The organism is Spiroplasma endosymbiont of Eupeodes luniger (genome assembly GCF_964019525.1).
In the GTDB taxonomy this organism is placed as follows: domain Bacteria; phylum Bacillota_I; class Bacilli_A; order Mycoplasmatales; family Nriv7; genus Nriv7.
The window spans coordinates 230,686-288,356 of record NZ_OZ026453.1 but is presented as its reverse complement, the minus strand read 5'-3'; the positions used below and the strand labels follow the sequence as shown (position 1 = coordinate 288,356).

Genomic DNA, 57,671 nt, shown 5'->3' with positions numbered 1-57,671 from the left:
TGTTCAATAAAACTCATTTCTAAATCTAATTGACTAAATTCTGGTTGGCGATCACTTCTTAAATCTTCATCCCGAAAACAACGAGCAATTTGATAATAACGATCATAACCACCAACCATTAATAATTGCTTAAATATTTGTGGTGACTGTGGTAACGCATAAAAATGTCCTTTTTGATTTCTTGCCGGAACTAAATAGTCTCTTGCCCCTTCGGGAGTTGTGCTTGCTAAAATTGGCGTTTCAATTTCTAAAAAATTATTATTATTTAAAAAATTACGCACTATTTGCATAACTTGATGACGCAAAACTATTTTATCTTGCATTACTTGTGTTCGTAAATCTAAAAACCGATATTCTAAACGCTTTCCCTCTAAACTTTCATTATCTAATGGTGATACTTGTGATTTATTTATTAACTCTAAATTAGTACAAATAATTTCAATATTTCCTGTTGATAAATTATTATTTTTAGATTTACGAAGCACTACCCTACCATCAACTTTAATAACATCATCAGTACTTAAACTTTTAGCAAGAACATAGTTAGGATTTTCACTATTAATTATAATTTGCGTCATTCCATAACGATCGCGTAAATCTAAAAATATTAAATTATTAAGTTTACGAATTGTATGAACTCAACCACAAAGGTTAACTTCTAAATTAACATTTTCTTCTCTTAATTCACCACAATTATGACTTCTCATTATTTATCTCCCTTATTTGCATTCAAATAATTAATTAATTCATTAATACTAATCTTTTCTTCTACCTTAGTTTGCTGATTTTTAATAGTTAAATTACTCTCTTTAACTTCGTTATCACCAATAATAATAACAAAACGACAATCTAATTTAGAAACAACATTAAACTGAGCCTTAATATTCCTTTGTTCATAATCCATATCACTAATAAAATTATTACTTCTTAAAGTTAATAATACATTAGTTGCTAATTCATAACCAGTAGCGGTTAAAGCAATAATGTATACATCAACCAATGGAAGCATTTTTTTAATAAAGTCTGAATGATTTTCAGCAGCATTAAGTAATCTTTCAATTCCGATTGCAAAACCAATTGCTGGAACTGATTTTTGATTTTTTGATAATTCTTCAACTAAATTATCATAACGACCACCACCAATTAATGTATTCTGTCCTTCAACACCCTTCTCTAAACTAATAATTTCAAAAACAGTATCATTATAATAGTCTAAACCACGAACTAATTTACTATCAATCTCATATTTAACTTTTAAATTATCCAATAACTTTATTAACCTTGCAAAATATTCATTTTCTTCAATAGAATAAGTTTCACTAATTATTGGTAAATTTTTAATATTTTGATCAATTTTACAATCTAATACTCTCAAGGTATTTTTAGTAATTCTTCTTTGACAATCCGCACATAATGTTGTGCTCATATCTTGTAAAAATGTTTTTAAAATTTGTTGATATTTATTTTGGGTTGCTTTTGCTCCTAAAAAATTTATTTTAAGAAAAATATTATTAATCTTTAACGATTTAACAATATCCATTGCTAAACAAATAATTTCAGCATCTAAATAAATAGTTTTTTTACCAAAAACTTCCACACCAAATTGCGTAAATTGTCTTTGACGCCCTCGTTGTGGTCGCTCATAGCGAAACATATGTCCATAGTAAAATAATTTTAAAGGTAATCCTAAAACATCAACTAATTTATTTTCAATTATTGCTCTAACAATTGGCGCTGTATTTTCAGGACGAAGTGCTAATTCACGACCTTTTTTATCTTGAAAGTTAAACATTTCTTTACTAACAATATCGCTATTAACACCAACAGTTCTTTGAAATAATTCATACTGTTCAAATATCGGCGTACTAATTTCTTCATAATTATATTTTTTAACAATATCTCGTAAAATTTGTTGTAACTGATATCGTTGTTTACTTTGGATTGGTAAAATATCATTAGTACCTCGGGGGGCTTTATATTCCATACATTTCTCTCCTTAGACTTACTTTCACTATTAATTTTACTAGTTATTTACAAAAATTAAAAATTTTTCAATAAAAACTTCTTGTTGTTGTCTTAACTACAAGAAGTCTTTTAAAATTACAATAATTTTTTTAAAGAATCCTCAATTTTAGCAATTAATATTTCTTCTAATTTCTTTTTAACGCCTTTTAATTTCTCATTAGAATTTTGAATTTTTTTAATATGCTTTTCAAAATCACCAAACTCTTTCATCGCTTTACTAATTAAAGGACTAAATTCATCTTGAAATCAAATTTTAAAGCGTTCTTTAAATTTCTGATCATTTTTATTAGTTGAAGATTGTAATGATAAAGCAAACTCTTTTTTAATTAAAATTTTTAAAATATTAACAATTAATGCAATAACTTCAAGGTCAGTATTAATAATAAAAATATCACGATATTTTGAAGAACGACTAAATGGTGCTTTAGAATAAGCTCAAACAATAATGCCAAACCTAGCTTTTCAATCTTTTAATTCAATTGCTAATTTTTCCTCTCATTTACTATCTAATTTTTCTTGATTTTTTAACTCAAATAAAATATTACCAACTACTTTATTATCCTCTTCATCATTCAAAACTCCTAACCTAAAATCAGGTTTATTACCATTAATGGCTTTAGTTGTTTTTTCAAAATGGTCATTTGGGAAAAACGATGGCATTTTACCTGCAAAATCATTTTCTAAATTAGCTCCCGAAATTGCTGGTCTAATATTTCGTCCTTGTTCTCATTTAAGTATTAATTTATTATTTTCATCAATTAACTTATTAATTTCTTCTTGTTTAGAATTAATAATTTCAGTTTCTTTTTTTGCTACTAATGCTTCGACCTTAGCATCATTAGTTTTAACTAACATATCTAATAGATGATTTTTCTCTTGTAAATCATTAATATTTTTCTGATAGTCTTTATTTAAAGTATCCAACTTATTTTGTTGTAAATTACTTCACTCTTTTTCTTTTTCAGCCAAAATAACCTTAATATCTGCTTCCTTTTTTTCCTTTTCGGTTTCTAAAATACTAATTTTATCCTTTAATAAATCAATTTCTTGTTGTTTATTTTTAGTAATTTCAAGTTCTTTTTCTGTAAACAATTTTTCTAGTTGAGATGCATTAATATCTAAATCTTTTATTTTAGAATTTAACTCATCAATTATCTTTTGATAATTATCTTTAATATCAGCAATTTCTTTTTGTTTTTGTTCTTCAATATTGCTTTTTTCTTTCAAAATAGAAACTTCAATATCAGCCTTTTTTGTTTCTTCTTGGGATTTTAAATTGCTCTTAGCATCATTTAATTGTTGGTTTAAACCATCTAAAATTTGTTGATGGGCTTCTTTTATTTTATGCAATTCATTATCGTGTTGCTTATTTCACTCATTTTCTTTTTCATTTACTACACTAGTAATTTCTATTGCTTTTTGTTTTTGAAAATCAGCATCTAATTGATTTTTTAACTTATCACAATATTCTTTCTCCTTACGATTAAAAAATTGTTGTAAATATGATACTGCTTGATGACTCTTTTCAAAATCTTTTTCGGTAATTTCTTGATGACAATGTGGACATTGAATTATAAATGACATTAGTTAAATCCTTTCTTTTTTTAATTTTATAAATTAATATTATCATTAACAATCTAATATAAATTTCTATTCTACATTATTTTCTAAACATTTAATTTTAAAACAATAAAATGTCTCCTTCTATAAATAAAAAAGACATTTTTCTTTACTAGACTTCTTGCATAACCTATTAAAAAAATTACAAATATTTGTAAAAAGACAGTAATAGAAAAATATAATTTTAATTAATTATGTCTTTTATCTAAAAAATTAATATTTTGCCACAACAAAAAACGAATTTATTATTTAAATTCTTTAATTTTAAATAAATCTTTTATGTTAAATTAATAATTACAAATTATAAATTGAGGCAATTAAATTAAATCTTAAACCAAATCTTTTTCTACGATTACGATATTTTTCTGTCATAATTTTAAATTTTTTAAGAATAGCAAAAATATTTTCAATAATAATTCTCATTTTTGAAACTAGTCTATTATGTTGTTTTTGTGCTTTATTTAAATGGTTTTTCTTTGTTTTCTTTGTAGGTATTAGAACATTATTGTGAATTTTTTGTATTCCTTGATAACCACTATCAACTATTAATTTGGTATTTTTTAAAATTGGGATTTTTGATTCTTTAAATAAAGCATAATCATGTTTTTTCCCAAGTGAAAAACTTGTTGCAATAATTTTTCTGGTTTCTTGTTCGATAATTACTTGTGTTTTAATGGTGTGTTTTTTCTTTTTACCAGAATAAGATTGTTTTTGTCTTTTTTTGGGCGTTGGATTGGAGTTTCGGTAGCATCAATAATAATAGTTTTATCATTAAAATAATCATTTATTAGTGCTTTTTTACCAGCAAGTTGTTGAAAATCAGAGTTTTTAATTAAAATATCTTCAATTCACTTGATATTGCGATAACAATTAGCTTCACTAATTCCGAAATTTTTACCAAGATGAAAATAAGTCTGATATTCTCGTCAATATGATAAAGTCATCAATAATCTATTTTCTAGTGATAATTTATTAGTTTTACCACCTTTTTTAAATTTTTCTATTTCAGCTACTTGTAAAATATCTAACATTTTATTAAAAGTGGATTTTTTTATTCCTGTTATTCTTAACCATTCTTTATCATTAAGAGTATTAAATTTATTATTGTTCATATTTTGATATCCTCATAAATTATATTTTATAAGAATATTTTAATAAAAAAGGTATCGCAAGAAGTCTAATAAAAATTACTAGATATTTTAAAAATAACAATATTAATCTTTTATTGATTCATTAACTATCATAAATTTTATATAAGTTCTTTCTAAATGCTTTATTACCAAAACTTGTCCTAATACTATCTTCCTGATTCATAATGAGTTCCCTGAGAAATAAATAGTAAAGTTTCAGCAATATTAACTAAATGATCACCAGCTCGCTCTAAATATTTTAATTGTTGCATAATTCCTGTATAAATTCATATTTTATCTTCAGTAACATTATCTAAAACTAAATCAATTAGCAAAGTATTAATATCATTATATTCACTATCAACAATATCATCTAATTTAACAATAGTTTGAATAATTTTCTTACCTCATTGTGTTTCATCAGCAAGAACTTTAATAATAAACTGCATAATTTTTAAGACTTTTTTAGATAATTGACCAATATATTTACTATATTTAAGTGGTGGGTTAGATTTTAAATAAAAATTAGCAATGTTACGAGCATAATCAGAAATTCTTTCTAATTCTTTGGCAATTGACATATAGCCAATAATATGGCGTAAATCGCTAGCAACTGGTTGTTGCTTAGCAATTCTTCAAATGGCACTATCTAAAATTTCAGCATAAAATTTGTTAATATTATTATCATTCGCAACAATTATTTTACATTTATTAATGCTTTCTTCTTCTAAAGCCTTAATAACTTCTTTATGTTGTTTCATTGTTAAATTAAATAATTCAATAATATTTTTTTTCAAGCGTTCAATCTCAATAGTAAATTTAGTTCTTAACATTTTAATAGCCTCCATTGGATTAAATCATTAATTTTTTACACTCATCATACTAATAATACACGATAAATTAATTAGCAGAAGTAACTAAATTTTTTGCTTGTTCTAATCTAATAGCAACCATTTTAGTAACGCCTTTACTTTGCATTGTTGTACCATACAATGTATCACAGTTTTCCATTGTTCCTGGGCGGTGCGTAATAACAATAAATTGTGTTTCAGTAGCAAAAGACTTTAAATACTTAGCAAATCTTTCAACATTAGCAACATCTAATGGTGCTTCCACTTCATCAAGAATAACAATTGGTAAAGGGCGTGCCTTTAAAATTGCAAAAAGCACTGCTAAAGCTACTAGTGATTTCTCACCACCGGATAATAAATTCAAGTTAGTAATAGTTTTTCCTGGTAAATTTACTAAAATATCAATTCCAGTTTCTAAAATATTATTAGGATCAGTATATACTAAACTAGCAGTACCTCCAGCAAAAAGAACTTTAAAAGTTTCTGGCAAAACTTTATTAATATCTTTAATCGTCGCATTAAAACGAGTTATCATAATTTCATCCATATCTTTAATAGCATTAAGTAATTGTTTTTTACCATTATTTAATTCTTGTTCTTGTTCTTTTAAAAATTGATATCGCTCATTAATTGTTTCATATTCAGAAATAGCATCAATATTTACAGGCCCTAAATCTTGTAATTCTTGGCGTAATAAAATAATTTGTTCACGAACTTCTTTAATATCGCCAATCGGGTCTTGACCATACTTTTCATAACCATATTCATAAGTTAAACGATATTCTTGCGCTAATCTTTCTAAATTTTGTTGTAAACAATTATCAATTGCTAACTTTTGATAGTTATATTCTTGTAATAGTTTCTCTTGATTTTTATATTCAGTACGCATTTTTTTTATTTCTAAAGTTAATGAATATAATTGATTACTATAAGTTTCTCGCAAAGCTCTTTGTGTTTGTTGTTGCTCAGTAATTTTTAATTTTTCTAACTTTAAATTACTAATTTTATTTTCTAATATTAGTCGCTCATCAAGTTGTTGATTAAAATCATCACTAACTCGCATTTTTTTCTTTGTTAAATGTTGATATTCTTGCTCAATTATTCTTTGTTTTTGTTCATTACTTTGTTTACTTTGTTGAAACTTACCTAAATGCAATTGTTTTTGTTCTAATTCATTATTTAAAGTTATTAGTTTCTCTTTAATACTTTGCCATTTTTGATAATAAGTTTGAACTAATTGTTCTAATTCACTAATTTTAGTTTTTAAACTATTAACTTGCTCTTCATTATTAAATAAAAATGACTTAACTCTTTTGTGACCACCACTAATACTGCCCCCAGGGCGAATAACATCACCTTGTAAAGTAATAATATGATACTTCCGATAAGTAAAATGAGCAATTTCATTTGCTTGTGCTAAACTCTCAACAATAATTATTCTTCCTAATAAAAAACGCATTACTGGTTCAAACTTAACATTAGTAGTTAATAATTCATAAGCAATACCAATAAAACCTTTTTGAGTTTTTAATAATGATAAATCCTCATTATTAATCATTTGAATCCGTAAACTATTTAAAGGTAAAAATGTTGCAATTCCACCTTCATTAGCTTTTAAAAATTGAATTGCACGAATAGCATCACTATCCTTTTCAACAACAATATGTTGCATACTGCTAGATAAAGCTTCTTGAATAGCTAATTGATAAATACTAGGAACATTAATTAATCGATCAATAGTATCAATAATTCCTGTTAAATGAAGTCGATTATTTAAAATTGTTTTAACACCCTGATAATAATAAGTATTATTACTTTGCAAATCAACTAAATAATCTTGTTTACTTTTTAATTCATAAATTTCCTTATTTAAAAGATTATACTTTTTAACAGCAACTTCTAAGTCTTCATTTAATAAAATTCTTTTTTTTTGAAAATCATCAATCATATTTTGTTGTTCAGTAATTAATTTAGTTTGTTGTAAAATTTCTTGATTAATATTATTAGCATCTTGTTCCAAATCTTGAACTTGATTATTACTATTAACTTGCTTTTCATTTTGTTGTGAAATTTTTTCATTTTGTAATAGTTCTAATTGATTAAGATGTTCATCTAATTGTTGTCCGAATTGTTGCATTTTATTATCAATAGTAAAAATATTTTCTTGCAACAAATTAATTTTATTATCATAATTAGTAATTTGAACACTTAAATCTTCAGTTTGAGAAGTATATCTTTTAATTTCTAATTGTAAATCACGAATTCCTTCATACTGACTAGTAATATCTTTTACTAAAATAGCCACTTCAATAGTTGTCAATTGTTCTTTTTTAGTAACATATTCTTGTGCTTTTTTAGCTTGACGACGCAAATAATTAATATTTCTTTCCATCTCAATAATGATGTCATTAATACGAACTAAATTTTCTTCAGTTTTTTCTAATTTTCGAACTGACTCTAATTTGCGTTTTTTATACTTAGAAACATTAGCTGCTTCTTCAAATAATAATCTTCTTTCTTCTGGTTTAACTTGTGAAAAATTGGCGACATTACCTTGATTAATAATAGCTAATGAACCTTTACTTAAACCAGTACCTAATACTAATTCTTGAACATCCTTTAATCTGCTACGACTTTTATTAATTGAATATTCATTCTCATTATTATCACGATAAACTCTTCTAGTTATTTCTACTTCATCAAAGTCAATAGGAAAAATGCGTTTTTTATTATTAAAAATTAATTTAACTTCCGCCATATTTAACTGTGGATATTCACTACTACCTTGAAAAATAATATCTTGAATATTATCACCCCGTAATGATTTAATTGATTGTTCGCCCAATACTCAACGAATAGCATCATTAATATTAGACTTACCAGAACCATTAGGACCCACAACACCAATAATACCGTGTTCAAAAACTATTTTTGTTGGCTTAGCAAACGATTTAAATCCATACGCTTCTAATCTTTTTAAAAACACCATATTTATCTACCTCACAAATTTTATTATAACAATATATTTTAACTATATATTATGTATTAGTAATACTTCTAATTTTATTGCGATATATTAATGATAGTCAACAAATACTAAAAGATACTGTAAATAAAATAACTAATATTAATAAAACCAACGGATAGTATCAATCTGCAATATATACAGGAAATAAAACTTTAGTTTCACTATAAATAATATCAGTTAATAATTTAATAATTGGTCTTGCTAAAGGAATGGATATTATTCAAGTAATTAAGATAATTGGCATAAAAATTAATATAAAGCGACTAGCTAATCATTTATAATGATACCCAATAACATTTAAAATTGTAACAAATCGCAAATTATCATTAATAGTAATATTACTAGTTACAAAAACAATAATTAAAACAATAACAATAGCACCAATGATAAAACATATAATTAAACTTTCTAAATAAGTGCTAAATTTTAATGTCAACTGCTTTTTATGATGAATATTGGTAAATCCTTTAATTGCACTACTCCAACCTAAATCATCATTTCAATAATCAGTCTTAAATAATTCATTTTTATCAAAACTAATTTGATAATTTTTCTTATTACTAACAATTGAAAAATAAGATTGAAAGTCATTCGCTGTATTTTGTGATAACTTGGTATTAAAATATGTTGCATTTAAATTAGTATATTCATAAAACTCCTTTTCACGAGTAATAACAGTATCTTTTGTTAAATTATCAAAAGTATCAAAAATATAACCAAATAATGGTTTTTTATTATCATCATTAATAAAATTAAAGTCACCATCATTCAAATAAACAAAATCATCTTGTTTTAAATTTGAAGCTCAAACATCGTTAGCATTTACTAAAAGTGGTAAAATAGTAATCTTATCATACCCAAAATTATTTTGTAAAGACGATAAAAAATGTTCATATTAGACTTCTTGCGATACCTTTTTTATTAAAATATTCTTATAAAATATAATTTATGAGGATATCAAAATATGAACAATAATAAATTTAATACTCTTAATGATAAAGAATGGTTAAGATTAACAGGAATAAAAAAATCCACTTTTAATAAAATGTTAGATATTTTACAAGTAGCTGAAATAGAAAAATTTAAAAAAGGTGGTAAAACTAATAAATTATCACTAGAAAATAGATTATTGATGACTTTATCATATTGACGAGAATATCAGACTTATTTTCATCTTGGTAAAAATTTCGGAATTAGTGAAGCTAATTGTTATCGCAATATCAAGTGAATTGAAGATATTTTAATTAAAAACTCTGATTTTCAACAACTTGCTGGTAAAAAAGCACTAATAAATGATTATTTTAATGATAAAACTATTATTATTGATGCTACCGAAACTCCAATCCAACGCCCAAAAAAAGACAAAAACAATCTTATTCTGGTAAAAAGAAAAAACACACCATTAAAACACAAGTAATTATCGAACAAGAAACCAGAAAAATTATTGCAACAAGTTTTTCACTTGGGAAAAAACATGATTATGCTTTATTTAAAAAATCAAAAATCTCAATTTTAAAAAATACCAAATTAATAGTTGATAGTGGTTATCAAGGAATACAAAAAATTCACAATAATGTTCTAATACCTACAAAGAAAACAAAGAAAAACCATTTAAATAAAGCACAAAAACAACATAATAGACTAGTTTCAAAAATGAGAATTATTATTGAAAATATTTTTGCTATTCTTAAAAAATTTAAAATTATGACAGAAAAATATCGTAATCGTAGAAAAAGATTTGGTTTAAGATTTAATTTAATTGCCTCAATTTATAATTTGCAATTATTAATTTAACATAAAAGATTTATTTAAAATTAAAGAATTTAAATAATAAATTCATTTTTTGTTGTGGCAAAATATTAATTTTTTAGATAAAAGACATAATTAATTAAAATTATATTTTTCTATTACTGTCTTTTTACAAATATTTGTAATTTTTTTAATAGGTTATGCAAGAAGTCTATTTAATTTTAATATTTTCAATATCAAAATCAAAAAATTCCTGTAATGTTTTATTATTTAACGATGATTTAATAAATTCTTGATGCGTTTCATTAATAATATTCAACTGATTAATATTTGTTTTTATTGTTACTTCATCAATTTTACTAATTTTTTGATTACTATTTTTAATTCTTTGATATTTATTCATATTAAACAAATAAATTTCCTCATTAAAAATATTAATCATTTTATCTTGTTCTGGACAATAAAAAATATTATTAAATAAAATAATAATATCCTTTTTTTAAATTTGTACCTGTAAAATAATCTCTTAAATAAGGATAAGTATTAATAATACTTACTAATAATTTCTTAGTTTCTAAATCTAATCCAAGTAAATTATCACTATTTGGATTATTAAGTTGTTCAATAGACTTCTTGCATAACCTATTAAAAAAATTACAAATATTTGTAAAAAGACAGTAATAGAAAAATATAATTTTAATTAATTATGTCTTTTATCTAAAAAATTAATATTTTGCCACAACAAAAAATGAATTTATTATTTAAATTCTTTAATTTTAAATAAATCTTTTATGTTAAATTAATAATTGCAAATTATAAATTGAGGCAATTAAATTAAATCTTAAACCAAATCTTTTTCTACGATTACGATATTTTTCTGTCATAATTTTAAATTTTTTAAGAATAGCAAAAATATTTTCAATAATAATTCTCATTTTTGAAACTAGTCTATTATGTTGTTTTTGTGCTTTATTTAAATGGTTTTTCTTTGTTTTCTTTGTAGGTATTAGAACATTATTGTGAATTTTTTGTATTCCTTGATAACCACTATCAACTATTAATTTGGTATTTTTTAAAATTGGGATTTTTGATTCTTTAAATAAAGCATAATCATGTTTTTTCCCAAGTGAAAAACTTGTTGCAATAATTTTTCTGGTTTCTTGTTCGATAATTACTTGTGTTTTAATGGTGTGTTTTTTCTTTTTATCAGAATAAGATTGTTTTTGTCTTTTTTTGGGCGTTGGATTGGAGTTTCGGTAGCATCAATAATAATAGTTTTATCATTAAAATAATCATTTATTAGTGCTTTTTTACCAGCAAGTTGTTGAAAATCAGAGTTTTTAATTAAAATATCTTCAATTCACTTGATATTGCGATAACAATTAGCTTCACTAATTCCGAAATTTTTACCAAGATGAAAATAAGTCTGATATTCTCGTCAATATGATAAAGTCATCAATAATCTATTTTCTAGTGATAATTTATTAGTTTTACCACCTTTTTTAAATTTTTCTATTTCAGCTACTTGTAAAATATCTAACATTTTATTAAAAGTGGATTTTTTTATTCCTGTTAATCTTAACCATTCTTTATCATTAAGAGTATTAAATTTATTATTGTTCATATTTTGATATCCTCATAAATTATATTTTATAAGAATATTTTAATAAAAAAGGTATCGCAAGAAGTCTAATAATGATTTTAACTTCTGAACTTTTAATTCATTTATTACTAACATCATAATATACTTGATTTGTAATTTTTGCAGAATTATTTTTAATATCTGTAACAATATTATTATTAGGATTTAATTCACTAATTGCTTGATAATCAACTTTACTACCTTCCCCTTTATACATTAATTTTAAATCATCATTACTAGTATGATAATTATATAAATAATTAACATTAACGCCTTCTCATTGTTTATTCATAATTGAATCATTCATCTTAAAAGCTGATAATGAAAAAAATAATAATGTTGACGCTGCTAAAGTTGAAAAAAAATGTCAATGACAATTTAGACAAACTATTATTAGCAAAGAAAAAGGTTATTTTAGTTTTAAAACTAAAATCGATAATTTTATTAAAAAAACTACTTTTATTACTAGTTTTTGAATTAACAACAGTTTTATAACTATAATTAATTGACTTAGACATTAATGTTAATGGATTTTTTCGTAATAAGAAAAAAGCAAAAATAAAAGTAAAAAAAGCAAAAATAAAAGTGGTACAACAATAATTAAAATAATAATTAAAACATTAAATGAAATACCATATTCAGGAAAAACAAAAAAATCAATATAAGTTTGATTAAAAAAACTCTGCATATAATACGATAAAAAAATACTACCAATACTAACAAAAATAATTGGTATCATTTGAGCAATTGTCATTACTAATGATATTTTTATTGTTGAATAACCTAATGATTTTAACATTCCAAATGATTGCTGATTATTTATTACTGATTTATGAATTAAAATAAAAATAATTAACAAATTAATTCCAAAAATTAACAATAGACTTCTTGCGATACCTTTTTTATTAAAATATTCTTATAAAATATAATTTATGAGGATATCAAAATATGAACAATAATAAATTTAATACTCTTAATGATAAAGAATGGTTAAGATTAACAGGAATAAAAAAATCCACTTTTAATAAAATGTTAGATATTTTACAAGTAGCTGAAATAGAAAAATTTAAAAAAGGTGGTAAAACTAATAAATTATCACTAGAAAATAGATTATTGATGACTTTATCATATTGACGAGAATATCAGACTTATTTTCATCTTGGTAAAAATTTCGGAATTAGTGAAGCTAATTGTTATCGCAATATCAAGTGAATTGAAGATATTTTAATTAAAAACTCTGATTTTCAACAACTTGCTGGTAAAAAAGCACTAATAAATGATTATTTTAATGATAAAACTATTATTATTGATGCTACCGAAACTCCAATCCAACGCCCAAAAAAAGACAAAAACAATCTTATTCTGGTAAAAAGAAAAAACACACCATTAAAACACAAGTAATTATCGAACAAGAAACCAGAAAAATTATTTCAACAAGTTTTTCACTTGGGAAAAAACATGATTATGCTTTATTTAAAGAATCAAAAATCCCAATTTTAAAAAATACCAAATTAATAGTTGATAGTGATTATCAAGGAATACAAAAAATTCACAATAATGTTCTAATACCTACAAAGAAAACAAAGAAAAACCATTTAAATAAAGCACAAAAACAACATAATAGACTAGTTTCAAAAATGAGAATTATTATTGAAAATATTTTTGCTATTCTTAAAAAATTTAAAATTATGACAGAAAAATATCGTAATCGTAGAAAAAGATTTGGTTTAAGATTTAATTTAATTGCCTCAATTTATAATTTGCAATTATTAATTTAACATAAAAGATTTATTTAAAATTAAAGAATTTAAATAATAAATTCATTTTTTGTTGTGGCAAAATATTAATTTTTTAGATAAAAGACATAATTAATTAAAATTATATTTTTCTATTACTGTCTTTTTACAAATATTTGTAATTTTTTTAATAGGTTATGCAAGAAGTCTAATGAAAAAGTTGTTGCAACACTATTTATTATTAATATTCTTGCATTCAAAGCTTCTTTTCTCATTAAATAAGGATTTCAAATAACAGCAAAATCATTGTTATTTAATTTAAGATTTCAATACAACGAAAAGGGATTATATTCTTGTTTTAAAGTATGAAAATTAAAATTTAAATCAGTATTTTTTTGATGTTTAAACCCTTAAATACTTTTTTTATTTTCACCTAACTTATGATCAACAACATCGCTCTTTAATTTATTATAAGTTTGCTTATTAACTCATACAACAGTTGAAATTGGTAAACTAGGCATTTCTCCACTTTGCATTAAAAAATACGCATCATTAACATAAGTAGCATAGCCAGCAATAATAACTTCTTGTCCCATAATCCGAAATTTGCTACCTAACGATAGATTATTAACATCAGCAAATCTTTTAAACACAAAGACATAATTACTACCATCATTTAAATTAAATTTACCATTTTCTTTAATTATATAAGGTTTATTAAAATAACTAGTAGCATCATAACTCTTAACACGATAGGCATTTCCTGATGTTAAAAACTCAGTAATGTCTAATGACTCAACATATCCTAAACGATTAAAACTAATTGATGAAGCAATAAATCAATACAAATCAATATGTTCACGCATTGTATCATTAGTAATATTACGAGGAAAGTTATCTTGTAAATTATCTTTGTGCAATTGTTCTAACTCTTGATTAATAGTTAATAAATTTTCTGCCTCATTAGTAGTAATTAAATGAAAGTAATCATATTGTTGATATTTTTCAAAAAGATCAGAAACATAAGGTGTTCCTAATCCATCATTATTAATTATTTTACTATTAACAAATCAATATCCTTTATTTGAAATTTTAGAACTATCACAACCAATTTTAATCTTATTAGGTTCATCACAATATGTTACCTTATAAATTGTTGAAATATTAGCATTTAAATATTACTGAACATCGTGATTCATTAGACTTCTTGCGATACCTTTTTTATTAAAATATTCTTATAAAATATAATTTATGAGGATATCAAAATATGAACAATAATAAATTTAATACTCTTAATGATAAAGAATGCTTAAGATTAACAGGAATAAAAAAATCCACTTTTAATAAAATGTTAGATATTTTACAAGTAGCTGAAATAGAAAAATTTAAAAAAGGTGGTAAAACTAATAAATTATCACTAGAAAATAGATTATTGATGACTTTATCATATTGACGAGAATATCAGACTTATTTTCATCTTGGTAAAAATTTCGGAATTAGTGAAGCTAATTGTTATCGCAATATCAAGTGAATTGAAGATATTTTAATTAAAAACTCTGATTTTCAACAACTTGCTGGTAAAAAAGCACTAATAAATGATTACTTTAATGATAAAACTATTATTATTGATGCTACCGAAACTCCAATCCAACGCCCAAAAAAAGACAAAAACAATCTTATTCTGGTAAAAAGAAAAAACACACCATTAAAACACAAGTAATTATCGAACAAGAAACCAGAAAAATTATTGCAACAAGTTTTTCACTTGGGAAAAAACATGATTATGCTTTATTTAAAGAATCAAAAATCCCAATTTTAAAAAATACCAAATTAATAGTTGATAGTGATTATCAAGGAATACAAAAAATTCACAATAATGTTCTAACACCTACAAAGAAAATAAAGAAAAACCATTTAAATAAAGCACAAAAACAACATAATAGACTAGTTTCAAAAATGAGAATTATTATTGAAAATATTTTTGCTATTCTTAAAAAATTTAAAATTATGACAGAAAAATATCGTAATCGTAGAAAAAGATTTGGTTTAAGATTTAATTTAATTGCCTCAATTTATAATTTGCAATTATTAATTTAACATAAAAGATTTATTTAAAATTAAAGAATTTAAATAATAAATTCATTTTTTGTTGTGGCAAAATATTAATTTTTTAGATAAAAGACATAATTAATTAAAATTATATTTTTCTATTACTGTCTTTTTACAAATATTTGTAATTTTTTTAATAGGTTATGCAAGAAGTCTATTGTTAAAATTTCTTTTTTATCAAATTCAGTAAGATGACTTATTGATAGAATTGCTTTTTTAAAAATTTCTATATCAAGTTTATTTTCAGAAGTAAAATAATTTTTATTTTTTCAAAGTTTAGAATCATTTCTAAAAACTAAATCTTTAGATGAACTAATTGTATTATCATAAATTGAAGCATTATTATAAATTTTAGCATATTGATTTTTAACATAATCATTTGATGAAAATATCCCTAAAAGGATAACTAACATTATTAAAATAACAATTAGTAAACTAATTACTTGAAAAAAGTTTTGAAAAAAAATATAAATAATACTTTTAAATAACTTTAACATCTAATTACCTCATTAATTGCTATCTTTTTATTTAACAACCTTAACTAATTTTAAATAAGCATCTTTTGCAGCTGCTTGCTCAGCTTTACTATGTGAACTACCACTTCCCTTACCAAAAATAATGTCACCACTTTTTACAATAGCAACATATTGATAACTATTTTTATCTTTATGTTCAAAAATAACTTTATATTCAATAGGATCTTGGCGTTCAGTTTGTAAATATTCTTGTAATAAAGTTTTATAATCTTTAACTAAATAAATACTTTTATCTTTAATTTTTTTAAATAATGTTTGCATTAAAAATGTATTAACAGCTTGTTGTCCTAAATCTAAATAAATAGCACCGACAATCGCTTCAAAAACATCACCTAAAATGCTATCTTTTTCACGACCACCCGTTTGAATTTCGCCTTTACCTAAGCGAATATATTCATTAATTTTATAAAATCTACACACTTGTGCTAAGGTTTCTTCTCTAACAATTTGACTTCGCCAAATTGTTAACTCGCCTTCATTTAAATCATCATTTATTCGATATAAATATAATGTTGTATACATTTGCAACACCGCATCACCTAAAAATTCTAATCGTTGATAATTATAATTTAATTGCTTTTCATTAGCATATGAACTATGAGTCAAGGCTTCCTCATATAAATTAATATTTCGTGGTTCTAAATTAAATGTTTTTAACAAAATTTTAATTTCTTCAATAAACATAAATCCTTATTTTCCTTCTTCTTTAACAACATTATTTTTAATTAGTGATAATACATCTTCTAAAAGCGCTTTCCGAACTAATTTTAAAGTACTAAAAAATGCTTTAACATCACTACTACCATGTGCTTTAAAAACAATGCCATTAACACCAATTAAAATTGCTCCGCCTGTATTTCGATAGTCAAAAATTTCTTTAACTTCATTAAATGCTTTTTTCAAACATAATGATGCTAACTTACGAAAGATGTTTTTAGTAAACTGATTTCGTAAAACTTGCAATAAATTCCGTGCCGTTCCTTCAACCGCTTTCAAGGAAATATTACCAGTAAAACCATCAGTTACAACAATATCAATATCACCATTCATAAAATTATTAGGTTCAATATTACCAACAAAATTTAATTGTGAATTGTTACTTAATTTTATATAAGTTTCTTGATGATATTCCCTACCTTTTTTCTCTTCTGTACCAATATTTAATAATGCTACTTTTGGTTGCGATAATCCTCAAATTTTTTGAACATAAATATTTGCCATCATGGCAAATATTTCTAAATCATTACTATCATTTTCAACATTAGCTCCCGCATCAATAAGCACAACTTGCTTATTTTTTATTTTTGTTGGCATAATTGCCATAAAAGCTGGACGACTAACACCAGTTATTTCTTTTAAAATAAAATGATTAGCTGCTAAAAAAGGACCCGTAGCCCCTGCTGTTAATACTGCATTAGCTTCTTTATTAGCAACACATTCAATTGCTTTACTCATTGAATTATCGTTTTTTCTTCTAATATCTAAAATACTATCAGTCATCATTATTTCTTCATTAGCATTTTTAAAACTAATACGCAATAATAACTTTTCATTTAATTTAGAACCAACTAAATATTCTTTAATTATCAGTTCGTTACCAACTAAAATAATATCAATGTCATTATATTGTTGTAAAAATTTTATGACACCACTTATTAGTGGTTTATGTCCTAAATCTGAGCCCATAACATCTACTGCAATTTTCACAAACTTCACCTCTTTTTAACGATTAAATTATATCTATTCAACACCAAATATGAAAGGATATACTGGTTGCTCACCTTCAATTTTTTCATATTCAACATCAAAGTTTTCATCAATATACTTTTCAATTATTCGCAAATCTTGGTGTTTAGCATCTTCACCAATAAAAATTGTTACCAATTGTGATGATGATTTACTAATCATTTTACTTAGTAATTTTTTTGCTACTAAAACTAAATCTGCTTCTTGAGTATAAATTTTTTTATCTAAAATACCAAGATAATTTCCTTCTTTCACAGCAACACCATCAATAGTTGTTGTTCTAACAGCATTAGTAATTCTTGCTGACACAATCTTTTTAATAGCATTTTTCATATTATTAAAATTTTTTTTAGCACTTTTTTCTTCCTTATTAAAACTAAGAATACTAAGCATTCCTTCTGGAATTGAAGTTGTAGGGATAACATAAACATTAGATTTCTTTTCTAGTTTCGCTGCTTGTTGTGCAGTTGAAATAATATTGGAATTATTTGGTAAAATATAAACATCTTTAGCATCAACTAATTCAATCGCTTTTAAAAAATCATCAGTTGATGGGTTCATTGTTTGCCCCCCGCTAACTACATACGATGCTTGTAAGTCATTCATAAAATATTTTGCTAAACCTTTACCAGCAGCAACAGTAATAATTGCTCAAGGGTTATTTAAACTACGAATTTCTTTAATTTCTGTACTATGATTTTTTGCTTGCAAACCCATATTTTCAATTTTTACTTTTTGAAAATCACCAAATTGTTGTAAATAAACTAATATTTTCCCTGGCATTAACGAATGAACATGAACTTTAAAAATATCTTGATCTTGAACAACAACGATTGATTTACAACCTTGTTCTTCTAACGAAAAGCGAACTTTTTCTAAAGGAAAATTTTTTTGTTTCATTTCACTTAAAATAACAATCGTTTCTGTACAATAACCAAAATTTTCATCATCTAATTTAATAGCAACTTCTTTATTATCACTAGCTACTAAATTCTTTTTCTTTTTAATTTCTTTACCTTTTTCTAATGAATAAACCATTCCCTCAATAATTTTAACTAATCCAAAACCCCCTGAATCAACAGCACCAACTTCTTTTAAAATCGGCAATAAGTCAGGAGTTTGTGCCAATGCATTGTTAGCATTTTCCAAAAACTTATCCATAAATTTTAATGGCAATATTGTTTCCTTAGTTTCAAGTTTAGTATCATCAATAGCAAGTCTAATAACAGTTAAAATTGTTCCTTCAACAGGCTTCATAACTGCTTTATAAGCTACTTGTTTAGCATAAGTTCATGCTTTTAGTAAATCGCTAGTACTGATAAATTCTTCATGAACTAATCCTTTACTAAAACCACGAAAAATTTGGGACAAAATAACTCCTGAATTTCCCCTAGCTCCCATAATCAAACCGCGACTAAACACATTTGCTATTTCAGTAATACTAGAAGTTTCATATTTTTTAATTTCTTTAATAGCATTTTCCATTGTTAAATTCATATTTGTTCCCGTATCACCATCTGGAACAGGAAAGACATTTAATTTATCAATTTCTAAATGATAATTATATAAGTTATTAGCAGCACTAATAAGCATGATTTTAAATAATTTTGCATCAATTTTCATTTTATTTCACCTACCTCTTAATAAATATTATTCACTAATTAAATCATCAATGCAAATATCAATTTTAAAATTACTATCAAATTCCATTTGCTTTTCTAATTCATATTTAACACGATGTTGCACTTCTTGTAAAACTTCAAAAATATTAGTATGAATTGAACTAATAATATGAATTTTAACCCCATAATGATTTTGTTCAATTTTTTTAACATCAATTGCTGGGGTAATGTCTTTTTCTAAAGCAATGGCATCTTCATTTTCTTTATTTTCACGACTATAAGCAAATGCAACAACACCTGGTGTTATTGATACAACTTGCTTAATAAATATGGGTAATTTTATCAACATCAATTAATTTCACTTTATAACCACGATTTTATCCGATTTTTAGATTCATTATCATATAATTTTATAAATCAACTTTTAGTTTTTTAAACTAAGCCATTAATCCTGCAGTATATAATGCTTTAAAGCGACCTTCTTGATTTTTTAATGTTTCAAAATTACCACTTTGAACAACACCCTTATCTTTTTCTAAAACAAGAATTTCATCAACATCTTTAATCGTTGATAAACGATGTGCAATAATAAAGGTTGTTCTTCCTTTCATTAATTGATTAAGATTTTCTTGAATTTCTTTTTCCACAATATTATCTAAAGAACTTGTTGCTTCATCTAAAATTAAAACTTCAGGATTTTTTAAAAACATTCTTGCAATTACTAATCTTTGTTTTTGACCACCAGATAAAATAAATCCCCGTTCACCTAAAATAGTATCATAACCATTTTTTAAACCAATAATAAAATCATGCAACTCTGCTTTTTTACAAGCAACAATAACTTCTTCTTTAGTAACTTTAAAAACTCCATAACTAATATTTTCAAAGAAAGTTCCATAAAAAATTTGGGGTTCTTGTTCAACATAACCAACATGTTGTAAATAAGAAGTTAAATTAATTTTTTTTAAATCTTGATCAGCATTAATATAAATTGTTCCCATAGAAGGATCATAAAACCTTAATAATAGTTTAGAAATCGTTGATTTCCCTACTCCCGTTTCACCAACGAAAGCATAAGACTTACCTTGTTCAAAATGATAATTAAATTTATTCAAAATAAGTTGATCACTATTAGGATAATAGAAACTAACATTATCAAAAATAATATTTCCCGTAACAGTCTTCATAATTGGTTGCTCTAAATTGCGATTAATTTGTGGCTTTTCATTTAATAATTCATTAATTCTAATTGACGATGTTGATGCATTAGCTAAATTATTAAAAGTACGAACTAATGTCATAATTGGAAAAATTAAAATATTAATTCCTAAAACAAATGAAATAATAATTGGAATTGCTTCAGAATTATCTGCAACCAAAGTTTGATTATGCATCATTATTATCCCTGCTAATAAAATAATAATATTCAAACTAGAAATTCCCATTATCATAAAAGAAACAATTACTGATGATAATGTTACTTGTTTAAGTGAAGTTTTATAATAAATTTTATGGATATCCACAAAACGCTCTTTTTCGTAAGTTTCTGTTCCTGATGATTTAATTAAACGAATGACACTAATACGATCAGTAACATCACCATTAATATTTGTCAAAACTTTGCGAACTTTATAAGTTATTTTTTTAAAAATACCAAACATTACTAATAATGTAACTAAAATTGTTAATGCTGCGATTAAAGCAACAATAGTTAATTTAATGCTAATAGTTAAAAGAATTACAATTGCTCCAACAAAAGTAAAAATTGCTGAAAGAAAACTAATTGGTATTTGTTGTGCTTGGTCACCAATAGTAGCAGTATCAGCAATAACTTTAGTTAAAATTTCACCTGTCTTTTTATTCGTATAAAATTGCATATCTAAATCAACTAAATTATTTAACACTTTATTTCGAACATCAATTTCAATCTTTTTAGCAACAATGCCTCCTAAAAAACTTTGAAAGAAATTAAAAATTCCCGAAGCAAGATAAAGACTAATTATAATAATTACATAACTAATTAACATACCATAAGGTCCTTGTAAAACATCAGGACTAACTAATTTTTGCGTTATTTTTGGGGTGATAATGACACAAATCGACCCTAAAGCTGTAAAAAGCATTATGATACAACATTGTCATAAATATCTTTTATAGTAAAAAGCAACTACTTTAAAAAAACCACCTTTAAATTTTTTAGAAGAATTATTTTTTTCATCATCTTTATCTTTGCTCATATAAATATATCCTTTCCTAAAAAAACCATTTTGAATTTAGAATAATTATACAATAAAAAATATTTATCTGCTTTACTATTTGCAAAATATCTAATTAACAATTAGAAAAATAACTAAAACTTTTACTTTTATTTTTATTACTATTAATAGATAATAAGATTAACGATAGTAAACGGGAGGTGGCAAATTATGACTAAAGAACAACTTAAAATATATAGTAATCCATCTCAAAAAATAAATGCAATTCTTGAAATTCACCAACAACTAAAAGAAATTTTTAAAAATTTTCAGTTTAATAATGAAAAAGATTGTATTGAAATTTTATTAGATGAAGAATGCTCTTGAAATACAACAATTGATGTTAAAAATGAAATTACATTTTATATTACTCACAAAACAATAACGACTTCTAATGTCCTATTAATGTGTTATGAATGATACCATTGAGAAATGCCATCTAGTGGTTATCGCTTTACAAAACGCCAAATAAGTCAATTTAAACAAGATTTTCCACACTGAAAGGATGCTAAATACTTTCTTTTTAGTAAAGCAATTAAACACTTCATTACTCAAAAATGAGATTTAATAGACAAAAATGATTTCTACTTTGATTTAGGATTTATTTTATTTAAACAAATTTTTCCTGGCTTTCATCTCAGGTTAATTCCAACCTTTCGTTATTTTCATTTTGATAATTATTCACTTCGTAGTAAAAAAACATATTTAGAAGGTATTTTTTATCGCCTAAGAAGTCGTGATTTTTATACTCGTTTCCCACAAATTGAAACAATAAACATTCAAGAAAAAAATAAAATTACTAATACTTATTATTTGCAAACTTTACGACTAGTTAAATGGTTATACTACCAAATGTCAATGAAAAATAATCATCTTGCCAATAGTCACTTTAATATTCCCTTAAATAAATATTATCTCTTTGATTACTTATTATATCCTGTATATTATAAATACTTTTTAAAAGATAATCCCTTACAGCGATGCTTTGATGTTATTAGAGAAGTATTACAGAGAATCATTATCAAATATGACAGCATTTATCTTCCTAACAATTTAATTGCCTTTTGAGAATTAGAAATTGACAATGAAGAACTTCAATATACTCTTGAACACTTACTAGAATACATTAACGAACATTATTCCGAAGAACACGCTTATGAAGAAATTTATGAAGAAGTACAAAACTTTGTTGAATATATGGAAAGTTTAGAGCCAAAAGAAAAGAAACACTAAAAAACGACTTTATTTAGAAAATAAAGTCGTTTTCAAATCGTAAACATAACTTGGTAGCGAGAGAGAGACTTGAACTCTCGACCTTTCGGGTATGAACCGAACACTCTAACCAACTGAGCTATCTCGCCAAATATGGTCGGGAAGATAGGATTCGAACCTACGACCTCTCGGTCCCAAACCGAGCGCTCTACCAAGCTAAGCTACTTCCCGTATTAAAATAAAATGGTGCGCCCAACAGGAGTTGAACCCGCAACCTCTTGATCCGTAGTCAAGCACTCTGTCCAATTGAGCTATGGGCGCCTATGGTGTCATTAAATAACAAAATTATTATATATTATTACTGCTCTGTTGACAACAAAAATTTCAGATTTCATTACTTTAATTAGTAATATCACAAATTATTTTTTATTACCTATTGGTTAATTAAAAAAATCACTTAACTGTGATTTTACTTAATATCTTATGGAGGCACTGATCGGATTCGAACCGATAATCAAGGAGTTGCAGTCCAATGCCTTAAACCAGTTTGGCCACAGTGCCATATATATAATAAATATTATTACACATTAATTATAAAACTACAATAATATTTTATTAAAAGCTGTAAAAACCACAGATGGTTAGTACCTTTGGTTTTTATAAATTATTTGGGGGTATATTCTTTTAGCAGTAATATTTTGTCTTGAATGCGAAAAATTGTTAAATTAAATTTTAGGTAGAATTTTTAAAAAAAAAAGAATATAATTTAATTATGACACTAAAAAAATGATGAATTATTAATTTAATTTTACTAATTTTAATAGGGATTTTTGTTATTATTTCAATATCAATATATCATGAAAAAAGTCAACCCCAAATAATTGAAAAAAATAACAATTCCTTTAAATTATCATCAGTTGTTGTCAATGCTAATCTAGGTGAATTTATAACTGAGAAATTAAAAGTTCCAACAGAACAACAAATCAAAGAAAAAGTAAAACAATTAAATCCAAAGTTAGATATTAATAAAATCAAAATTGAAAATATTACTAATAACAGTGCAAAAATTAATTCACTTGATTCAAGTGTTTATAATGGCACAGTAACAGTTAATTATAGTGTTTCAATAACTTCACTTAACTGATAGTTATCAACCAAATATTTTAAAGCTAAGAAAAAGACTGAAATAAAATTCAGTCTTTTTTTAAATTAAATTAAAAGACTTTATCCTTTTTTAATGTTTTTCTTGCTTTATATTACAATTTTATTAAAGCAATATTTTTAAAAAATGAATAAAGGAATGACAATTAACAAATTTGTCATTCCTGATAATCTAATAACCACCTAAACCAGCACTTATTACCCGTGTATAGGAATCAGTAATCTCCTTAATAAATTTATTTTGAAAACCAGCATCAGCAACTTGAATATCAGTAACTCACTGACCATTAATAAAATTAGCAACTGGTAAATAAATACTAGCAACAGATTTATACTCATCATTAACAATATCTTGTGTATCTTTAAACAAAGGCGTATTATAACCAAATTCTAATGATAACTCTGTTTGTACTTTATCTTGTAAAACAAATTGTAAAAACTTATATGCTAAATCCTTATTAGAACTATGTTTAGTAATCATCGCCACATCAGCTCAAACATTTGTTCCTTGCGGTGTTAAAACATCTAGATTAGATATTCCTGTTGTCGAATCAATCTTTGGAATTGCTTTTCGTGGTCGCACACTTTTAAAATTACGATCACGAATATTTTGATTTTTATCATAAAACGAAGCAACAGCATCACCATTATACATTACGGCAATATCAAATAAACGACTAGACTCCGGATCATATGGTGCTGAAAGACTATTAACAATTTCATCACTTTGTAAAGTAACATTATTCTTGTAATCAACAATTAATTCCTTTAATAATTTTGTTGCAAATTCAACATCTTCTTTTCTTTCAGGATTAACTGTTTGATTAATTCTTTGAAATGCTAAACCATATAAACTACGAAAATCACTTAATGCAAAAACATTTTTGCCTTCTCGGGCAGCTTGTCATATTAATTCTCATGATACTGTTGTCGGATTTAAATATTCTTCTTTTTTTTCATCATTAGTAGTTAAAATTTCAACACCTTTTTCAATTAATCAATTTTTAGTTTCTGGTTTTTCAAAGTTCAATAATATTGTTAAATCACCTCAAAAATAAGGAACAGCATAATCACTTAATAATCCCTTTTCTGTTTTATAACTAGCAGCAGAAATTACTTTTTTAATACCACAATCAAGATAAGTTCATAAACTATCTACTGGTTTTGTACCATCTAAATCTGAACAACTATTCCCACTAGAAACCTGATCATTACCAATTGGCATTAAGCGACTTCAATCTAATTTTTCAACCTTATTTTCAGCAATAAGTCTTGAAGCCATATAATTAGAAGGAACAATAACATCATAATCAGTAGTAAACATTTTATTATATAAAACTTCATTCTTATCATAAGTTTCTACTTTCATCTTAATGTTATGTGCCGTTTCAAATCTTTCCACAACCGAACTATTAATATATTCTCCTCAAATTCCTAATTTAAAATCATAAAGATTATTTTGCACATAAACAAATGTTAAAGCTCCTAATGAGGTAAAACTTAATGCCACAATAATAATTGCTCGCCAAGGTCAACGAACTAATCAATAATATTTCTCTCTTATTTTCTCACTAATTCGTTCTTGTCGTTTATCACGACGAATAATTTGTGCTTTTTTTGATTTAATTCATAACTTTTCTTTATCTACTTTAATTTCTAAATGAAAAATTTTTCGTTTTAATTTTAAAATATTAAGATTTTTTACAAGATTAAGATTATTTAACTGCAAATATAACTGGAATAGTTTTCTTTCACTATTAATAATAATTTTAGCCCGATATTTTTCTGTTAAAATATTATGATTTCGTGACTTAATCTGCGTACTAATAATGGTATAACAATTTCAACTTAAAACTAAAATCGCCACAATTGAAATTAATATTGTGCCAAAAGCATTAACAACCGGCGTTAATCGTTTTAAAGTATAAATATAGGTGGCAACATTAGTTACATTGCCACCTGTAAAATAAGAAATAATAAAATCATCAAACGACATCGCAAAAGAAATAACACTAGCAGCAACAATAGTGGGTCAAATTAAAGGTAAAATAACTTTTCTTAAAGTATATCTCGGACTAGCACCTAAATCCAATGATGCTTCAATAATTGATGGGTGAACTCTTCTTAATCGGGGTAAAACCGTAATAATTACATAAGGAATATTAAAAGAAATATGTCCTAAAATTAAAGTAAAAAGGCCAAAATTAAAACCTAAAGCCATAAATAACATCATTAACGATACCGCAGTAACAACATCAGCATTAATTAAAGCAATATTAGAAATATTTAATGTTAACGATTGAGTTACTTTTTTAGCTTTACTAATACCAATGCCAGCTAAAGTTCCAATAATAACTGAAACAATTGTTGAAATAACCGCTACTAACAAACTAGAAATAATTGATTCAACAAACAACCGATCTTGAAAAAACTTTTCATATCAAGTTAATGAAAAATTACCATTAAAATGTGTTAAACTTCGCTCATCATTAAAAGAATAAAAAATTAAAATACTAATGGGAACATAAATAAATAATAATACTAAAAGTAAATAAGAACTTTTAAAGATTTTTTTAATCATTATTTCGTCCTACCTTACCATAAATTCTTTTTCCTAATAAGCGCAACACAATAACTAATAATAAAATTATAAATCCTAAAAACACTGAAATTGCAGCTGCTAAACCAAAATTAGCACCTTGAAAAAAATATGCTTCAATAATAGAAGATATTAAAGTAATTTTTTCTTGTCCCATATACTTAACAACAATTAAACTTGTTGCTGCTTGTAATAACATAAAAATAATTCCGGTAATAATTCCTGGCATTGAATAACGAAAAGTAATTCTTCAAAATGTTTGATAAGGACTAGCACCTAAATCTTTGCTAGCTTCAATTCAACTACGATCCATTTTATCCAAACTATTAAATATAGGAATAATAACAAAAGGAATAAACATATAAATCATTCCAATAACGATTGCTATTGGTGTTCCTAGTAAATGCACATTAGTTATTCTTTCAATTAAATCAAACATTGTTTTTAAACCAATAGTTTTTACTAACATATTAATTCAAATTGGTAATGTTACTAATATTCAAATATTTTTTGATACTAATTTTGACTTTGAAAAGGCCATTAAATATGCTACTGGATAACCAATAAGAATGGCAAAAAATGTCGCAACAGTTGCATACAATAATGAACGACGTAATGATGCTAAAAATGATTGCTCATAAAAAAAACTTTTAAAATTATTTATTGTAAAATCAAAAATTAAAACATCATTAGTAGGACTAATTAGAGCATATAGTAAAAGAATAAAAAGTGGCGCAACAATTAATAATATCATTAAAATAACATAAGGAATCATTAATGGTACTCAACTATTATTACTTTTTTTAATAAAACAATTTTCCTTAATATTTTGTAAATTCTTTTTAAAATTTTCTTGTAGTCATTGAAACCGAATTTTGACATTATGTGTTATCCGACTAAAAAAGCTATTTTTGTCTTTATCTTTTTTCACCTTATTCAACCTCTTTTCACATTACATGAATGTCTTCTACTGACCACCTAACACCAACTTTTTTACCAACAATAACTGTATCTGTTGAATGCACCAAAAAATTTCGTTTTCGCGTTACAATAACAATTTCTCAATAAACACCTTTAAAAGTTACACTCTTAACGGTACCACGAAAATATCCACTCTTTTCACCAACAATATCAATATCTTCTGGACGAATTACAATATCAATATTAGTTTCATTAGTACCATATGCTTTATCTAAACAACGAAAATCACGACCATCAAAATGAACTAAATTATCATGAACAAATACTGCATTCTCAATAATATTTGATGCCCCAACAAATTTAGCTGTTCATTTATTTTCTGGTTCATTATAAATATTTTCTGGACTTCCTACTTGTTGAATTTGTCCCTCATTCATCACAACAATCCGATCAGACATTGTAAATGCTTCTTCTTGATCATGCGTTACTAAAATAAAAGTAATATCTAAATCATTTTGTAATCGTTTTAATTCTAACTGCATTTGTTGTCTTAATTTTAAATCTAAAGCTGCTAATGGTTCATCTAATAATAAAACTTTAGGTTTATTAACTAATGCTCTTGCAATTGCTACGCGTTGTTTTTGACCACCAGATAATTCATCAATATCCTTATCTTGAAAACCAACTAAATTAACTAATTCCAATGCTTCTAAAACTGCCTTTTTAATAACATCAATTTTTAATTTTTTAATTTTTAAACCATAAGCAACATTTTCATAAACATTCAAATGGGGAAATAACGCATAATTTTGAAAAATTGTATTAATTTTGCGTTTATGAATTGGCACCCGAAGCATATTCTGACTTTCAAAAAGAATTTCACCACTATTAGGGTCATCAAAACCACCAATAATTCTTAAAGTAGTAGTTTTTCCACAACCACTCGGTCCCAATAAAGTAATAAATTCACCAGCTTTAATATTTAAACTAATTCCTTTTAAAACTACTTCACCAGAAAAATCTTTCGTAATATTTCGTAATTCTAAAATATTAGGTTTAATTACTGTATCAATCATTTTTTTCATCACTCCTAAATAGTAAATATCTTTTTAAAACCTTGGTGGTGTTGTAATTCAAAGAACTTTACTGTCACCATTTAACATATTATTTTTTAAATAATGTTCTTCATTAACTTCTAAATGAAAAGCATCGCCCGTATTGGCAGTAATCTGTTTATTACCAACAATGACAACAACCCGACCAGTCAAAACTAATCCAAACACTTCGCCAATAAAAGGATTAACTTTTGGTGAACTTTTTCCTGCTTTTAATGTTATTAAAATTGGTTCCATATTATGAGCTTGACTCGTAGCAATAAGTCACTTAATATGATAATCCGTTTCTTCTAAAATTGACATCGCATCACTAGAAAATACATAGCTTTTATTTTTTTCATCATCTTTAAAAAAATCACTTAAAGAACAATTCAATACCGAAATAATATCTTGTAATGTTTCAATACTTGGTGATGTTAAATCTCGTTCCAATTGACTAATAAACCCCTTAGTTAATTCACATCGTTGTGCCAATTCATCAATTGTTAAATCTTGTTTTAACCGTAATGCTTTAATTTTCTTACCAATATCCATAAAACACCACCATTCTTTGTTTAGTATTAGTAAACATTAAGTTTAATTACAAAACGATTATATACGATTTTATCGTGATGTCAATTAAATTAACAAAGAAAAACTAAGAATTTTGAGAAAATTCTTAGTTTATTTTTATTTATTTTAAATGATTAAAATCACTGTAAATATTTCTACAAATCGAAATTTTTCTTATTTCCTAATAATCAGCAAACTGCTTTAGTTGCAATGAATCAATTCCAATATTAGCACCATTATCCAGCAAGAATTTAATGAATTCAATTTCACGATTTCGTAATGCATAATAAAGTGGTGTCCTACCATCATTACCTTTATTATTAAGATCAGCACCCCTAGCAATTATAAATTTCATAACCTCAATATTTCCTTGAATTATTCCATAAAAAATGGTATATAACCCACATTACTTTAGATATTAATATTAGCACCCCTAGCAAGCAACAACTCAATGATTGGAATATTCATAAGCTCTATTGCCACAAAAATTGGCGAGTCACCAGCTTCATTTTGAATATTTGCATCCGCACCCCGATCCAGCAACAATTCCATAATAGCAATATTTTCCTGTAATACTGCATAATGAAGTGGCAACTCATCAATATTATTTTTAATATTAACATCCGCATCTCAATCCAGCAACAATTCCATAATAGCAATATTTTCCTGTAATACTGCATAATGAAGTGGCAACTCATCAATATTATTTTTAATATTAACATCCGCATCTCAATCCAGCAACAATTCAATAATCGCCATTGATTGATTTTTTACAGCTCAAAAAAGTGGCGACTCACCTTTTTGATTTTTCATATTAATATTAGTACCATTATTAAGCAATAATTGAATTACTTCAATATTTTTTCTTAGTACTTCAATATGAAGTAGCGTATTGTCATAGTTATTTCAAAAATTACTATTTAACCCATAATTAATTAATATTTTCAATACAGGCAATGATTTATTAAATTCAATTTCTCGAAAACGATTTTCAATCGCTTCATTATTAATAAATATTGGGGCATTAATATTTAAATCTGTTGGCGTATTTTCTAAAAGTTCTCCAATTGCGATAATATCTTCACTAGCAATTAATTGTTCTAAACGATTAAGAATTTCATCTAATTGTTGTGCATTATAATTAGTTGCTCATGCTCTAATCCGATAATCAATGCGACGCAGATAATTATCTAATTGTTCTTTTTCATCAGCAGTATCTAACGATTTTTGTAATTCAGCAAATTTCATTTTTAAACTTGTTAATTCAACAACCGAATAGTTTACATAATTACTAAATTGTTTTTCTATTGTTAATAATTGTTTTTGTAATCCTTGTGGTAACATTTATCTTTCCTTTTTCAATTAATTTAAAAATAACCCCATCGTCGTTATTAATCATTTTTCAACAGAACCCATTCCTAAACTATGATAAGTTTTTAACTTAATAAAATTATTTCCTACTCTATTTTTCTACGCTTAAATTGTGAATTACTCGGTACATCTTCTGTTAATAACGAAGCATTAGTTGTTAATAAAGCAACAATTTCGCGATGAATACGGTCTTCCTCACATTCGCCTGATAATTTCCATCCAATATGAGCATCATAAGTATCCTTATATTCAATTTTACATTCATTTGCTAATTGGATCAGCGTCTTACCACAATCATTTTTAATATTAACATCGGCACCACTTTCAATTAATAATCGCACCATTTCAACATTTTTTGATGCCACAGCTGGAAAAAGGCAATTCTCATTATAAGGATTTTTAATATTAACATCCGCACCATTTTTAATCAAAAATCGTACCATTTCTAAATTAGATACTCTAGCTGCTAACATCATTGCTGTATAACCACCACTATCAGTTGCATTCATATTAGCACCATTATCAATTAACAATTGTACAATTTCTAAAGTACTTTCGCGAACGGCTACAATAAAAGCATTAAATCCAGAACTATTAAGAATATTATTAGCATCGGCACCATTATCAAGTAACAATTTAATTACAGCAACATTTTTCTTTTTTATTGCAGCAAAAAGAGGTGAGCCAAATATCCTATTTTTAATATTAACATCCGCACCACTAGCAAAGAGCAATTGCATAATTTCAATATTTTCTTTCCTTACGGCAATGCGAAGGGGGGGATCACCTAACTCACTCTGTAAATTTACATTAGCACCGCTAGCAAGCAATAATTTAATGATTACAATTTCTTGTTCTTCAATTGCATAAGAAAATGGTGTTATACCATAACTATTTTGTATATTAGACTTCTTGCATAACCTATTAAAAAAATTACAAATATTTGTAAAAAGACAGTAATAGAAAAATATAATTTTAATTAATTATGTCTTTTATCTAAAAAATTAATATTTTGCCACAACAAAAAATGAATTTATTATTTAAATTCTTTAATTTTAAATAAATCTTTTATGTTAAATTAATAATTGCAAATTATAAATTGAGGCAATTAAATTAAATCTTAAACCAAATCTTTTTCTACGATTACGATATTTTTCTGTCATAATTTTAAATTTTTTAAGAATAGCAAAAATATTTTCAATAATAATTCTCATTTTTGAAACTAGTCTATTATGTTGTTTTTGTGCTTTATTTAAATGGTTTTTCTTTGTTTTCTTTGTAGGTATTAGAACATTATTGTGAATTTTTTGTATTCCTTGATAACCACTATCAACTATTAATTTGGTATTTTTTAAAATTGGGATTTTTGATTCTTTAAATAAAGCATAATCATGTTTTTTCCCAAGTGAAAAACTTGTTGCAATAATTTTTCTGGTTTCTTGTTCGATAATTACTTGTGTTTTAATGGTGTGTTTTTTCTTTTTACCAGAATAAGATTGTTTTTGTCTTTTTTTGGGCGTTGGATTGGAGTTTCGGTAGCATCAATAATAATAGTTTTATCATTAAAATAATCATTTATTAGTGCTTTTTTACCAGCAAGTTGTTGAAAATCAGAGTTTTTAATTAAAATATCTTCAATTCACTTGATATTCCGATAACAATTAGCTTCACTAATTCCGAAATTTTTACCACGATGAAAATAAGTCTGATATTCTCGTCAATATGATAAAGTCATCAATAATCTATTTTCTAGTGATAATTTATTAGTTTTACCACCTTTTTTAAATTTTTCTATTTCAGCTACTTGTAAAATATCTAACATTTTATTAAAAGTGGATTTTTTTATTCCTGTTAATCTTAAACATTCTTTATCTATTAAGAGTATTAAAATTATTATTGTTCATATTTTGATATCCTCATAAATTATATTTTATAAGAATATTTTAATAAAAAAGGTATCGCAAGAAGTCTAATAATAGTTTTATCATTAAAATAATCATTTATTAGTGCTTTTTACCAGCAAGTTGTTGAAAATCAGAGTTTTTAATTAAAATATCTTCAATTCACTTGATATTCCGATAACAATTAGCTTCACTAATTCCGAAATTTTTACCAAGATGAAAATAAGTCTGATATTCTCGTCAATATGATAAAGTCATCAATAATCTATTTTCTAGTGATAATTTATTAGTTTTACCACCTTTTTTAAATTTTTCTATTTCAGCTACTTGTAAAATATCTAACATTTTATTAAAAGTGGATTTTTTTATTCCTGTTAATCTTAACCATTCTTTATCATTAAGAGTATTAAATTTATTATTGTTCATATTTTGATATCCTCATAAATTATATTTTATAAGAATATTTTAATAAAAAAGGTATCGCAAGAAGTCTAATAATAGTTTTATCATTAAAATAATCATTTATTAGTGCTTTTTACCAGCAAGTTGTTGAAAATCAGAGTTTTTAATTAAAATATCTTCAATTCACTTGATATTCCGATAACAATTAGCTTCACTAATTCCGAAATTTTTACCAAGATGAAAATAAGTCTGATATTCTCGTCAATATGATAAAGTCATCAATAATCTATTTTCTAGTGATAATTTATTAGTTTTACCACCTTTTTTAAATTTTTCTATTTCAGCTACTTGTAAAATATCTAACATTTTATTAAAAGTGGATTTTTTTATTCCTGTTAATCTTAACCATTCTTTATCATTAAGAGTATTAAATTTATTATTGTTCATATTTTGATATCCTCATAAATTATATTTTATAAGAATATTTTAATAAAAAAGGTATCGCAAGAAGTCTAATATTCTTAATACTTAAATTAAGTTTAGCAAAATAAAAAAAGTGTACAACTTATTTTATTAAAAAAACTAAGAGTTTTTATAACATCTTAGTTAATATCTAATATATATTTATGAATTGCTTTACTAACACCATCATTATTATAAGTATCAGTAATATCATTAGCAATTGCTAATAATGGTTTTTCACTATCTTTCATTGCAATTCCATAACCAGCTCATTCAATCATTTTATAGTCATTCATTCCATCACCAATCGCCATAACTTCTTCACGATTAATATTTCACATCTTAGCTAAATGTTTAACACCACTTGCTTTACTAATATTTAATTCATTAACCTCAATCATCCGAGATTTTCCCTTGTCAGAAACGGCAATTTCAGCAATTTGTAACTTTTCTAATTCTAAGGCTAAATTATTAATTCTTTTACTCTTACCTAATAATAAAATTTTATACATTCTAACATCAGAATTTTCATTAACTTTAACAAGTTTACGACGATTTAACTTTTGAATTAATCAAATTTTAAAAGTTTTCTTTAAAATATAACCAATATCACCATCAACACTATAACCTCAAAAAGCAACTTTATAATTTTTAGCTAAATTAATAATTTGCTTAATAGTACCTGATGCTATTTCTTTATCAACTAATAACTCACCAGTTCTTAAATTAATAACATAGGCACCATTAAAACATACCATATGCTCACTAGTTTCATATAAACCTAATTCGCGAGCAAACTTATAACTAGATTGCGGTGATCGGCCTGTAGCAATAATTACTTTAACACCAAGTTCTTGTGCTTGCTTCACAGCAACAATATTTTCTGGATGTAACTCAAAATGATTTTTCAATAATGTTTTATCTAAATCTAAAGCAACTAACTTAATTTTCATAATAACACCATTTATCTTTTCTAATTTTATATTTTTCACAAATAATTATAACATATGTTACAATTTTTATATTTTAAAAATAAAAATGTATCGTTTAAATAAACGATACATTTTTAATAACATCAACTATTTATCTTGAATAACTTCAATAGCGGGTAACGGTTTACCTTCTAATAATTCCAAACTAGCACCACCACCAGTTGAAATATAACTAAACTTATCTTTAAAACCTAACTGAATTGCTGCCGCTGCTGAATCACCACCACCAACAATACTAAAAACATTATTTAAATGGGCAATTGTTTCACAAATTGCTAGCGTTCCCTTACTAAAATTTTTCATCTCAAAAACGCCAACTGGACCATTTCAAATAATAGTTTTAGCTTCTTTAATATAGTCATTAAATAATGTTATTGTTTTCGCACCAATATCCATTCCCATATAATCATCAGCAATATTAGCATCAGTACTATTAATTCCAGACTGATCAACAAACTCTTTACTCATCAAATGATCAATCGGTAAAATAATTTTACCGTTTGCTTTTTGTAAATACTTTTTAGCTAATTGTACTTTATCTTCTTCAATTAAAGACTTGCCAATATTAAATTCTTGCGCTTTTAAAAAAGTATAACTCATTGCTCCACCAATAATTATTTTATCAGCTACCTTTAAAAGATGATCAATAACACCAATCTTATCAGATACTTTTGCTCCCCCTAAAATTACAACAACAGGTCGCTCAGGATTAATAATCGCTTTATTTAACATTGCTAACTCTTTTTCCACTAACAAGCCAATACACGATTCATTAATATTAGTTGCAATGCCAACATTAGAAGCATGCTCACGATGGGCTGTCCCAAAAGCATCATTAACAAACACATCACCTAAACTTGCTCAATATTTACCTAAACTAGCATCATTATTAGATTCTCTTTTATTTTCTAAATCAGCAAAACGCGTATTTTCCATTAATAAAACTTGTTTATTTTGTAAACTATTAATTGCTGTTTGCAATGTTACCCCACTAATTTCACCAACAAAGTTTACTTCGGTACCTAATAACTCTGCTAACCGCTTTGTTACTGGTTTTAATGAATATTTTTTTAAATCTTCTGACCGTTTTATTCTTCCCAAATGTGATAATAAAATAACTTTAGCATCGTGGTCTAATAAATATTTAATTGTTGGGATAGCACTAATAATACGATTATCATCACTAATAACACCAGCAACTAATGGCACATTAAAATCAACTCGAACTAATACTTTTTTATCTTTAAAATTAATATCTGCCAATGTTTTTTTCATATGAATTTAATTTTCCCTTCCAATAATAAAAACTAAGGTATGCACCTTAGCCATTATTTATTCCATTAAGTTTGCAATATGATTAACTGTTCGGCATAGTTGATTAACATATGACATTTCATTATCATATCAAGCAAAAACTTGGATTAATTGATCGTCTCCTAAAGTCATTACTTTAGTTTGCGTACCATCAAATAATGAACCATAACTAATACCAATAACATCACTAGAAACAATCGGATCTTCAGTATAACCAAAAGACTCATTAGCAGCATTTTTCATTGCTTCATTAATATCAGCAACTGTTACCTTTTTATTTAAAAGGACAGTTAACTCAGTAATTGAACCAGTAACTACTGGTATTCTTTGAGCTGCACCATCTAATTTCCCTTTTAAACTTGGTAATACTAACCCAATCGCTTTAGCAGCTCCCGTAGTATTTGGAATGATATTAACTGCCGCTGCTCTTGCTCTTCTAAAATCACCTTTACGATGTGGCCCATCCAAAATATTTTGATCATTAGTATAAGCATGAATTGTTGTCATCACCCCAGTTTTAATACCAAATTTTTCATCTAATACTTGTGCCATTGGTGCTAAACAATTAGTTGTACAAGACGCCGCTGAAATAATAGTATCACTAGCAACAATTTCATGATGATTAACATTAAACACAACGGTTTTTAAATCAGCTCCCGCAGGTGCTGAAATGACAACTTTTTTAGCTCCCGCAGCTATATGAGTTGCTGCACTTTCCTTAGTAACAAATAACCCTGTTGATTCAACAACAACATCAATATTTAACTCTTTTCACGGTAAATTTTTAGGATCCTTTTCAGATACAATTTTAATTTCATGACCATTAATAACTAAACTTGATTCCTTAATAATAACTTCCTTATCAAATCGCTTTTGTGCTGAATCATATTTTAATAAATGACCTAACATCTTAACATCACCTAAATCATTAATTGCTACAACCTCAATATTTTCATAATTCATTAATATTCTTAAAGTTAAACGACCAATGCGTCCAAACCCGTTAATTGCAATTCTTTTCTTTGTCATTCTGTTTTCCTCCTGTATGCACTGTAATAATTATACAAATAACTCATTTATTTTACAATTAAATTAGTAATTTTCTTCTAAAACACTATCTAGAAATTACCAAAGACATTGCAAATTTTGCCAATTTATTGGGCATATTTCCGAAGCACATCGCCTCCTAATAATACTGGTTTTGCCAAGTATCTAATTCTTTCTACTAAGCGAATTGATTTCACAATATCAATATTTTTATATTTAGCATTACGACTATAATATTCTTGTAAGTTTCCCATATCATAATTAGAAGTAAAAAATGTTGATAAATTATGTTGCATCCGATAATTTAAAATACTAAATAAAATCTCATCACGAGTTCATTCCGATACGGGTTCACCAGCTAAATCATCTAAAAATAGCACATCACAAGTTTGGAGCTTATAAATATCACTAGCTAATGAATTAGTTGCTTTTGAAATCGCTTGTTTTAATTGACTCATTAATTGTGGAACAAAAACAAAACATACTTTATAATCATTGCGAACTAAACTATTAGCTAATAAAATAGAAATATAAGTTTTACCAATACCAGGAGCACCATAAATATATAATCCTGTTGTTTGCTCTTTTTTAAGGAAATTAATAAAATATTCTTTTAATTTTATGCGAATAAAATCATTTTCTGGTAAATGAAAATCATTTTCTAATGATAAGTTAATCATTGATAAAGGAAAATGACAAATTAAATAATTATTACGAATTTTATCATTAGCTCGTAAATATTGACGATGTAAACAATCTTGCATTTCTAAATAAATGCGTTGATTTTCATAAACTAATTCTAACCGATATCCAGGAATTAATTGTTGACATTCATTTCAATTCAAACCATCCAAACATTCAACAAAATTATTTAAATATTTTTCTAAAATATCATTATTTCGTAATAAATCTTTTTTTAGTAATTGATGTTCAGCAATAAATTTTTGCAAAGCAACAATCTTAGTTTTTTGAATTCGATGATAAATATCCATAACAATCACTTCCTTCCATAATTATGTTTGATAAAGGGGGTCTTCTTGTAACCATTTTGGAATAATACCCGTATTTCATTTAATTTCATAATCAAATTTTGATTTTTTTATAATTTTATTAGATTTTACTTTTTCCTTATTAAAACTTTGAACATAAGCAGTTCTTAAATATATCATTGCTTGTTCAACAGTAGTAATCTGCTTTTGTTGTAATGTGCTCGCAATTTTTTCTAAATAAGCCACAACTAAAAGTTTATTATTTTTATATCACACATATTCAATTAAACAATTAGTAACTTCTGGTGGCAAAGTATAAGTAACTAATAACTTAGCCAATAATTGTAAATCTTTAGCTTGTAAAGGAAAATTTTGTAATAATGTTAAATATTTATATGGTGATATTGTTTGCATCTCATAAATTTTTTTTTGTAAAGGATTTTTCATATCTTCATTAGGAACTTCTAATGATTGTTTATTAGTTTCTGATAAATGATTGGTTTGGAAAATAAAATCAGCACTAGAAGCATCTGCTTTTACTATTGATAAAGAAAATACTTCATTAAAGCATTTCGTAATTTTTTTATAACTTGACAGATCTTCTTGATATTGAATAAATAAAAACTTTGTTCGTTCATAATCATTAAGAGAAAGATTATCAATTAGTAATTGATTAAATTGTTGATGATTAAAAAAGTCTTGTGGAGCCATCGGAGCAAATAATTCATAGTAATAAGTAACACCAATATTAGTATTATTACGATAAACATCAAGTAAATTTATTGCTTCTAACCGATTTCTCGCAACTTCAATTTCCAGTAATGATAATTGTAATAAATTTTGCAAGCGTAAATGCGAATTATCTAAATTTAAAACTTTCATTGATAATTGTTCATTTAATAAAGCAAAATATAGCGAAACAGCATTAACACCAATAATTGGTTGATATAAATGTTGAACTATCTTTTGCGTTTCACTACAAATATGAGAATTAATAATTATTTGAAATTTTTCTTCTGATTGTAACATTTTTTCTCCACCTTATTGTCTTATTTATTCTATGACAGAATAATAGCGATGTAAATAATAAACAATAAAAAAATAATTACCCACTAAGTTATCCACAACTTAGTCCTAAAAATATCTTATAAATAAGATGCTTTAATTTACTTATCCACATAATTCACAACTTATAATTTATTCTGACATTGACAGCAAAAATATGTACCACGACCATTAAGCTTAATTTTTTCAATTATTGAAGAACAAACATAACACGCTAATGCTTCTCTTTTATGGACTTTCAATAATTGCTGATATGTCCCTTTAACACCAACATTAGAAGTATAACTAGCAATTGTTGTTCCTTTTAAGTTAATCGCTTGTGTTAAAATTTGTTTCGCATTATTTAAAATTGCTTTTAAATGCTCGGTTTGTAATTTATTACACCTAGTAACCGGATGAATTTTACTAGCAAATAATACCTCATCAACATAAATATTTCCTAATCCACTAATAATACTTTGATCTAACAGCATTGTTTTAATAGCTCGGTTCTTATTTTTAAATTTCTTTTGTAAATAATCAACAGTAGCCATTGATTCAAAAGGTTCTGGCCCCACTTTGATTAATGGTGCTAATTGTTCATATTCATCCTTTTTTTGCAAATGAAAAGTACCAAATCTTCTTGTATCATGATATCTTAATTCACAACCATTACTTAATTCTAAAACTAATAAAACATGTTTTCATTCAGTATCATCATTAAGATTTTGATAATAATATTTACCTTCCATTCGTAAATGACTAATTAACACAAAATCTTCTAATTCAAAAATTAAATGTTTTGCTTTTCTTTTTAAATCAAGAATTTTTTGACCAACAATCAATTTTCGAAATGATACTAAGTCGGGTTGTTTAATTACTGAACTTCAATAAATTCTAATTCCTGTAATAACTTGATTGCAAACAAAAGGTTGTAAACTGGCACGAACAGTTTCTACTTCTGGTAATTCTGGCATTAACTTAATCTCCTTTATTTATACTTCATATCAATTATTTCCTATATTAATGTCAACCGTTAAGGGCACCTGCAATTTTGTTGCTAAATTCATTGCTGAATTAACAATTTTTTTAACAATTTCTAATTCATTTTCATATACTTCAACAATCAACTCATCATGAACTTGAGCAACAAGATACGATTTTAAATTATTTTGTTCTAATTGCTGATCAATTTTAATTAGAGCTAATTTAATTATATCAGCTGCTGTTCCTTGAATCGGAGCATTAATTGCTACGCGTTCTGCTGCTTGTTTAGCTACTCAATTCCGATCATTAATTGTTGGAATGTATCGGATCCGATTGAATAAAGTTTTAACAAATTTATGTTCATGACAAAATTTAATTGTATTATCCATATAATGACGAATTTCAGGAAAAACAGCAAAATATCGTTCAATAAATTTTTTTGCTTCGCTAATAGAAATCATTAATTGTTTACTTAAACCAAAATCAGAAATACCATATACAATCCCAAAATTAACAGTTTTCGCAACTCTTCGTTGCTGTTCACTAACTTCAGCTTGATTAATAGAAAATATTTTACTAGCAGTTAATGAATGAATATCTTCATTATTTTTAAATGCTTTAATTAATTCTTTAACATTAGCCATATGTGCTAAAACTTTTAATTCAACTTGCGAGTAATCGCTAGATAATACTACTTGTGTGCCAGAATCATTAGGAACAAACACCTTACGAACTAATTTTTGATGAACATCGTGAATACTAATATTTTGCATATTAGGTTCTTGTGAAGATAACCTTCCTGTTGTTGTATTAGTTTGATTATAAATCGTATGCACCTTACCATCTGCGAAAATATATTTTTCTAAACCTTTTAAATAAGTTGAATAAGTTTTTTGATATTTACGATATTCCAAAATTTTATCAATAATTGGATGTAATTGTTGCATTTGTAATTTCATTAATACTTCTTGTGCCGTACTACCTTTTTGTAAATCAGGTAATTTTAACACATCAAATAATAATTCTTTTAATTGTTTAGGAGAATTAGGATTAACATCTTGTTGCGCTAAACTATTAATTTCTTCATTTAATTGGGTAACAATTTTTAATACTTCTTTTGTTAAATGTTCTAATTGTTTCATATCAACACGAATACCGTGAAACTCCATTTTTGCCAATACAAAAGCACAAGGAAACTCAATATTTTTATACAACTCTAATTGTTGTTGTTGTTCTAATTTTTTACTAAGAAGCGGTTTTAAATGTAAAATTCATCAAGCTTTTCTAGTAATAAAACCAGCAACTTCTTGTAATTCTCGTACAACTTTTTTTTGATTTTTACCATAAAACATTTCATCATTCATAAAAGTTTGTTCAGCAAAATAATTAATAACATTATCAATCGTTACTTTCATATTCGCATTTAAAATATAACCTGCTAATTGTAAATCAAAAGCAATACCTTTAACTTCAATATGATGTCATTTACAACCATTAATAACTTTTTTCAAATCAAAAACATCTTTTAGACATTTTTCATCTTTTAAAAATGCTAAAAATAATTCATCAGTACTAGCAACAAGATAATCTAAATAAAATGTTCCTTTATCGTTAACAACCCCAAACCCAATAATGTCTGAAGTATAATAATTATCACCACTCATTTCAACAAATAACGCATTTTCAACACAATTATAATTAGCAGCTCACTTACTTAAAATTTTACCTTGATCTTTATTATTATCTTGTGAAGGATTATTTGTCTCTAAACGATTAACTAATGAATTCAAATTATATTTTAAATAAAATTCTTTTAAACGATTTAAATCTCTATTAATTGTTAACGAAGATAAATCCTTAGGAAAAGGAACATCATATCTTAAAGATGCCATTTCTTTACATAATAAGCCAATATTAGCATTATTCACAATTTTTTCTTTAACCGCTGTTTTTAATTCCTCTTGATGCATAATAATATTTTCTAATGTTCCAAATTGATGTAACAATGATAAAGCAGTTTTCTCGCCAATGCCTTTAATACCTGGAAGATTATCACTGGCATCACCTTTTAATCCTTTTAAATCAGGTATTTGGTTTGGAGTTATATCTCATCTTGCTTTTAATGAATCAACATTAATAATTTCTACTTGTGATAATCCCTGCTTCGGTTTAACAATTACCGTATTAGCAGATAATAACTGTTCTAAATCACCATCCGATGACAAAATTTCAATTTCTCAATTTAAATCAATTGCCTTTTTATTAATCGTAGCAATAATATCATCAGCTTCAAAATCAGGATGTTCATATCATTGAATTCCATAAGCATCTAAAAACTCACGAACTAATGGTAATTGCTGTAATAATTCTTGTGGGGTTTTAACGCGTTTTTCTTTATAACTAGGTAATATTCCATAACGAAAATTTTTAGATCCCGCATCAAAAGCAACCAAAACTAAATCATAATTTTGTTTTAAAATCTTTTCTAACATTGTAATAAAACCTAACAAAGCATTAGTTGGTGTCCCATCATTTGCTCGCAAAGTTATGGAATTACTATATGCGGTTGCGTAATATGCTCGAAAAACTAAACCATTACCATCAACTAATAATATTTTCTTCATTAAAAAATTTTCACCTAATTCTATTTCATTTCTTAAATTATTATAACAAATAAACTTGTTAAAAATAAAAACAGCAAAATCCTTGCTGTTTTTATTTTCAACTATGCAGGGTTGGCAGACTTATTTTTCTCTCAAAATTTTCAATTATTAACAACAATCTCTTTATTTTTCATTCGATAGGCAACTAGTAATAAAAATCCCGCTCCAATCATTAATAGTAAAGAAATAACTAATCCAATTGCCATTCTCTCGCCATTATCACTATTATCAATAATTGTAAAGATAAATGTTAAAAAACCAATAATTATATAAATACTACCAATTATTCAAAAGAAAATCCTTCTTTTTAAATCTCAAATATTTGTAATAACAAATGTAAAAAAAGCAATAATAATTAATATATTTCATAATGTTTGAGCAAAATTACTAGTTCAAAAATTTAGTTTTAAAACAACAGTATCATAAATAACAAATTTAGACTTAACTAATTCCACAAAACCATAAACAATCATTAAAAAAAATGCTAACGAAATTACTATTCGTCCAATTAATGCCCATTTTGTATTTTTCATTTTATTTAATCTCCTTATTCCTAAATGCTACAATTTTAAAATTATTGCTAGCAAGACTATTGTAATAGTTTTTTGTTTTTCATTTAATTGAATAAACATTATTCATCTTACCTTGGAAAAAACTAATATCATATGATACTTCTAATGAATTATCAATATCATTATACTGCATTTTCGTATTAGTAATCCCTCAATACTTACTATCTTGATAAAATCTCCGATATTTCATATTAATAGTGCCATTATTATCATTAATAATGCGATCTAAAATTCCGTTTTCACTTGTTAACATTGTTAACAATTTAGCAACCTCGGTTATACAATTGGGATCATCTTCTTCTTTACAAGAGCTAATAGTCGTAATAAGAGTGTCCGATACTCCATTCGGTATTAATTCACCTTTCTGACCATTATATCCAAGGATTTCTAATAATGCCACTTTTGCATGCTCGCTGTCAATTTCAATAGCAGCAAGAATCTTGTTAATCTTTGCTTCTGTTAACACCTGATCTTGAATTACACCGACTAACTTATTAATTGAGGTTAAAACATCATTTAAATTAATATTTGTATCATTAGGAAGAAAATTTAAATATTTTTTAACAGTTCCAAAAATGGGATCTAATATTTCTTTAATTTTAGGAAATGCTAATGGGAAAAAATCAGTATTTTTACAAAAAAAACTATTAAATCCCACACAAACACCACCAGCTGAAACAACATCAATTAATGGATAATCAAAAGACCGGATGAAAGTTATGAAATTTATGTTAATTTCCTTAACTAATTTATTTAATTGTGGAATTAATCTCATAATTAAAAATAACTTTCGTAAACTTAATCCGCCATCATTTAAAGAAAATACTTTTGTTAACTTATTTTTTAAATTACTAATTACTGATTGATCAAAACCAACATATGTCGTCCTTAATTGCTCATCAATAGCTTGTTGAATTTTTTTAGGAATTTTACTAACTTTGTACCAAATCTCATTGGGATCATCAAAAGGAAGACTAGCATACATTTTCATTACATAAGAAATAACTGGTAAAATTGGTACTAATAATGAAATAATATTTTTTAGATCTTTAAATCCATTTTGAAAATTTTCTAATATATATTTATTAGTTTTTATTGAAACATCATTATCATTAATATTATCTACTTCAATACCAAATGTTGCCATCATTGTATCATAAGCAGCTTCTACTTCGGCATCATCTTTACTATCATATCCTTTACAAGAACTTTTAGCTTTTTCTTTCTCTTCATCATTTTCTTTCGCTATCTTTTCTTTTTTTTCATAATTTTCTTTCTTACAACCAATTTGAACAATTATTTTTTTAATTCTTTTTTGTGACCACTGTAGTGTTTCAGCATATGTTGCTTTGCCAACAAAATTATCATTATGTTCAGTAAGATTATTTCGTAATTCAGTAATAATATCAGCATAACCACCAGCATTATAATCATTTCAAAAACTTTCAATATTACTTTTAGTTAAAAAATTCATAATAGGATCTAAAACGGACCCACTATTAAAAATTTCTTTTAATGTATCAACAGTTAAAGTGTTAAAAATTGAACCATATGTTCGAATTTTACCTAAAATATTATTTTGACTAATTAAATCAGCATAGGGTTTTACATATTTATCATTAGAGTTAATAACTTTATTAGCTAAATCTTGCGAAGCAAAAAAATCTTGATGACGAGGGAATCAATTATTATCATTGGTTTGTCCAAAATACGAATAAGAAATATTTTTAAAAATTAAATTATCAACTTTATTTTCTAAAATATCATTAATAACTTGCGAAGCATCTCATTTTTTTTCTCCACTTAATATTATTGCTTTAGTAACTTCGCCAGTAATTGCCGAAAAATCATTTAATTTAGCAGCAATGCCTTCATCAATATTAGTTTGATAACGAAAAGTACAAGCAGCTAAGGTTAAAATTTGAGAAACTGATAATAATAACACTACTCAATATTTCATTATTTTTCTTTTCATAAATTAAACCTCAACTTTTATAAAACAATGCAAGACAATTTTAAACTTTTTAGAAAAATAAAGCAAATTCAAATTATGAAAAAAAGAACAATAAACGGCAATTTTTTTAACTTTTATTTTCATAGTCTTACTTCTATTAAGAATACTATTTAGATTTAACTTTATCTATCTAAATCAATATCCAAATATTTATTTAAAAAATAAAACCAATCTTGCTACTAATATTCTTACAAGGTTGCCGTTCATAAATAAGTTGATATAATCATTTATGTTAAAAAATATTTATCTTTTTTATAATAATTTATTAAGTTGAGGTTAGGGTTAGATACATTTATGAAACATTGAAAATGAAACAGATTATTTAAGCAAGCCTTTTGAGGAGCATTTAAACATAAAATCCAAATTATTTCATTAATTTTATTAACTATTATCTTATCAACGACAATTACCTTAACTTGAATTACGACAAGATGACTCTTAGATGGTGAAACAGCAATGAATAGTGCTACAACACCATTTAATTATAGTTATCGCTTTAATAGTAAAAATATTCCTATTATTCAAAGCATATCACCAACATTTAATATTTGTACTGCTTTTAGTAAAACTTCATTAGCAGAATCTAATACTAGTAAAAGTATAAAAGATAACAGTACACCAATACTTACAATTGCGAAAGATAAAAATGACCCTTCGGGGTGTTTATTACCATTAATATCAGAAAGTTTAGATATTACGGAAAAAATAGCAAGTGATAATAATATCACAATTGAAAATATTTCCTTTAAAAATTTACTAAAATGAGAAAAAATTAATACAAATAGTTCAGCCTTTAAAAATTCACTCTTTGGTCAAATTTTACATAAAAAATATCATGACATTCCTAATAACGAATTTAAAATATTATATGAACAATATAAAACTTTGGTTGAACAATACATTAACCCAATTTTTGCCTTTTATTTATTTAATCTTTATAAAGCTAATAGTGATAAACTTAAATATCCAAAAAAAACAACTGATGCTGATTATTTTGACAAAGTTAAAGCATTTAAAGAAATATTTTTAAGAGACTTTGTTAATGCTCGTAATGGCGACAGTTGAATAAGAGATATAAATAATGAAACTGATTTATCTAGTGATAATGTTCCAATTTTTGGTGGCGGAATTAATATTTTTCAACAATTAATAAAAGAAGATTATGAAAAAAGGTTTCCTCAGGCAACAAATTTTAATAACAAAGCTTTTTTTAAACAAGGTTTTAAAGGCGATTTAGGAAATATTTTAATGAATATTAATAAAGATAATAATGAAATTAATTTTCAACTAACAAACGACCACATAAATGATAATAAGAATAGTAGTTATCTCGATGTTGCCAAATATCTAACACTTCCGATTGGTGGAACATCTTTAAGAAATAATTGAGATATTTCGCAAGCAATATGAAATCACCATAATAAATTAGTTGGCTTATTAAGTAACTTTAATGTCAATTTACGCCAAGAGTATTTATTTTCTGATTTTGCTACTAATATCCGTTATCGTGTAATTAGTATTAATCCTAATAATGACCCTAAAAAAAATAATATTAAAATCATTAGTGGCACCTATCCTACTGGTGCTAATCAAATTGTAATTAATCCTGAGTTTGCTAAAAAATATAATTATAAAATTGGTGATACTCTTAAAATTGGTAGCTATAAATTAATAATTACTGGCATTGGTGGCGATAACTTTACATCGTTACCTGTTGTTCATCCAATAAATTTTCTTCCTAATCCAGCAAAAGAAGCCGTTTTATTCGTTAACCACCAATTATTTATTCGTGATAAATTCATTCGTTATAGTGATATTGAAGATATATCTAATGTCTATTTAACATACACAGGAAGTCATATTGCCAATGATTTCGAATTATTTCGACTTTTTCTTAATGATAATTTTAAAAAAAATAATAACATCATTGAAACTGTTTATCAAAAAATGTTAGCTTACAATAACAACCCGCAAGACATTCAAAAAATTACTGAAGATTTAAAAACAACTTCAACGATTGAAAATAGTGACAGTAACAATTACATTAATCGTGGTTTTAATTCATTACCAACAATTACTAGAACATATACTTGATTTAGTATTATTATTGTTATTTTTATGACAATGTTAACAGTTTTTGCAACAGTATTAATTATTAGAAAAACCGTTGAACGCAATGCAACACAAATTGGTGTTTTGAAAGCATTAGGCTATGAAAATAAAACAATTATTGGTTCATATTGATCTTATGCCTTAATAACAACAATTCTTGCTGTACCCATTGGTTGAATTATTGGTAGTATTTTACAAATAGCCGTAATGAAAATTTTTGAAAATTTCTTTACAATTCCAAATAATATTTTTTATTTTGATATTATTCCTTTTCTAATTGCTTTGGTAATTAATATCATTGTAATTTTAATTACCGTAACAATTACCGCTTATAAACAAGTAGCAAAAAATACAATTACCCTATTGCGACCTAACAGTGATAATAAACCTTCAAAAGCAATTTCTGGCATCCACAAAAGATGATTTGCATTTGGAAGCTTTAAAACTCGGTTTCGTTTGGCATTGGCATCAGTTTCATATAAGAAAATTATTATTATGTTTGTAACAATTCTTATTGCTTCATTCACTATCGCTATTGCCTTAATGATCCCCGCTGCTGTTCGCAGTCTTGATGATTCTTATTATGGACTTTTAAAATATCAAACTAATGCTGAATTTCAACAACCGATTAGTAATATCCCAACAACTCGTTATAATTTATACCCTTGAAAAGGGATTGATGCTCAAAATCAAAGTCTTGATTACCCAATTACTGAAATTCGTCCAGTAGCTGATTACTATAAAGATGCTCCTGCTAATTCTTGAAAAAAACTTAGTGATAATAGCCAAAACATTAATTTAGATAATATTTTAAAACAAATTGCTTATAACTATTATTGAACAGGTGGCAGAGGAATTTCTTTAGGTTGATTAGAACAAATTTCTAAGGATTTTATTAATAACCCCAAAGTTTCAGAATTATTATCCACAATTATTTGTCCAATTGTAAACACTATTTTAACAACTAATTCCGAAATAAATACTAGTGATAATTGAAGAACCTGTACAATGAATGCAATTGAAACAGCTGTTCCTTCATATATTAAAGACTTTCTTAATATTTCTGGAAGAAAACAACGCTTAACAATTACTCATAATACTTTACCTTATAATGCCAATGAAGATGAATTATATACATATTATGATGCTAACTTAAATACTGTCGCTTTTAAAACACTAGGAGTAAAACCAAATAGTGATATGATTGCATTAAAAGAAAGTTCAAAATATATCCAAGAAGAAAAATGACTTGATAAGATTCCAGCAGTTATTAATCGGGCAATGCAAATAAAACATAATTTAAAAGTTGATAGTATTTTTGAAAGTGAAGTTCAACAAAAACAATTACAATATATGAGTGCTAATAATAAATGATATCCTGCTCACACTTCATTTTGAATTTATCGCGATGAAAATAACTCTGAAAATATCTATAATATGCCCTTAGATAAATGAAGTATTAATGATGATAACTCTCCTTATGGTTGAACTAACCATTATGGTTATAAAGAAAACGATATTGGTGATGATGACATTGCTAAAAGTTATCGTAACTTAAATGAAATAATTTTGCGATTACCCAAAGAAGAAATCACAATTGATAATATTAAATACCCAGCAATTAAAGACGAATTTTTAAAAGAAATTGTTAATGCAAAAATACCAACAAATAATAATAAATTTGTTATTGAACAATCACCCGACAATAAATGATGACATATTAGACCCTTTGTGCCATTTGCTACTAAAAATAAATTCGTTGATGAAACCTTTATGACATCAGCACTAAATCTCTTAAATCAATCATATGACAATCCATTATGAAATATTTTTATTGCCATACTAGACGGTAAAACTATTGGTAATAAAGAAATACCTAAAATTCTAAAAATTGATAATACCCCGATACCACAAAAAGTTAAATATCAAGTTAAAGCAATTCATGAATCTTATGGTGAATTAAAAATTTATATTAATCAACGAGTTGCTAATCAAATTCTTGGTTTTAATGCCACAACAAGTAGCGATATTTATAAAAAAGATCCTTTTAATAATGAACCATTATGATTTAATGGTCGGTTATCATCTAATCCTGAATTAACTGATGTTACTAGTAGATATTCAGCAACTTCAATTCTTGGTGATTATTCAATTGCTAGTTTAAATGATAATGTTGCTACTACTGTTACTAACAGTGAACTATTAACAGTAAAACGAGAATTAATTAAAAACTTAACAACAGTGGCTTCTAGTATTGCTGCCATCTTTATTTTATGTTCAATTAGTCTATCCGTAATTATTGTTATAATGATTTCTAATCTTCTTGTCCATCAGTTTGCTAAACTAATGGCGATTATGAAAATTCAAGGGTATAAATATCGTGAAATTAATAGTTTAACTTTATCAATGTTTATTCCGGCTGCTATTATGGGTTTTATCGTTGGATTTATCGGTGCTTGATTTATTTGTCAAGGTATCTTATGAACTATTGGAATTTTTACTGGATTCATTATTCCCCTATATTTCCAATGATGACTTTTACCAATAACATTAGCAACGATTACAATTATTTATACACTGACTTATATAATTTCAACTGAAACATTAAAACGAATGAATGTGCTTGAATTAGTAAAAAGTAGTGACGAATAAGTTATTTAAAGCAGAAAGGCTACAAAAACTAATGAAAAAAATATTTCCAACTTATAAATAAGCATTTTTTTCAATAGACTTCTTGCATAACCTATTAAAAAAATTACAAATATTTGTAAAAAGACAGTAATAGAAAAATATAATTTTAATTAATTATGTCTTTTATCTAAAAAATTAATATTTTGCCACAACAAAAAACGAATTTATTATTTAAATTCTTTAATTTTAAATAAATCTTTTATGTTAAATTAATAATTGCAAATTATAAATTGAGGCAATTAAATTAAATCTTAAACCAAATCTTTTTCTACGATTACGATATTTTTCTGTCATAATTTTAAATTTTTTAAGAATAGCAAAAATATTTTCAATAATAATTCTCATTTTTGAAACTAGTCTATTATGTTGTTTTTGTGCTTTATTTAAATGGTTTTTCTTTGTTTTCTTTGTAGGTATTAGAACATTATTGTGAATTTTTTGTATTCCTTGATAACCACTATCAACTATTAATTTGGTATTTTTTAAAATTGGGATTTTTGATTCTTTAAATAAAGCATAATCATGTTTTTTCCCAAGTGAAAAACTTGTTGCAATAATTTTTCTGGTTTCTTGTTCGATAATTACTTGTGTTTTAATGGTGTGTTTTTTCTTTTTACCAGAATAAGATTGTTTTTGTCTTTTTTTGGGCGTTGGATTGGAGTTTCGGTAGCATCAATAATAATAGTTTTATCATTAAAATAATCATTTATTAGTGCTTTTTTACCAGCAAGTTGTTGAAAATCAGAGTTTTTAATTAAAATATCTTCAATTCACTTGATATTCCGATAACAATTAGCTTCACTAATTCCGAAATTTTTACCAAGATGAAAATAAGTCTGATATTCTCGTCAATATGATAAAGTCATCAATAATCTATTTTCTAGTGATAATTTATTAGTTTTACCACCTTTTTTAAATTTTTCTATTTCAGCTACTTGTAAAATATCTAACATTTTATTAAAAGTGGATTTTTTTATTCCTGTTAATCTTAACCATTCTTTATCATTAAGAGTATTAAATTTATTATTGTTCATATTTTGATATCCTCATAAATTATATTTTATAAGAATATTTTAATAAAAAAGGTATCGCAAGAAGTCTAATGTTTAAAGTAAAAGTTCAAATGATTTTACTAATTTTGCTAACAATAATTTTCACTGATAGTATTAGTCTCGCCATGTCTACGATTAATAATTTAAAGCAAAGTAATAATTTTATGGGGCAAGACGTAAAATATGATTATTATTATTATAAATTTAATTTTTCTAACATTGGTTTTATAGAAAGCAATAAATTAACAGTTAATGACTTTAGTATTAGTAATAATCCTAATGATGATAGTCTAATAAAATTAGAAACTAAAAATGTGCAACTAATAACTAAAAAAAAATAACGAGAAATATACTATTGATGATATTAAATTAGTTAATTATTTAAAATAAGAACAAATTAATTATCAAAGTTCTTATTTTGAAAAATCAATTATTGGAAAAATTCTTAAAGAAAAATATCATTATGCCATTAACAACATTGAATTTAAACAACTTTTTAATAAATTTATTAATGTAATTGATATGTATTTTTCTTCCTTACTTAATAAAATGTTATGAAATTATTATATTAACATTTATAAAAATAATCCGAATTTTTTTCAATATCCACCTGATAATAATATTAATAATATTGAAATTTTTAAACAATATTTAATTAATAATTGACTAGCAGAAGCAAATCCAAGTTTAAAAAATAAAACTAATATTGCTAAATCAGTAACTACAAAAACAATTGAAAATAATATTTTAATGCAAATGCAAAATTAATTAGCAGGAACGGCTAGTAATTTTAAGGTGACAACAAGAAGAGAATTTATTCTTACTGACTTTGCAAGTAACTTTAATTATCGATTTGTTAACATTGATAGTCTTAATCCTCATTCCTTAAAAATTATTCAAGGTGCAAGTCCAGATGCTAGTAATCAAATTGTTATTAGTCCCCAGTTTGCAAAATTACGAGGCTATAATATTGGCGATAAAATTAAAATTGGTGATTTTAATTTTATGATTACTGGTATTGGTGGTGATAATTGAACAGTTTTACCTTCTACTAATCAATTAAATCCAATTCCTAACTATGCCAATGAACCAATAGTTTTTCTTAAAAATTGAGTATTTTTTGATAATGTTTTACAATAGACTTCTTGCGATACCTTTTTTATTAAAATATTCTTATAAAATATAATTTATGAGGATATCAAAATATGAACAATAATAAATTTAATACTCTTAATGATAAAGAATGGTTAAGATTAACAGGAATAAAAAAATCCACTTTTAATAAAATGTTAGATATTTTACAAGTAGCTGAAATAGAAAAATTTAAAAAAGGTGGTAAAAATAATAAATTATCACTAGAAAATAGATTATTAATGACTTTATCATATTGACGAGAATATCAGACTTATTTTCATCTTGGTAAAAATTTCGGAATTAGTGAAGCTAATTGTTATCGGAATATCAAGTGAATTGAAGATATTTTAATTAAAAACTCTGATTTTCAACAACTTGCTGGTAAAAAAGCACTAATAAATGATTATTTTAATGATAAAACTATTATTATTGATGCTACCGAAACTCCAATCCAACGCCCAAAAAAAGACAAAAACAATCTTATTCTGGTAAAAAGAAAAAACACACCATTAAAACACAAGTAATTATCAAACAAGAAACCAGAAAAATTATTGCAACAAGTTTTTCACTTGGGAAAAAACATGATTATGCTTTATTTAAAGAATCAAAAATCCCAATTTTAAAAAATACCAAATTAATAGTTGATAGTGGTTATCAAGGAATACAAAAAATTCACAATAATGTTCTAATACCTACAAAGAAAACAAAGAAAAACCATTTAAATAAAGCACAAAAACAACATAATAGACTAGTTTCAAAAATGAGAATTATTATTGAAAATATTTTTGCTGTTCTTAAAAAATTTAAAATTATGACAGAAAAATATCGTAATCGTAGAAAAAGATTTGGTTTAAGATTTAATTTAATTGCCTCAATTTATAATTTGCAATTATTAATTTAACATAAAAGATTTATTTAAAATTAAAGAATTTAAATAATAAATTCATTTTTTTTGTGGCAAAATATTAATTTTTTAGATAAAAGACATAATTAATTAAAATTATATTTTTCTATTACTGTCTTTTTACAAATATTTGTAATTTTTTTAATAGGTTATGCAAGAAGTCTATTTAATGCTTACAAAATAATTATTAGTATTACTACTATATTCATTGCCATTATTAGTTTTTTAATTTTTTCTCTAATAATTAAAAAAGCCGTAGAAAGAAATTATCAGCAAATTGGAACTCTAAGAGCATTAGGTTATTCAAAATTTGCCATTACTTCATCATACTGAGTTTATGCTATTCTTAGTTGTTGTATTGCCTTACCAATTGGCTGATTTTTAGGTACTATTGGTCAAATTGCAATTATAGAAATTTTTAGTAATATGTTTATTATTCCTAATAACACCATCTACATTGATTTTACTAGTTTAGTGATTGGTTTTTTGTTCTTGCCATCTTAACAATCACTTGTGCTAGTGTCATAGTTTTAAAAGCTATTAATATCCCAATTAGTGAACTATTTCATTCTCAGATTAACTATAATAAATCATCAAAATTTATTTTAAAAATTTATCATCGCTATTTTGCTTTTGGTAGTTTTAAAACTCGTTTTCGCATTATTTTAGCTGCTGTTTCTTATAAAAAACTTTTTTTAATGGCTTTAACAATTCTTATTGCTTCGTTTACTATTTCATTATCGTTACTAATTCCGATTAATATTTTATCGCTAGACAAATCATATTATCATGATATCAACTATCAAACTAGTGTTGAATTTTATCAAGGAATTAATAATATGCCCTTAAATCGTTATAATTTCTTTCATTGACAAGGAATTGAATATGAAACTACTGATCCAATGTATCCAATTAGTGAAAACCGTTTAATTTCTGAATATATGAAACAAAAAAATGATTCTGTCTGAACTAATATTGATAATCCAAAATCACCTAATAATATTAATTTTTCTGATATTATTAATCAAATTAGTTATAATATGTTTGATTTTTCAGGAAAAGCAATCTCATTAGAATGACTAGAAGCAATGGATAATAAATATCAAGGGCCAGCAGCAATGAATGCTGTCTCCAATATTGTTTGTCCCATTTTTAATCTAATTGCTAATGGTACAAATGATATTGACAATAACCAAGATTGAAGACAATGTGTGGAAAATGTTATTGCCAGTGAAATGCCTTCTTTTGTTAAAAAATATTTAAATAATCCTAAAACAAAAAATCGCTTTGCAATTGGTTTTAATACTTTACCTTATAATCCCTTAGAAGATGAATTATTAACGCACTATAATTCAAAAATTAACAATGAAAATATTAAAACCCACGGTATTAAACCAAATAATAAAATGGTTAAAATATCTGATGAATTACAAAATAAACTAAAAACAACAAAAACTATTAATAATAAAATTATTATTCCCATTATCATTAATAAATCTTTACAAATTAAACATCATTTAAATGTGGGCAATATTATTGATTTTACAAATACAACTCGTTCTTTAAAATATACTACTAATGAAAACAAATGAAATAAAATTCCTAATAACTGATGAGGTTATAATTCAAAAAATCAAGAATTTATTAATGGTAAATGACAACCTCAACTTAACACCGAAAATATTTGAAAAATGCCTAATGATAAATTTACTAGTGCTAGCGACAAAGTAACTTATGGTTGAACAAATCATTACGACTATCAAGGTACTAACGAGAATGATAAGGACATTGCCCAACAATATTCTAATGCTAAAACTTATCGTAATCTTAATGATGTCATCTTACGATTACCTAAAAATGACATTAAAGATAACAATGGCACTATTATCTATCAAGGCATTAGTGCAGCAACTAATAATTACTTTGAAACTTTAGAAGCTAAACAATTACCTATTGGGCACCAAGATAAATTTATTATTGCTACTGATGAAACTAATAATAAGTGATGAGTAATTCGTCCTTATAGCATTTTTTGAAATAACAAAACTAAGCAATACATTAACAACTCTGACTTTTCAAGTGCTCTTAACTTAATAACTAATGGTAAAAATTTATTTACCTTACTTTCATCAACATATTGACAAAGTAAACCAGAAGAAATGAAAATTGGTATTGACCATTTTGCTAATGAAAGTAATGTTGATGGTCCATATCAATATGAAGTTGTTGGTATCCATAATTCTTATAATGATTCAATAATATTTATGGCACAAGATTATGCTAATGATATTATTGGCGTTCCTAACACTAAATCAAGTGATATTTATCAAAAAGACCCTTTTAATAACATTGCTTTATGATCCAATGGTCGTTATTCAAACAATCACGAACTTATTGATATTACAACAAGATATTAAACATTTTCTACAAATGTTTTATATAATAGACTTCTTGCGATACCTTTTTTATTAAAATATTCTTATAAAATATAATTTATGAGGATATCAAAATATGAACAATAATAAATTTAATACTCTTAATGATAAAGAATGGTTAAGAATAACAGGAATAAAAAAATCCACTTTTAATAAAATGTTAGATATTTTACAAGTAGCTGAAATAGAAAAATTTAAAAAAGGTGGTAAAACTAATAAATTATCACTAGAAAATAGATTATTGATGACTTTATCATATTGACGAGAATATCAGACTTATTTTCATCTTGGTAAAAATTTCGGAATTAGTGAAGCTAATTATTATCGCAATATCAAGTGAATTGAAGATATTTTAATTAAAAACTCTGATTTTCAACAACTTGCTGGTAAAAAAGCACTAATAAATGATTATTTTAATGATAAAACTATTATTATTGATGCTACCGAAACTCCAATCCAACGCCCAAAAAAAGACAAAAACAATCTTATTCTGGTAAAAAGAAAAAACACACCATTAAAACACAAGTAATTATCGAACAAGAAACCAGAAAAATTATTGCAACAAGTTTTTCACTTGGGAAAAAACATGATTATGCTTTATTTAAAGAATCAAAAATCCCAATTTTAAAAAATACGAAATTAATAGTTGATAGTGGTTATCAAGGAATACAAAAAATTCACAATAATGTTCTAATACCTACAAAGAAAACAATGAAAAACCATTTAAATAAAACACAAAAACAACATAATAGACTAGTTTCAAAAATGAGAATTATTATTGAAAATATTTTTGCTATTCTTAAAAAATTTAAAATTATGACAGAAAAATATCGTAATCGTAGAAAAAGATTTGGTTTAAGATTTAATTTAATTGCCTCAATTTATAATTTGCAATTATTAATTTAACATAAAAGATTTATTTAAAATTAAAGAATTTAAATAATAAATTCGTTTTTTGTTGTGGCAAAATATTAATTTTTTAGATAAAAGACATAATTAATTAAAATTATATTTTTCTATTACTGTCTTTTTACAAATATTTGTAATTTTTTTAATAGGTTATGCAAGAAGTCTAATATTGCTGACGGATGAGCATATACAAATGCTGTTGACAACTATGATTTATTATCAACTAAACAAGAGTTAATTAAAAAAATCGCTACTGTTGCTGCTAATATGATTGCCATATTTATTACTAATGCCATTATTATTGCAATTATTATCATTAGATCAATTTTCAAAAATGATGGCAATATTACAAATTCAAGGTTACAAATATCGAATAATTAATAACTTAATTCTGACAATGTTTGTTCCTTCCGTGTTGATTGGTTTTATTGGTGGTGTACTACTAGCTTGAACAACAGCAAGTATCTTTATTTATATCTTACAAAATTTCTTTCTTTTAATAATTCCCTTTTCCTTAGTTTGATGAGTAATTTTAGTTAGTTTTGTTATTATTATAGTTATTTATTCATCAACATATATTATGACTACTTATCATTTAAAAAAACTTAATGTTCTGGAATTAGTAAAAAACAGTGATGAATAAAAAAATCTTATCTCATTTAGATAAGATTTTTTTAAATACTTATTACTTTTAAAGTTCGTAAAACTAAATGAATTTTATCATTATACTTTTCAACAGTAGCATTAATTAAGACAATAGTATTTTCTTTAAGTTGTTCTTGATATTGCATATATATATTACTAAAAACTGTCACATCACTTGTCCCATAATCATCACTTACTGTTAAAAAACACATATACTGACCATCTTTAGTTTTAATTTGTTTAATCCGATTAATAAAAACCAATACTTTAACTTTTCAATTAATCAATTTATCTAGATTTTGCAATTTAATAATTTCTTTTTCTAATTGCAATTGCTTTTTAATTAATAATAAAGGATGAGTTTGTAAATAGAAACCAAAATATTTTAACTCATCTTGAGCTTTTTCTAACAAATTATCTGG

61 protein-coding genes and 4 tRNA genes (2 of these 65 only partly in view) are annotated in these 57,671 nt (G+C 25.2%); 18 read left to right on the top strand and 47 right to left on the bottom strand.

Features of this window, described 5'->3' with window-relative positions:
- The 8 genes from aspS to AACK86_RS01690 all read right to left on the bottom strand — a co-directional run.
- Positions 1–707: the start of an aspartate--tRNA ligase gene (gene aspS, locus AACK86_RS01720; RefSeq protein ID WP_338982231.1), read on the bottom strand. Its footprint begins 979 nt before the window's first position; the window shows 707 of its 1,686 coding nt (coding positions 1–707); its start codon is at positions 705–707; its stop codon lies off the left edge, out of view.
- Positions 707–1,984 carry a histidine--tRNA ligase gene (gene hisS, locus AACK86_RS01715; RefSeq protein ID WP_338982230.1) on the bottom strand — a complete coding sequence of 426 codons (1,278 nt, stop codon included), beginning with the start codon at positions 1,982–1,984 and terminating at the stop codon, positions 707–709. Before hisS ends, aspS begins: the two co-directional genes overlap by 1 nt.
- A gap of 116 nt (positions 1,985–2,100) precedes the next feature.
- Positions 2,101–3,609: a DUF2130 domain-containing protein gene (locus AACK86_RS01710; RefSeq protein ID WP_338982229.1), complete on the bottom strand. Its 1,509-nt coding sequence runs from the start codon at positions 3,607–3,609 to the stop codon at positions 2,101–2,103.
- 330 nt (positions 3,610–3,939) lie between these two features.
- Entirely contained in the window at positions 3,940–4,320 is a 381-nt protein-coding gene (locus tag AACK86_RS06930) for a transposase family protein (protein ID WP_422398324.1), read from the bottom strand.
- Positions 4,305–4,757, bottom strand: coding sequence for a transposase family protein (locus AACK86_RS06925; RefSeq protein WP_422398258.1), 453 nt, complete (start codon positions 4,755–4,757; stop codon positions 4,305–4,307). Before AACK86_RS06925 ends, AACK86_RS06930 begins: the two co-directional genes overlap by 16 nt.
- A 185-nt stretch (positions 4,758–4,942) precedes the next feature.
- Complete coding sequence (phoU, locus tag AACK86_RS01700; RefSeq protein WP_338982227.1) at positions 4,943–5,608, bottom strand: phosphate signaling complex protein PhoU; 666 nt, start codon at positions 5,606–5,608, stop codon at positions 4,943–4,945.
- A gap of 67 nt (positions 5,609–5,675) precedes the next feature.
- On the bottom strand, positions 5,676–8,615 hold the full coding sequence (locus tag AACK86_RS01695; RefSeq protein WP_338982226.1) for an AAA family ATPase: 2,940 nt from the start codon (positions 8,613–8,615) through the stop codon (positions 5,676–5,678).
- Between the two features lie 49 nt (positions 8,616–8,664).
- Positions 8,665–9,426, bottom strand: coding sequence for an FtsX-like permease family protein (locus tag AACK86_RS01690; protein ID WP_338982225.1), 762 nt, complete (start codon positions 9,424–9,426; stop codon positions 8,665–8,667).
- 192 nt (positions 9,427–9,618) lie between these two features.
- Here AACK86_RS01690 and AACK86_RS06920 point away from each other — a divergent pair, with 192 nt between their 5' ends.
- Both AACK86_RS06920 and AACK86_RS06915 read left to right on the top strand, forming a co-directional pair.
- The gene (locus AACK86_RS06920) at positions 9,619–10,071 is read left to right on the top strand and encodes a transposase family protein (protein ID WP_338982632.1); all 453 of its coding nucleotides are present in this window, start codon (positions 9,619–9,621) and stop codon (positions 10,069–10,071) included.
- A complete protein-coding gene (locus AACK86_RS06915; RefSeq protein ID WP_422398323.1) occupies positions 10,056–10,448 on the top strand; it encodes a transposase family protein in 393 nt (130 codons plus the stop codon). The genes AACK86_RS06920 and AACK86_RS06915 overlap by 16 nt, the downstream gene beginning before the upstream one ends.
- A 166-nt stretch (positions 10,449–10,614) precedes the next feature.
- On the opposite strand, the gene AACK86_RS01680 is transcribed toward AACK86_RS06915, so the two are convergent.
- The 5 genes from AACK86_RS01680 to AACK86_RS01665 form a co-directional block, all read right to left on the bottom strand.
- The gene (locus AACK86_RS01680; RefSeq protein ID WP_338982223.1) at positions 10,615–10,815 is read right to left on the bottom strand and encodes a hypothetical protein; all 201 of its coding nucleotides are present in this window, start codon (positions 10,813–10,815) and stop codon (positions 10,615–10,617) included.
- A gap of 382 nt (positions 10,816–11,197) precedes the next feature.
- Complete coding sequence (locus AACK86_RS06910; RefSeq protein ID WP_422398306.1) at positions 11,198–11,590, bottom strand: transposase family protein; 393 nt, start codon at positions 11,588–11,590, stop codon at positions 11,198–11,200.
- Positions 11,575–12,027: a transposase family protein gene (locus AACK86_RS06905; RefSeq protein ID WP_422398267.1), complete on the bottom strand. Its 453-nt coding sequence runs from the start codon at positions 12,025–12,027 to the stop codon at positions 11,575–11,577. The genes AACK86_RS06910 and AACK86_RS06905 overlap by 16 nt, the downstream gene beginning before the upstream one ends.
- A gap of 19 nt (positions 12,028–12,046) precedes the next feature.
- On the bottom strand, positions 12,047–12,352 hold the full coding sequence (locus AACK86_RS01670; RefSeq protein ID WP_338982221.1) for a hypothetical protein: 306 nt from the start codon (positions 12,350–12,352) through the stop codon (positions 12,047–12,049).
- A gap of 216 nt (positions 12,353–12,568) precedes the next feature.
- Positions 12,569–12,925, bottom strand: coding sequence for an FtsX-like permease family protein (locus AACK86_RS01665; protein ID WP_338982220.1), 357 nt, complete (start codon positions 12,923–12,925; stop codon positions 12,569–12,571).
- A gap of 68 nt (positions 12,926–12,993) precedes the next feature.
- Between AACK86_RS01665 and AACK86_RS06900 the strand changes: the two genes are divergently transcribed.
- Both AACK86_RS06900 and AACK86_RS06895 read left to right on the top strand, forming a co-directional pair.
- Positions 12,994–13,446, top strand: a complete 453-nt coding sequence (locus AACK86_RS06900) for a transposase family protein (protein WP_338982632.1) — start codon at positions 12,994–12,996, stop codon at positions 13,444–13,446.
- On the top strand, positions 13,431–13,823 hold the full coding sequence (locus AACK86_RS06895) for a transposase family protein (RefSeq protein WP_422398322.1): 393 nt from the start codon (positions 13,431–13,433) through the stop codon (positions 13,821–13,823). The genes AACK86_RS06900 and AACK86_RS06895 overlap by 16 nt, the downstream gene beginning before the upstream one ends.
- A gap of 368 nt (positions 13,824–14,191) precedes the next feature.
- Here AACK86_RS06895 and AACK86_RS01655 read toward each other — a convergent pair whose 3' ends face one another.
- Positions 14,192–14,701 carry a hypothetical protein gene (locus AACK86_RS01655; protein WP_338982218.1) on the bottom strand — a complete coding sequence of 170 codons (510 nt, stop codon included), beginning with the start codon at positions 14,699–14,701 and terminating at the stop codon, positions 14,192–14,194.
- Between the two features lie 347 nt (positions 14,702–15,048).
- On the opposite strand from AACK86_RS01655, the gene AACK86_RS06890 reads away from it, so the two are divergent.
- Together AACK86_RS06890 and AACK86_RS06885 are read left to right on the top strand one after the other, a co-directional pair.
- Positions 15,049–15,501 (top strand): transposase family protein, encoded by a 453-nt coding sequence (locus AACK86_RS06890; protein ID WP_422398266.1) that lies wholly within the window; start codon positions 15,049–15,051, stop codon positions 15,499–15,501.
- A complete protein-coding gene (locus AACK86_RS06885; protein WP_422398321.1) occupies positions 15,486–15,878 on the top strand; it encodes a transposase family protein in 393 nt (130 codons plus the stop codon). The genes AACK86_RS06890 and AACK86_RS06885 overlap by 16 nt, the downstream gene beginning before the upstream one ends.
- A 113-nt stretch (positions 15,879–15,991) precedes the next feature.
- Here the strand turns inward: AACK86_RS06885 and AACK86_RS01645 are convergent, their stop codons facing one another.
- The 6 genes from AACK86_RS01645 to AACK86_RS01620 form a co-directional block, all read right to left on the bottom strand.
- Entirely contained in the window at positions 15,992–16,387 is a 396-nt protein-coding gene (locus tag AACK86_RS01645; RefSeq protein WP_338982216.1) for a hypothetical protein, read from the bottom strand.
- 27 nt (positions 16,388–16,414) lie between these two features.
- Positions 16,415–17,110, bottom strand: a complete 696-nt coding sequence (rnc, locus tag AACK86_RS01640; RefSeq protein ID WP_338982215.1) for a ribonuclease III — start codon at positions 17,108–17,110, stop codon at positions 16,415–16,417.
- Positions 17,111–17,116: 6 nt separating this feature from the next.
- Positions 17,117–18,133: a phosphate acyltransferase PlsX gene (plsX, locus tag AACK86_RS01635; protein WP_338982214.1), complete on the bottom strand. Its 1,017-nt coding sequence runs from the start codon at positions 18,131–18,133 to the stop codon at positions 17,117–17,119.
- 33 nt (positions 18,134–18,166) lie between these two features.
- Positions 18,167–19,795: a DAK2 domain-containing protein gene (locus AACK86_RS01630; RefSeq protein WP_338982213.1), complete on the bottom strand. Its 1,629-nt coding sequence runs from the start codon at positions 19,793–19,795 to the stop codon at positions 18,167–18,169.
- Between the two features lie 27 nt (positions 19,796–19,822).
- Positions 19,823–20,143, bottom strand: a complete 321-nt coding sequence (locus AACK86_RS01625) for an Asp23/Gls24 family envelope stress response protein (RefSeq protein WP_338982212.1) — start codon at positions 20,141–20,143, stop codon at positions 19,823–19,825.
- An 88-nt stretch (positions 20,144–20,231) separates the two neighbouring features.
- Positions 20,232–22,031, bottom strand: a complete 1,800-nt coding sequence (locus AACK86_RS01620) for an ABC transporter ATP-binding protein (RefSeq protein ID WP_338982211.1) — start codon at positions 22,029–22,031, stop codon at positions 20,232–20,234.
- Between the two features lie 189 nt (positions 22,032–22,220).
- Here AACK86_RS01620 and AACK86_RS01615 point away from each other — a divergent pair, with 189 nt between their 5' ends.
- Positions 22,221–23,282 carry a hypothetical protein gene (locus AACK86_RS01615; RefSeq protein WP_338982210.1) on the top strand — a complete coding sequence of 354 codons (1,062 nt, stop codon included), beginning with the start codon at positions 22,221–22,223 and terminating at the stop codon, positions 23,280–23,282.
- Positions 23,283–23,333: 51 nt separating this feature from the next.
- Here the strand turns inward: AACK86_RS01615 and AACK86_RS01610 are convergent.
- The 4 genes from AACK86_RS01610 to AACK86_RS01595 form a co-directional block, all read right to left on the bottom strand.
- Positions 23,334–23,410 (bottom strand) — tRNA-Met (locus tag AACK86_RS01610).
- Positions 23,411–23,415: 5 nt separating this feature from the next.
- A tRNA-Pro gene (locus AACK86_RS01605) sits at positions 23,416–23,492 on the bottom strand.
- A gap of 13 nt (positions 23,493–23,505) precedes the next feature.
- Positions 23,506–23,582, bottom strand: a tRNA-Arg gene (locus AACK86_RS01600).
- 163 nt (positions 23,583–23,745) lie between these two features.
- A tRNA-Cys gene (locus AACK86_RS01595) sits at positions 23,746–23,822 on the bottom strand.
- Between the two features lie 211 nt (positions 23,823–24,033).
- Here AACK86_RS01595 and AACK86_RS01590 point away from each other — a divergent pair.
- On the top strand, positions 24,034–24,408 hold the full coding sequence (locus AACK86_RS01590) for a hypothetical protein (RefSeq protein ID WP_338982209.1): 375 nt from the start codon (positions 24,034–24,036) through the stop codon (positions 24,406–24,408).
- Between the two features lie 186 nt (positions 24,409–24,594).
- Here the strand turns inward: AACK86_RS01590 and AACK86_RS01585 are convergent, their stop codons facing one another.
- From AACK86_RS01585 to AACK86_RS01495, 20 genes are all read right to left on the bottom strand, one after another.
- Entirely contained in the window at positions 24,595–27,003 is a 2,409-nt protein-coding gene (locus tag AACK86_RS01585) for an extracellular solute-binding protein (protein WP_338982208.1), read from the bottom strand.
- The gene (gene potB / locus AACK86_RS01580; RefSeq protein ID WP_338982207.1) at positions 26,996–27,952 is read right to left on the bottom strand and encodes a spermidine/putrescine ABC transporter permease; all 957 of its coding nucleotides are present in this window, start codon (positions 27,950–27,952) and stop codon (positions 26,996–26,998) included. The genes AACK86_RS01585 and potB overlap by 8 nt, the downstream gene beginning before the upstream one ends.
- 1 nt (position 27,953) lies before the next feature.
- Complete coding sequence (potA, locus tag AACK86_RS01575; RefSeq protein WP_422398320.1) at positions 27,954–29,003, bottom strand: spermidine/putrescine ABC transporter ATP-binding protein; 1,050 nt, start codon at positions 29,001–29,003, stop codon at positions 27,954–27,956.
- Between the two features lie 48 nt (positions 29,004–29,051).
- Positions 29,052–29,591 carry a helix-turn-helix domain-containing protein gene (locus AACK86_RS01570; RefSeq protein WP_338982205.1) on the bottom strand — a complete coding sequence of 180 codons (540 nt, stop codon included), beginning with the start codon at positions 29,589–29,591 and terminating at the stop codon, positions 29,052–29,054.
- Between the two features lie 199 nt (positions 29,592–29,790).
- Positions 29,791–29,964, bottom strand: a complete 174-nt coding sequence (locus tag AACK86_RS01565; protein ID WP_338982204.1) for an ankyrin repeat domain-containing protein — start codon at positions 29,962–29,964, stop codon at positions 29,791–29,793.
- 56 nt (positions 29,965–30,020) lie between these two features.
- On the bottom strand, positions 30,021–30,953 hold the full coding sequence (locus AACK86_RS01560; protein ID WP_338982203.1) for an ankyrin repeat domain-containing protein: 933 nt from the start codon (positions 30,951–30,953) through the stop codon (positions 30,021–30,023).
- Positions 30,954–31,066: 113 nt separating this feature from the next.
- Positions 31,067–31,864, bottom strand: coding sequence for an ankyrin repeat domain-containing protein (locus tag AACK86_RS01555; protein ID WP_338982660.1), 798 nt, complete (start codon positions 31,862–31,864; stop codon positions 31,067–31,069).
- A 189-nt stretch (positions 31,865–32,053) separates the two neighbouring features.
- On the bottom strand, positions 32,054–32,446 hold the full coding sequence (locus tag AACK86_RS06880) for a transposase family protein (RefSeq protein ID WP_422398306.1): 393 nt from the start codon (positions 32,444–32,446) through the stop codon (positions 32,054–32,056).
- Complete coding sequence (locus AACK86_RS06875; RefSeq protein ID WP_422398265.1) at positions 32,431–32,802, bottom strand: helix-turn-helix domain-containing protein; 372 nt, start codon at positions 32,800–32,802, stop codon at positions 32,431–32,433. The genes AACK86_RS06880 and AACK86_RS06875 overlap by 16 nt, the downstream gene beginning before the upstream one ends.
- 181 nt (positions 32,803–32,983) lie before the next feature.
- Positions 32,984–33,307: a transposase family protein gene (locus AACK86_RS01545; RefSeq protein ID WP_338982202.1), complete on the bottom strand. Its 324-nt coding sequence runs from the start codon at positions 33,305–33,307 to the stop codon at positions 32,984–32,986.
- Between the two features lie 99 nt (positions 33,308–33,406).
- Entirely contained in the window at positions 33,407–33,730 is a 324-nt protein-coding gene (locus tag AACK86_RS01540) for a transposase family protein (RefSeq protein ID WP_338982202.1), read from the bottom strand.
- A gap of 155 nt (positions 33,731–33,885) precedes the next feature.
- On the bottom strand, positions 33,886–34,698 hold the full coding sequence (locus AACK86_RS01535) for an HAD family hydrolase (RefSeq protein ID WP_338982201.1): 813 nt from the start codon (positions 34,696–34,698) through the stop codon (positions 33,886–33,888).
- 126 nt (positions 34,699–34,824) lie between these two features.
- Entirely contained in the window at positions 34,825–36,012 is a 1,188-nt protein-coding gene (locus tag AACK86_RS01530) for a phosphoglycerate kinase (RefSeq protein ID WP_338982200.1), read from the bottom strand.
- Between the two features lie 57 nt (positions 36,013–36,069).
- Positions 36,070–37,080 carry a type I glyceraldehyde-3-phosphate dehydrogenase gene (gap, locus tag AACK86_RS01525; protein WP_338982199.1) on the bottom strand — a complete coding sequence of 337 codons (1,011 nt, stop codon included), beginning with the start codon at positions 37,078–37,080 and terminating at the stop codon, positions 36,070–36,072.
- 125 nt (positions 37,081–37,205) lie between these two features.
- A complete protein-coding gene (locus tag AACK86_RS01520; RefSeq protein ID WP_338982198.1) occupies positions 37,206–38,090 on the bottom strand; it encodes an ATP-binding protein in 885 nt (294 codons plus the stop codon).
- A gap of 21 nt (positions 38,091–38,111) precedes the next feature.
- Positions 38,112–39,116, bottom strand: coding sequence for a DnaD domain protein (locus AACK86_RS01515; RefSeq protein WP_338982197.1), 1,005 nt, complete (start codon positions 39,114–39,116; stop codon positions 38,112–38,114).
- Positions 39,117–39,277: 161 nt separating this feature from the next.
- A complete protein-coding gene (gene mutM / locus AACK86_RS01510) occupies positions 39,278–40,108 on the bottom strand; it encodes a DNA-formamidopyrimidine glycosylase (protein WP_338982196.1) in 831 nt (276 codons plus the stop codon).
- Positions 40,109–40,126: 18 nt separating this feature from the next.
- Positions 40,127–42,742: a DNA polymerase I gene (gene polA, locus AACK86_RS01505; protein ID WP_338982195.1), complete on the bottom strand. Its 2,616-nt coding sequence runs from the start codon at positions 42,740–42,742 to the stop codon at positions 40,127–40,129.
- 101 nt (positions 42,743–42,843) lie between these two features.
- Positions 42,844–43,314 carry a hypothetical protein gene (locus AACK86_RS01500; protein ID WP_338982194.1) on the bottom strand — a complete coding sequence of 157 codons (471 nt, stop codon included), beginning with the start codon at positions 43,312–43,314 and terminating at the stop codon, positions 42,844–42,846.
- Between the two features lies 1 nt (position 43,315).
- Entirely contained in the window at positions 43,316–45,328 is a 2,013-nt protein-coding gene (locus AACK86_RS01495) for a hypothetical protein (RefSeq protein WP_338982193.1), read from the bottom strand.
- Positions 45,329–45,661: 333 nt separating this feature from the next.
- Here AACK86_RS01495 and AACK86_RS01490 point away from each other — a divergent pair, with 333 nt between their 5' ends.
- Complete coding sequence (locus AACK86_RS01490) at positions 45,662–50,131, top strand: ABC transporter permease (protein WP_338982192.1); 4,470 nt, start codon at positions 45,662–45,664, stop codon at positions 50,129–50,131.
- 243 nt (positions 50,132–50,374) lie between these two features.
- Here the strand turns inward: AACK86_RS01490 and AACK86_RS06870 are convergent, their stop codons facing one another.
- The gene (locus AACK86_RS06870; protein ID WP_422398306.1) at positions 50,375–50,767 is read right to left on the bottom strand and encodes a transposase family protein; all 393 of its coding nucleotides are present in this window, start codon (positions 50,765–50,767) and stop codon (positions 50,375–50,377) included.
- Positions 50,752–51,204 (bottom strand): transposase family protein, encoded by a 453-nt coding sequence (locus tag AACK86_RS06865; RefSeq protein ID WP_338982632.1) that lies wholly within the window; start codon positions 51,202–51,204, stop codon positions 50,752–50,754. Before AACK86_RS06865 ends, AACK86_RS06870 begins: the two co-directional genes overlap by 16 nt.
- A 68-nt stretch (positions 51,205–51,272) precedes the next feature.
- Between AACK86_RS06865 and AACK86_RS01480 the strand changes: the two genes are divergently transcribed.
- From AACK86_RS01480 to AACK86_RS01450, 9 genes are all read left to right on the top strand, one after another.
- On the top strand, positions 51,273–51,563 hold the full coding sequence (locus AACK86_RS01480; RefSeq protein ID WP_338982191.1) for a hypothetical protein: 291 nt from the start codon (positions 51,273–51,275) through the stop codon (positions 51,561–51,563).
- A 208-nt stretch (positions 51,564–51,771) separates the two neighbouring features.
- Positions 51,772–51,990 (top strand): hypothetical protein, encoded by a 219-nt coding sequence (locus AACK86_RS01475; RefSeq protein ID WP_338982190.1) that lies wholly within the window; start codon positions 51,772–51,774, stop codon positions 51,988–51,990.
- Between the two features lie 27 nt (positions 51,991–52,017).
- Positions 52,018–52,362 (top strand): hypothetical protein, encoded by a 345-nt coding sequence (locus AACK86_RS01470; protein WP_338982189.1) that lies wholly within the window; start codon positions 52,018–52,020, stop codon positions 52,360–52,362.
- Positions 52,363–52,427: 65 nt separating this feature from the next.
- Complete coding sequence (locus AACK86_RS06860) at positions 52,428–52,880, top strand: helix-turn-helix domain-containing protein (protein WP_422398264.1); 453 nt, start codon at positions 52,428–52,430, stop codon at positions 52,878–52,880.
- Positions 52,865–53,257 (top strand): transposase family protein, encoded by a 393-nt coding sequence (locus AACK86_RS06855; RefSeq protein ID WP_422398319.1) that lies wholly within the window; start codon positions 52,865–52,867, stop codon positions 53,255–53,257. Before AACK86_RS06860 ends, AACK86_RS06855 begins: the two co-directional genes overlap by 16 nt.
- Before the next feature lie 701 nt (positions 53,258–53,958).
- Complete coding sequence (locus AACK86_RS01460) at positions 53,959–55,677, top strand: hypothetical protein (RefSeq protein ID WP_338982187.1); 1,719 nt, start codon at positions 53,959–53,961, stop codon at positions 55,675–55,677.
- Between the two features lie 94 nt (positions 55,678–55,771).
- Positions 55,772–56,224: a transposase family protein gene (locus AACK86_RS06850; protein WP_422398263.1), complete on the top strand. Its 453-nt coding sequence runs from the start codon at positions 55,772–55,774 to the stop codon at positions 56,222–56,224.
- The gene (locus tag AACK86_RS06845) at positions 56,209–56,601 is read left to right on the top strand and encodes a transposase (protein ID WP_422398318.1); all 393 of its coding nucleotides are present in this window, start codon (positions 56,209–56,211) and stop codon (positions 56,599–56,601) included. The genes AACK86_RS06850 and AACK86_RS06845 overlap by 16 nt, the downstream gene beginning before the upstream one ends.
- A 292-nt stretch (positions 56,602–56,893) precedes the next feature.
- Positions 56,894–57,247: an FtsX-like permease family protein gene (locus AACK86_RS01450; protein ID WP_338982185.1), complete on the top strand. Its 354-nt coding sequence runs from the start codon at positions 56,894–56,896 to the stop codon at positions 57,245–57,247.
- Between the two features lie 31 nt (positions 57,248–57,278).
- Here AACK86_RS01450 and AACK86_RS01445 read toward each other — a convergent pair whose 3' ends face one another.
- Positions 57,279–57,671, bottom strand: partial view of a DNA polymerase III subunit alpha gene (locus AACK86_RS01445; RefSeq protein WP_338982184.1) — the 3' end only. 2,655 nt of this gene lie beyond the right edge of the window; the window shows 393 of its 3,048 coding nt (coding positions 2,656–3,048); the start codon falls outside the window, past its right edge; the stop codon is at positions 57,279–57,281.